The organism is Fusibacter sp. A1, from assembly GCF_004125825.1.
Taxonomy (GTDB): domain Bacteria; phylum Bacillota; class Clostridia; order Peptostreptococcales; family Acidaminobacteraceae; genus QQWI01.
In genome coordinates this window covers 1-57671 of the sequence record NZ_QQWI01000011.1, presented here as the reverse complement: position 1 = coordinate 57671, position 57671 = coordinate 1, and the positions used below count along the sequence as shown (strand labels likewise).

Annotated in this window: 57 protein-coding genes, 1 other RNA gene and 1 pseudogene; 13 read left to right on the top strand and 46 right to left on the bottom strand. The window is 41.1% G+C overall.

The features are described from left to right. Positions 1 to 23: 23 nt before the first annotated feature. The 8 genes from DWB64_RS15170 to DWB64_RS15135 all read right to left on the bottom strand — a co-directional run bounded on the left by DWB64_RS15170 (position 24) and on the right by DWB64_RS15135 (position 9705). Positions 24 to 830 carry an MBL fold metallo-hydrolase gene (locus DWB64_RS15170; protein ID WP_129489100.1) on the bottom strand — a complete coding sequence of 269 codons (807 nt, stop codon included), beginning with the start codon at positions 828 to 830 and terminating at the stop codon, positions 24 to 26. A 61-nt stretch (positions 831 to 891) separates the two neighbouring features. Further along, complete coding sequence (locus DWB64_RS15165) at positions 892 to 1755, bottom strand: hypothetical protein (protein ID WP_129489099.1); 864 nt, start codon at positions 1753 to 1755, stop codon at positions 892 to 894. Between the two features lie 204 nt (positions 1756 to 1959). Next, a complete protein-coding gene (locus tag DWB64_RS19680) occupies positions 1960 to 2103 on the bottom strand; it encodes a hypothetical protein (RefSeq protein WP_371682612.1) in 144 nt (47 codons plus the stop codon). 1110 nt (positions 2104 to 3213) lie between these two features. After that, positions 3214 to 4065: a hypothetical protein gene (locus DWB64_RS15155; protein ID WP_129489097.1), complete on the bottom strand. Its 852-nt coding sequence runs from the start codon at positions 4063 to 4065 to the stop codon at positions 3214 to 3216. A gap of 157 nt (positions 4066 to 4222) precedes the next feature. Beyond that, positions 4223 to 5998, bottom strand: a complete 1776-nt coding sequence (locus DWB64_RS15150; protein ID WP_164980436.1) for an ATP-binding protein — start codon at positions 5996 to 5998, stop codon at positions 4223 to 4225. Positions 5999 to 6003: 5 nt separating this feature from the next. After that, the gene (gene yycF / locus DWB64_RS15145; protein WP_348983852.1) at positions 6004 to 6702 is read right to left on the bottom strand and encodes a response regulator YycF; all 699 of its coding nucleotides are present in this window, start codon (positions 6700 to 6702) and stop codon (positions 6004 to 6006) included. A gap of 22 nt (positions 6703 to 6724) precedes the next feature. Then, entirely contained in the window at positions 6725 to 8077 is a 1353-nt protein-coding gene (locus DWB64_RS15140; RefSeq protein ID WP_129489094.1) for a M23 family metallopeptidase, read from the bottom strand. 140 nt (positions 8078 to 8217) lie between these two features. Further along, positions 8218 to 9705, bottom strand: a complete 1488-nt coding sequence (locus DWB64_RS15135; protein ID WP_129489093.1) for a M23 family metallopeptidase — start codon at positions 9703 to 9705, stop codon at positions 8218 to 8220. A gap of 359 nt (positions 9706 to 10064) precedes the next feature. Here DWB64_RS15135 and DWB64_RS15130 point away from each other — a divergent pair, with 359 nt between their 5' ends. Both DWB64_RS15130 and DWB64_RS15125 read left to right on the top strand, forming a co-directional pair. After that, a complete protein-coding gene (locus DWB64_RS15130) occupies positions 10065 to 11159 on the top strand; it encodes a DnaD domain protein (protein WP_129489092.1) in 1095 nt (364 codons plus the stop codon). Then, positions 11156 to 12133, top strand: a complete 978-nt coding sequence (locus tag DWB64_RS15125) for an ATP-binding protein (protein WP_129489091.1) — start codon at positions 11156 to 11158, stop codon at positions 12131 to 12133. Before DWB64_RS15130 ends, DWB64_RS15125 begins: the two co-directional genes overlap by 4 nt. Before the next feature lie 42 nt (positions 12134 to 12175). Here DWB64_RS15125 and DWB64_RS15120 read toward each other — a convergent pair whose 3' ends face one another. From DWB64_RS15120 to rpsF, 10 genes are all read right to left on the bottom strand, one after another. Further along, positions 12176 to 13462, bottom strand: a complete 1287-nt coding sequence (locus DWB64_RS15120; RefSeq protein ID WP_129489090.1) for an adenylosuccinate synthase — start codon at positions 13460 to 13462, stop codon at positions 12176 to 12178. Between the two features lie 248 nt (positions 13463 to 13710). After that, positions 13711 to 13911, bottom strand: a complete 201-nt coding sequence (locus tag DWB64_RS15115; protein ID WP_206736686.1) for a DUF1858 domain-containing protein — start codon at positions 13909 to 13911, stop codon at positions 13711 to 13713. A gap of 73 nt (positions 13912 to 13984) precedes the next feature. Beyond that, a complete protein-coding gene (locus DWB64_RS15110; RefSeq protein WP_129489088.1) occupies positions 13985 to 14557 on the bottom strand; it encodes a GNAT family N-acetyltransferase in 573 nt (190 codons plus the stop codon). 1 nt (position 14558) lies between these two features. Next, a complete protein-coding gene (gene dnaB / locus DWB64_RS15105; RefSeq protein ID WP_129489087.1) occupies positions 14559 to 15881 on the bottom strand; it encodes a replicative DNA helicase in 1323 nt (440 codons plus the stop codon). 13 nt (positions 15882 to 15894) lie between these two features. After that, entirely contained in the window at positions 15895 to 16341 is a 447-nt protein-coding gene (rplI, locus tag DWB64_RS15100; protein ID WP_129489086.1) for a 50S ribosomal protein L9, read from the bottom strand. Next, the gene (locus DWB64_RS15095) at positions 16342 to 18321 is read right to left on the bottom strand and encodes a DHH family phosphoesterase (RefSeq protein ID WP_129489085.1); all 1980 of its coding nucleotides are present in this window, start codon (positions 18319 to 18321) and stop codon (positions 16342 to 16344) included. Next, a complete protein-coding gene (locus tag DWB64_RS15090; RefSeq protein WP_129489084.1) occupies positions 18318 to 19274 on the bottom strand; it encodes a DUF2232 domain-containing protein in 957 nt (318 codons plus the stop codon). Before DWB64_RS15090 ends, DWB64_RS15095 begins: the two co-directional genes overlap by 4 nt. A 125-nt stretch (positions 19275 to 19399) precedes the next feature. Next, complete coding sequence (rpsR, locus tag DWB64_RS15085) at positions 19400 to 19624, bottom strand: 30S ribosomal protein S18 (RefSeq protein WP_129489083.1); 225 nt, start codon at positions 19622 to 19624, stop codon at positions 19400 to 19402. A gap of 16 nt (positions 19625 to 19640) precedes the next feature. Next, positions 19641 to 20102, bottom strand: coding sequence for a single-stranded DNA-binding protein (locus tag DWB64_RS15080; protein WP_129489082.1), 462 nt, complete (start codon positions 20100 to 20102; stop codon positions 19641 to 19643). Positions 20103 to 20115: 13 nt separating this feature from the next. Next, positions 20116 to 20403 carry a 30S ribosomal protein S6 gene (gene rpsF / locus DWB64_RS15075; RefSeq protein ID WP_129489081.1) on the bottom strand — a complete coding sequence of 96 codons (288 nt, stop codon included), beginning with the start codon at positions 20401 to 20403 and terminating at the stop codon, positions 20116 to 20118. A 209-nt stretch (positions 20404 to 20612) separates the two neighbouring features. On the opposite strand from rpsF, the gene DWB64_RS15070 reads away from it, so the two are divergent. After that, entirely contained in the window at positions 20613 to 21407 is a 795-nt protein-coding gene (locus DWB64_RS15070) for a transposase (RefSeq protein WP_129489080.1), read from the top strand. Positions 21408 to 21419: 12 nt separating this feature from the next. Here DWB64_RS15070 and DWB64_RS15065 read toward each other — a convergent pair whose 3' ends face one another. Genes DWB64_RS15065 through DWB64_RS15045 form a run of 5 tightly spaced genes read right to left on the bottom strand, consistent with a single transcriptional unit; the run spans position 21420 to position 25083 of the window. After that, positions 21420 to 21644 (bottom strand): DUF951 domain-containing protein, encoded by a 225-nt coding sequence (locus DWB64_RS15065; protein WP_129489079.1) that lies wholly within the window; start codon positions 21642 to 21644, stop codon positions 21420 to 21422. Positions 21645 to 21658: 14 nt separating this feature from the next. Beyond that, positions 21659 to 22123 (bottom strand): sulfurtransferase-like selenium metabolism protein YedF, encoded by a 465-nt coding sequence (gene yedF / locus DWB64_RS15060; protein WP_129489078.1) that lies wholly within the window; start codon positions 22121 to 22123, stop codon positions 21659 to 21661. 16 nt (positions 22124 to 22139) lie between these two features. Continuing rightward, positions 22140 to 22817, bottom strand: coding sequence for a CvpA family protein (locus DWB64_RS15055; RefSeq protein ID WP_129489077.1), 678 nt, complete (start codon positions 22815 to 22817; stop codon positions 22140 to 22142). Between the two features lie 15 nt (positions 22818 to 22832). Next, positions 22833 to 23933, bottom strand: a complete 1101-nt coding sequence (locus DWB64_RS15050) for a DUF5711 family protein (RefSeq protein ID WP_129489076.1) — start codon at positions 23931 to 23933, stop codon at positions 22833 to 22835. A gap of 1 nt (position 23934) precedes the next feature. Further along, a complete protein-coding gene (locus tag DWB64_RS15045) occupies positions 23935 to 25083 on the bottom strand; it encodes a class I SAM-dependent RNA methyltransferase (protein WP_129489075.1) in 1149 nt (382 codons plus the stop codon). A gap of 170 nt (positions 25084 to 25253) precedes the next feature. On the opposite strand from DWB64_RS15045, the gene DWB64_RS15040 reads away from it, so the two are divergent. Further along, positions 25254 to 26345, top strand: a complete 1092-nt coding sequence (locus DWB64_RS15040) for an HD-GYP domain-containing protein (protein ID WP_129489074.1) — start codon at positions 25254 to 25256, stop codon at positions 26343 to 26345. Positions 26346 to 26443: 98 nt separating this feature from the next. On the opposite strand, the gene DWB64_RS15035 is transcribed toward DWB64_RS15040, so the two are convergent. The 23 genes and pseudogenes from DWB64_RS15035 to rpmH form a co-directional block, all read right to left on the bottom strand. Next, positions 26444 to 27895, bottom strand: coding sequence for a leucyl aminopeptidase (locus DWB64_RS15035; protein WP_129489073.1), 1452 nt, complete (start codon positions 27893 to 27895; stop codon positions 26444 to 26446). Positions 27896 to 28038: 143 nt separating this feature from the next. Next, the gene (locus DWB64_RS15030) at positions 28039 to 28860 is read right to left on the bottom strand and encodes an EcsC family protein (protein ID WP_164980435.1); all 822 of its coding nucleotides are present in this window, start codon (positions 28858 to 28860) and stop codon (positions 28039 to 28041) included. A 113-nt stretch (positions 28861 to 28973) separates the two neighbouring features. After that, positions 28974 to 29567, bottom strand: coding sequence for a recombination mediator RecR (recR, locus tag DWB64_RS15025; RefSeq protein WP_129489071.1), 594 nt, complete (start codon positions 29565 to 29567; stop codon positions 28974 to 28976). 9 nt (positions 29568 to 29576) lie between these two features. After that, positions 29577 to 29924, bottom strand: a complete 348-nt coding sequence (locus DWB64_RS15020) for a YbaB/EbfC family nucleoid-associated protein (RefSeq protein WP_129489070.1) — start codon at positions 29922 to 29924, stop codon at positions 29577 to 29579. Between the two features lie 15 nt (positions 29925 to 29939). Beyond that, entirely contained in the window at positions 29940 to 31559 is a 1620-nt protein-coding gene (gene dnaX / locus DWB64_RS15015; protein ID WP_164980434.1) for a DNA polymerase III subunit gamma/tau, read from the bottom strand. Between the two features lie 92 nt (positions 31560 to 31651). Beyond that, positions 31652 to 31841: signal recognition particle sRNA large type (gene ffs / locus DWB64_RS15010), an RNA gene on the bottom strand. Between the two features lie 39 nt (positions 31842 to 31880). After that, positions 31881 to 32267 (bottom strand): annotated as a pseudogene (locus DWB64_RS15005) (nucleoside deaminase); the annotation flags it as partial. Positions 32268 to 32334: 67 nt separating this feature from the next. Beyond that, complete coding sequence (locus DWB64_RS15000) at positions 32335 to 33030, bottom strand: OmpA family protein (protein ID WP_129489068.1); 696 nt, start codon at positions 33028 to 33030, stop codon at positions 32335 to 32337. 20 nt (positions 33031 to 33050) lie between these two features. After that, the gene (locus DWB64_RS14995; RefSeq protein ID WP_129489067.1) at positions 33051 to 33758 is read right to left on the bottom strand and encodes a hypothetical protein; all 708 of its coding nucleotides are present in this window, start codon (positions 33756 to 33758) and stop codon (positions 33051 to 33053) included. Positions 33759 to 33774: 16 nt separating this feature from the next. Beyond that, entirely contained in the window at positions 33775 to 34233 is a 459-nt protein-coding gene (locus DWB64_RS14990) for a hypothetical protein (RefSeq protein ID WP_129489066.1), read from the bottom strand. 40 nt (positions 34234 to 34273) lie between these two features. Continuing rightward, positions 34274 to 34702: a hypothetical protein gene (locus DWB64_RS14985; protein ID WP_129489065.1), complete on the bottom strand. Its 429-nt coding sequence runs from the start codon at positions 34700 to 34702 to the stop codon at positions 34274 to 34276. 502 nt (positions 34703 to 35204) lie between these two features. Beyond that, entirely contained in the window at positions 35205 to 36998 is a 1794-nt protein-coding gene (locus DWB64_RS14980; protein WP_129489064.1) for a sigma-54 dependent transcriptional regulator, read from the bottom strand. A gap of 91 nt (positions 36999 to 37089) precedes the next feature. After that, the gene (locus DWB64_RS14975; RefSeq protein ID WP_129489063.1) at positions 37090 to 37968 is read right to left on the bottom strand and encodes a diacylglycerol kinase family protein; all 879 of its coding nucleotides are present in this window, start codon (positions 37966 to 37968) and stop codon (positions 37090 to 37092) included. Positions 37969 to 38065: 97 nt separating this feature from the next. Then, positions 38066 to 38914 (bottom strand): ParB/RepB/Spo0J family partition protein, encoded by an 849-nt coding sequence (locus DWB64_RS14970; protein WP_129489062.1) that lies wholly within the window; start codon positions 38912 to 38914, stop codon positions 38066 to 38068. Further along, positions 38907 to 39677, bottom strand: a complete 771-nt coding sequence (locus tag DWB64_RS14965) for a ParA family protein (RefSeq protein ID WP_129489061.1) — start codon at positions 39675 to 39677, stop codon at positions 38907 to 38909. The genes DWB64_RS14970 and DWB64_RS14965 overlap by 8 nt, the downstream gene beginning before the upstream one ends. A gap of 88 nt (positions 39678 to 39765) precedes the next feature. Continuing rightward, a complete protein-coding gene (gene rsmG / locus DWB64_RS14960; protein WP_129489060.1) occupies positions 39766 to 40473 on the bottom strand; it encodes a 16S rRNA (guanine(527)-N(7))-methyltransferase RsmG in 708 nt (235 codons plus the stop codon). Beyond that, positions 40466 to 42349 carry a tRNA uridine-5-carboxymethylaminomethyl(34) synthesis enzyme MnmG gene (gene mnmG / locus DWB64_RS14955; RefSeq protein WP_129489059.1) on the bottom strand — a complete coding sequence of 628 codons (1884 nt, stop codon included), beginning with the start codon at positions 42347 to 42349 and terminating at the stop codon, positions 40466 to 40468. Before mnmG ends, rsmG begins: the two co-directional genes overlap by 8 nt. A gap of 4 nt (positions 42350 to 42353) precedes the next feature. Beyond that, positions 42354 to 43727: a tRNA uridine-5-carboxymethylaminomethyl(34) synthesis GTPase MnmE gene (gene mnmE, locus DWB64_RS14950; RefSeq protein WP_129489058.1), complete on the bottom strand. Its 1374-nt coding sequence runs from the start codon at positions 43725 to 43727 to the stop codon at positions 42354 to 42356. A gap of 97 nt (positions 43728 to 43824) precedes the next feature. Further along, the gene (jag, locus tag DWB64_RS14945) at positions 43825 to 44445 is read right to left on the bottom strand and encodes an RNA-binding cell elongation regulator Jag/EloR (RefSeq protein WP_129489057.1); all 621 of its coding nucleotides are present in this window, start codon (positions 44443 to 44445) and stop codon (positions 43825 to 43827) included. Continuing rightward, complete coding sequence (locus DWB64_RS14940) at positions 44445 to 45158, bottom strand: YidC/Oxa1 family membrane protein insertase (protein ID WP_207713469.1); 714 nt, start codon at positions 45156 to 45158, stop codon at positions 44445 to 44447. Before DWB64_RS14940 ends, jag begins: the two co-directional genes overlap by 1 nt. A 19-nt stretch (positions 45159 to 45177) precedes the next feature. Then, entirely contained in the window at positions 45178 to 45387 is a 210-nt protein-coding gene (gene yidD, locus DWB64_RS14935) for a membrane protein insertion efficiency factor YidD (protein WP_129489055.1), read from the bottom strand. Beyond that, complete coding sequence (rnpA, locus tag DWB64_RS14930) at positions 45384 to 45722, bottom strand: ribonuclease P protein component (protein WP_129489054.1); 339 nt, start codon at positions 45720 to 45722, stop codon at positions 45384 to 45386. Before rnpA ends, yidD begins: the two co-directional genes overlap by 4 nt. Positions 45723 to 45811: 89 nt before the next feature. Beyond that, positions 45812 to 45946, bottom strand: a complete 135-nt coding sequence (rpmH, locus tag DWB64_RS14925; RefSeq protein ID WP_129489053.1) for a 50S ribosomal protein L34 — start codon at positions 45944 to 45946, stop codon at positions 45812 to 45814. Positions 45947 to 46564: 618 nt separating this feature from the next. Here rpmH and dnaA point away from each other — a divergent pair. The 9 genes from dnaA to DWB64_RS14880 all read left to right on the top strand — a co-directional run bounded on the left by dnaA (position 46565) and on the right by DWB64_RS14880 (position 56880). Next, positions 46565 to 47893 carry a chromosomal replication initiator protein DnaA gene (gene dnaA / locus DWB64_RS14920; protein WP_129489052.1) on the top strand — a complete coding sequence of 443 codons (1329 nt, stop codon included), beginning with the start codon at positions 46565 to 46567 and terminating at the stop codon, positions 47891 to 47893. A gap of 261 nt (positions 47894 to 48154) precedes the next feature. Further along, positions 48155 to 49261, top strand: a complete 1107-nt coding sequence (dnaN, locus tag DWB64_RS14915; RefSeq protein WP_129489051.1) for a DNA polymerase III subunit beta — start codon at positions 48155 to 48157, stop codon at positions 49259 to 49261. Positions 49262 to 49323: 62 nt separating this feature from the next. After that, the gene (locus tag DWB64_RS14910) at positions 49324 to 49557 is read left to right on the top strand and encodes an RNA-binding S4 domain-containing protein (RefSeq protein ID WP_129489050.1); all 234 of its coding nucleotides are present in this window, start codon (positions 49324 to 49326) and stop codon (positions 49555 to 49557) included. A 1-nt stretch (position 49558) separates the two neighbouring features. Then, positions 49559 to 50710: a DNA replication/repair protein RecF gene (gene recF, locus DWB64_RS14905; protein WP_129489049.1), complete on the top strand. Its 1152-nt coding sequence runs from the start codon at positions 49559 to 49561 to the stop codon at positions 50708 to 50710. Next, positions 50682 to 52592: a DNA topoisomerase (ATP-hydrolyzing) subunit B gene (gene gyrB, locus DWB64_RS14900; protein ID WP_129489048.1), complete on the top strand. Its 1911-nt coding sequence runs from the start codon at positions 50682 to 50684 to the stop codon at positions 52590 to 52592. Before recF ends, gyrB begins: the two co-directional genes overlap by 29 nt. 15 nt (positions 52593 to 52607) lie before the next feature. Continuing rightward, positions 52608 to 55091 (top strand): DNA gyrase subunit A, encoded by a 2484-nt coding sequence (gene gyrA, locus DWB64_RS14895; RefSeq protein WP_129489047.1) that lies wholly within the window; start codon positions 52608 to 52610, stop codon positions 55089 to 55091. 225 nt (positions 55092 to 55316) lie between these two features. Beyond that, positions 55317 to 55640: an STAS domain-containing protein gene (locus tag DWB64_RS14890; protein ID WP_129489046.1), complete on the top strand. Its 324-nt coding sequence runs from the start codon at positions 55317 to 55319 to the stop codon at positions 55638 to 55640. A 19-nt stretch (positions 55641 to 55659) separates the two neighbouring features. Next, positions 55660 to 56061 (top strand): ATP-binding protein, encoded by a 402-nt coding sequence (locus tag DWB64_RS14885; RefSeq protein WP_129489045.1) that lies wholly within the window; start codon positions 55660 to 55662, stop codon positions 56059 to 56061. A 30-nt stretch (positions 56062 to 56091) separates the two neighbouring features. After that, positions 56092 to 56880, top strand: coding sequence for a SigB/SigF/SigG family RNA polymerase sigma factor (locus tag DWB64_RS14880; protein WP_129489044.1), 789 nt, complete (start codon positions 56092 to 56094; stop codon positions 56878 to 56880). The last annotated feature ends 791 nt before the right edge of the window (positions 56881 to 57671 follow it).

The following is a 57671-nucleotide window of genomic DNA, read 5'->3' as shown; positions in this document are numbered from 1 at the left end:
AAAAGGGTACCCTAGTAACGAAACTATTTTCCGCCGATCCTGAACAGTTGACCGACTCGATCTCTATACGTCAGGTCTAGGAACACATCCGATCCAACTTGAATGTCATTTTCATAAAACATACTTTTTGCCGTCTCATATGCGAGTTCCGGGGTATTGTTGTCTTTTGACAGATGTGCCAGTAGCACAGTGGACACCCTACCTGTGGTAATCGCACGAATAGCCGCTTGGGCACATGCTTCATTGGATAAATGTCCATGGTCCCCGATCACTCTTCTTTTTAAGGGATATGGATATTTTCCCATCATGAGCATATCCACATTATGGTTTGATTCGAGCATCAGAAGATCGGAATCTTTGATCTTGTCGACCATCTCGTCCGTGATATGACCTAGATCCGTAATTACAGCTATTTTTGATGAGTGGGTTTTAAAACTATAGGCTACAGGATCTACAGCATCGTGTGAGATGGACATCGGCTCCACTTCGATATCCTTGATGTGAAAGGGTTTTTCATTATCAAAGAGTACGACCTTCGAAGGGTCGACTTTTCCAATTTTTTTTGATACCCTGTCCCAAGTCGCTTGGTTCGCATAGATCTTCATGCCGCATTTTCTGTGCATGATTCCCACGCCTTTGATATGGTCGATATGCTCGTGGGTGATAAGTATTCCGTCGATCGTCTCAGCCTCTATGTTAAAGTGCCCGAGACCGTTGATGATATACTTTCCGCTGAGCCCCGCATCGAGCAAGAGCCTGGTGTTCTTACTTTTTATAAGTTGACAATTTCCGCTACTGCCACTTGCCAGAGATGAAAATTCTAAAGCCATGAGGTCATTCCTTTCAACAGTGTCATTTGTCCTATTATATCACGTCAAAATAAAATTACCATCACTCGACATCCAGAGCCTCGATCAAGTAAACCTCACCGCTTGTTGAATGGAATTTATAGTAAGGTGAAGCTTCTCCTGAAAGGATGTCGGTATTGAAAATCGAACCTTTTAGGCTGTACCCTATCGTTATCGAGTCGATCACTATCCTGTCGATTTCACTCTCTTCATTGTAAACCTCGCCCAATAGTCTGAACAAGGCGACAGAAAATGGAATAAGAGACGTGCTTTCATCCTCTTCATAGCTTATGCTCAGCCATTTCCGTTCAAGCGACTTTACGTGATCGCCATTGATGATGATCTTCATATAGGAGCCTTCGATAAAGTAGTTGCTGAATGTTTGGGAATAGATCAGTTCAATTCCCGTGCCTGTAAGCTCAGACCTTACAAATTCATAATCGTCATTAAGGTGAAGATTACCCGAGATAAACGCCTCTGCAATCTGTTTGGCGGTGTCGATGGTCGGATAGACGATTGGCGTATCCAAATTTTCATCCTCGATCGCTATAAGCCTCATCGTATATTGATTTTCAAGACTCAACCTATAATCGCCATCGATGTATTCCACTTGCCCTTCGGAATTTTCAAGTTTCTCATAGGGGTCCTTAAGCATGATAGGGGCCAGTACATCAAGATCATAACCGATAAAGGCCGCATTGATCACCGGCATCGTCTCGATAGTCGGCAACCTGACCGAGCTCACATCGATCTGTTGGGTTGAAAGGATGCTGATCAGATCTGCAACCCTTGAATTCTCGTCGACGATGTCCTTATCCATAGATTTATTCCAAATAAAGTATCCGATAATCAGATTGGTGACAATCAATGCGATGATCAGAATATTTTTTGTTTTTGACCACTCCATAAATTACCTCAGTAGCTTTCTAAGACTCGATTGGTGAAATAGTCAATATAATAGACCCGATCTCCAAAAGTGATCGCATATGCAGGCACCAGTTCGTTGTCCTCGTTTAGGACATAGGCCATGTAAAAATCACTGATCGCCTTAAGTACCATGTCATTGATCTGTTCTCTTGTTAAATCGAGATATCCGTAACCGCTATCGTTTTTAAAATTCTCGTAGAAGAGATTGAAGTTCTCTTTTTTGTCGATCATGCTGTAAAAAGGATCGATCTCCGTATTTCTGTTGTAGGACAGCTTTGTATAATAATTCTTGATATTTCTCGTAAAGGAACTGATCTGTTCCCCATATACATCAGCCTTTACGCCCGAAAAACCCTTTAGGTCGATCACTTTCGTGTTATCGATCCTATACTCGAACTCAAAACCGAATCCATCGGCATTTCCCTGTCTAAGCTTTGTCACTTTCGACAGGTAAATCCTTTCCGATTTACTTCCCAGTTTTTCAATGGTATCCAGTGCCACATTAAGGTTCAATAAGAAATCTCGACGATAGTTTTTTTGATAGTCTATCTTCTCTGAGTATTCCAGGGATCCATCAGGCGTTACCTTGAGCGCTTTATCGCCATAGCCGTAGAGTAGGACAATCGCACCATTTACATCAATAACCTCTTGAACAAAATTCAGTCTCGAGCCAAATACATTCTTTGCGAGCGACTGAATCTCAATGCTTTGCGACGCATCGATTTCATTGACTACTTTGATCGGCACAAGGGATTCAAGCTTACCCTCTGGAATCAGCACCTCGTTTTTCCTGCTTCTGAAACTGCTGCTTTCATTATTGTTTTTTAAGTAGAATCTTTCTGATACCGTCTTATAGACACTGTTTGATTTATCTTTCTCGATCTGGTCGACAAAATCTATACTGTCGTAAATCGTTGTTTTCGTAATCACTTCAAAATAATTGTCACCGTCATAGATGTAAAACCTATCGCTGGTACGTGAAATAAACATGAGCTTTTCAACAAACTCAATTTTCCCTGTATAGACTGTCTCTTCGTTTGTCAAAAGCGTTAGCAGAAGATCGGTCGGGAATTTGGAGGGCAGCACAAATTCGACAGACTTGAATTTTCGTTCTTCATAGTATCTGTCCGTACTAATTGGTGATTCAGTTAACCTTTGTTTGATACCTTCTGCTATCGAGGGTTTAAATGCATCGAAGATGTCCTCTTTATCAAAAAAAAACGTCGTCATTTTACTACGTCCAAAGCTGACGTTTACAGCTTTGGGTTCTAGTAAATACGCGACGTCATCTCTAATTTGAGTACTTGACGATAACTTCTCTTCCCTCGTTAAAACAGAGTCGTCCATCCAAAGACTTCTAAGCAAAACAATGATTAAGCCAAATAGCACGGCTATGACAATGCTCTTGATAGTCTCCCTGGTCATGGGTTCCTCCAAATTACTGTATTGTCCAAATTTCAGTAAGTTCTTCCTTAACGCGGTTAATCATTTCTAAGGCAGCTTCATCTTCTTTTTTAATCGTGATGTTCATTTTATCAACGACTAAGTCGCCTGTCTTGGCATCTTCAATAATGAGCTCATACCTTCCAGTGTTGATATCCCTTACAGTCATATTGAAAAACGGCAACGCCCCTTCAATTACAACTTTTGTATGATCAACGATGTTTATTCTAAACATTGATTCATACTTGTCCTGCAGGTCCAAATAAACGACTGCGGCTTTTTCATACGCTTGTCGTTTTAAGTGTAAATCATTCAAGTTACGACTCAAAAGCTTACGTTGCAGTACAAGTGTGTTAAGTAAATCCTCTTCAAACGTCAGTCTTGCCTTGTTATAGGCTAAAAGGTAAGCGTCATAGGATGACTTTAACTCTAACCCGGCACTGACATATGCTTCTTGCAAGACATCCCTTGCCATCTCTTCGGCAAAGACTCTATCACTTACTGCTGTGATGATAGGGTCAAGAGGAACATCCAACGATGAAGGATCTGCTTTCAGTGTGTCCGTTGGCGCATCAAGCGCAATCTGATTCAGCTTTTTCACTTCAGCAGTTACAAGGCTGATGCGCGGCTTATCAAGTCGAACCAAAGTAAGCACCGCGTCCACATCTTCATTTACCTTCAAGGAGATAAACAGATCCTGCGTGTGCATCACATCACCGTAAGCGTTGATTTTTGGAGATACAATCTCAACTGGTGGTAGTTTCCCATTATTCGATTCTGTCGCAAAGACCGCTGTACAAAGCATCAACAGCATCAGTACGGTTAATACTATATGTCTTTTAGACATGCTCAAGCCTCCTAATGGTTTATTGATAGAAGCGTACCCTGCCTTTGTGTCTTCAGTCGTCTTACACAGTTAGGCATGGTATTTCACTTTCATCATAAATCATTATAACTTTTTTATATTACAATTGAGTTACAGTAAAATTAAAGGGATTTTACAGTTAGAAGCCTGTTGGAACCCTCAATTTTACAGTAGTTCCAGTACCTACTTCACTTTCAATATCTATGTAGCCATGATGCAGTTCGACTATCTCTTTTGCGATGGCAAGCCCAAGACCGGTGCCGCCTTGTTCTCTAGACCTTGCCTTGTCCACTCTATAAAATCTGTCAAAAATCTGGCTCAGATGCTCGCTTCCGATACCAAATCCGGTGTCGGTGATTTTAATCACGACATTGTCGCTTTCTTCAATTACCATCAACTTGATTTTTCCGCTCTCAGGCGTATATTTGATCGCATTCGATATCAAATTGGTGATCACTTGCTCCATGCGGTCATAATCAAAATAGGCTCTGATTGACTCCTTATCGCTCACAAGGCTTATCTGCTGCGACTTGGACTTAACGTGAACGTTCATCTTGTTGATGACCGTCTTCACAAGGGTCACCCAGTCGTTTACCTCCACCTCGAGCGAGGAGCGGCTTGAATCGTAATTGGACAATTGAAGCAGGTCTCGAACCAGTCGTCCCATCCTGTCCGCTTCATCATTGATGACACTTAAAAACTGCTGTGTCGTTTCATGGTCGTCCACCATTCCGTCCATCAGGGTTTCAGTATAACTTTTTATGCTCGTAAGGGGAGTCTTTAACTCGTGGGAGACATTGGCGACAAAGTCGCGCCTCATGTTCTCCAGTCTTTGATGCTCGGTGATGTCCTGGAAGATGAGGATGAATCCTTCTTTTTCTCCCTTTTCATTTGCAAAGGGTTCAAATCTGACTCGATAGGTCACACCGTTGAGTTCCACCACTTCATTGCCGTTCCATTCCGGGTGCCTGTTGATCAGCACATCAAAATGAAGCACTTCGGGCAGCACATCCACAAGTGTGTCATAGTCCTTTGTCACTTTCGCATCGTTTGCCCTGAGAATGTCTAAAGCTCTTGGATTGATATGGAGGACTTCACGTAGTTTTGTCACAGCGATCAGACCATCCGCCATGTTGTTGACAATCGCCTCAAGCTTGTTTTTTTCTCTTGATATCTCATTCAGACTTAGTTTGAGCTTTCTGGTAAGGTGGTTGAACATCTCAGCAAGCTTACCGATCTCATCATCTGATTTGACCTCTACATACTGGTCGAAATCACCTCGGGCCATCTTGAATGCCTTTTCTGTCACATCGTTGATCGGACCTGTGATGCTCTGTGCGATGATGACGCCGAGTACGATCGTAATGCTAAGTGCCAAAACCGTTGATTGTAAGATGATCATCTTCGCCTTTTTAATGGTCGAATCCGTCTCTTCAAGATTGTATCTCAAATAAAGGAGACCGGAAATTCCATCCTTTGTCTTGATGGGATAGACCTTATCCATCACACGCAAGGTACCTGACTGGTCTTGAAGGTTGATGATCTTCTTTTTTTCAATTCCCATCATACCTGAAATCAATAGGTCCGGATCACCAACCTGATCTGCCCTGATATCTGGATTCGTCGAACTGGTCGCGATAATTCTAGTGTTCTGCATTACAAAAATTTCTTCTCGAAAACCAAGCGCTTCCTGGTTCTCGATAAGCTTATTGATTTTATCACGACTAGCGCCAAGGTCACTATATAGTTGAAGGTCGGGTAGCATCAGTGCTGACAATGCATCCAACCTCAACTCATTCTGTTCCTTATTGTACTGATCAAAAAACTCGATGATGAATACTCCGGATATGACAATGGCAATCAAAACCAGCATGATGAAAATCGTTACGAATTTCCATCTGATGCTCTTAAACATAGTGATCATGCCCTCCTAAAGTAGTATCCCACACCGCGTTTTGTAATGATGTACTGCGCATTTGAAGAATCGTCTTCAATCTTCTCGCGCAGTCTTCTGACGGTCACATCCACCGTTCTTATATCGCCAAAATACTCATAGCCCCACACATCCTTCAGCAGGTGCTCACGAGTGAATATCTGATTCTCTTGTGAAGCCAGGAACTTAAGCAACTCGAACTCCCTGAGTGTGAGTTCGATCATCTGCCCGCGCTTCTTTACCTCGTAGCGGTCCAGATCGATGATCAAATCACGTGCTTCGATAATCTTGTTTTCATTATTGTCCGTTTCCAAATCAATGCTCACTCTTCGTAGATTCGCCTTCACACGGGCAATCAGTTCTCTCATGCCGAAGGGTTTAGTGATGTAGTCGTCCGCACCAAGTTCAAGACCCAATACCTTATCCACTTCTTCTTCTTTGGCAGTCAACATGATAATCGGGGTATTGAACTTTTCACGTATCTTTCTACACACCTGGAATCCATCAAGTTTTGGAAGCATGACATCAAGAAGGATCAAGTCCGGCTGTTCTTCAAAAGCGCATTTAAGCGCTTCCTCACCATCAAAAGCGGTGATAACCGTATATCCTTCTTTGACTAAATTGAATTTTAAAATATCAGAAATCGGTTTTTCATCATCTACAACCAACACTTTTTCGTTCATGATTTGCCCCCATCCATCTTTCTCGTCAAAAGTTTAAGTATTTCTCGGGATTAACCGGTACATCATTGATTCTCACTTCAAAATGCAAATGCGGACCCGTACTGCGTCCTGTATTCCCACTTAATGAAATCTGTTGCCCTTTTAACACTTTATCGCCATTTTTAACTAAAAGCTTTGAGTTATGGGCATACAAAGTCGTCGTACCGTCGCCGTGGTCGATTTTCACCAGCAAGCCATAGGTTCCCTGGTTACCCGAAAATACGACCGTACCGCCTGCTGCGGCATAAATAGGAGTTCCTTGCGGCATGGATAAGTCAATACCGCTATGGTAACCGAGTGATCGGTTTCCATAACGCGAGAACACGATATACCCGCTTGCAGGTCTTTGCAGGTTTCCAGAAGCTACCGTTGCCGGAGCTGTCTTGGTCCCTGTGTACATCACAACAGGTTTTGCCTCTGTCAGCGTCATTTCGCTTTTTATGACGCGTGCCACTTCCGTTTTGTTTTCATAAACCACTTCCGCGTTTACTTGCCTTACGCCGGGTGTCCCCGCGACTTTGACACGCTGCTCGCCGACATACAAGGAACTCGTGGGCTCTGTGGTGGTTTGCGGTTTAACTTCCACCACATACTCTTCAAGTACTTTGGTCTCTACAGTGATCAGAGGCTGCTGCATGTTCAATCTAATCTCATCACCGATCTGGAGGTACTTCTTCTCACTCAAGATCGGATTTGCCGCGATAATGTCCGATACATAGATGCCGTGGACTTGCGCGATTCCAGAAACCGTATCGTTCTCCTTCACGGTATAGTATTTCGTCTCAGCTCCGCCGTTTCTAATGTACTCAAGTACGTCTTCAGCCTTTTGATAACCGCCGAATGTCCATGGTTCGACATAATCATGCTTTATTTTAACGTTTTCTAAAAACCCGACTGAAACCAGGGTCTGTTTTTCTGTCAGTTCGACTTCCATCAGTTTATCAAGGATTTTCTGCGCTTCGTTTGTCGTACTGAACTGCGCGAGCACCTGTCCATTTACCAGTAAGTTGACACATTCTACTTTAAAGGGTGTCACTTGTTCATTCAAAATGAATCCGGATGTCCATCTCAGATCCACTTCTTTCAATGTCTTTGTGTTATTTTCAGTCATGATCTCTTTGATTTTTTCAACTTCATATCCTATAGAGTCCGTTGAAGACTCTGCATTAGAAGTGGAAAGAACGGGGCCCATTGTTCCCCCAAGAACCGGAAGCGCAACTAAGGCGCAAACGCATAAACCTGCGATGATCTGGATCCTATTATTTGTTTTCAACCGTCTCAGGCTATTTTCAGTCTTCAATCTTATTGAAGATAAATGCTTTTTTATCCTAATCGACATTTTAACTCCTAATCATTTCACTCAAATAAAATACGTCACATTCAATCATAACTGGTTTTTGGTCGAATTAATATTACAAATTTGTAACAACTTATATTAAAAGACCGTCAATGATTTCTATTGCATTGACGGTCTATCGTTTAAAATTTCAAATATTTAGTTGGATTAACCGGAACATTGTTTTTTCTTATCTCAAAGTGCAGATGAGGTCCCGTACTTCTACCTGTATTTCCACTAAGAGCGATTTTTTGACCTTTAAATACCTCATCACCCTTTTTTACAAGTAATTTTGAATTATGTGCGTAATAAGAGGACAGGTTTCCACCGTGGTCGATGATCACGAGCAGGCCGTAGGTTCCTTGGTTACCCGAAAAGATAACCCGTCCGCCATCAGCTGCAAGAACCGGCGATCCTGTAGGAAGAGCCAAGTCGATACCCGTATGCATGCTTCCCCATCTTGCTCCAAAAGGAGAACTGACATGGTATCCCCTTGAAAGCGGTCTAGCGAATGTACCCGTACCGATTCTCGGTGGAGGTGGTTTCGTTCCCACATACAAGACCTGTGTCTTAGGTTCTGAGATGACTGTTCGCGATACTTCCGTTGTTTTTTCCTTGACTTCCTGTCCGTTTATTTTTACGACGTCTTCTACGACCTCGACTTTACCGTTGACGCCGCGAACCTTTACAGAAGACTCGCCTTCATAAAGGTTACTGTTGCCTTCCTCCACTTTTGAGTAGGCGACACTCACATATCGTGTAACACGCTGGGTGGTCTGAACATTTATCAGCGGTACAGGTACTACAAGACTTAGCTCCTGATCGATCTGCAAGTATTTTTGTGAAGCTGCCGCTGGGTTTGCAGCGATCAGCTGACTTTCTCCCATGCCGTGTCTTTCAGCTATTTGAGAAAGTGTGTCTCCTGCAACTACTTTATAAACTCTCTTTTCATTCGTACCTATACGGATAAGCTCTTCAATAGCCAGTTGATCGGCATATGTATCAAAGTCATAGATGGATACTTCTTCATGCTCTAACCCTACATTCTCAGCAAATCCGACTGCTAAAAGTTCCGCGTCTTCCTGGACCTGCGATGCGATGATATTGTCAAGAATCGCTTGTGGCTCTTCTTCATTTCTAAAATATCCAAGCACTCTTCCATTTACCCGGAGCACATAACACTCCTTATAGGCATTGAATAGCGTAGGAATCTCAACGAACTTTGACATCTCTTTAAACGAATAGCTAGAAGGACCCACTATTTGTGAGGACTCCAAATTCATAGGCTCGCTCTCCGTCACAACCGCTTGTTCTTTTTCGGGTACCGAAAGGTCAAACGCATCCACAGGCTTATCTATCTGTACTGTAAATGAATTCGTTGCCGTCGTGCCGACATAGCTGACCATGCTCATCGTTCCCACTGAAAACGTCATGACAGCTGCAACACCTGCAGCCACTACTTTTTTATTGTTAATCAGTCGTTTCAGATTCACATGCTTATGGTCTGAAAAGACAATCTCTCTTTTGCTTGTTTTTTGCTGGAAACGTTTTCTAACATCGGCCGATGTCACACTTTTGATAAGTGATTGTAACGCTTCCAAAGCATTCTTAACCCTCTCTTCAATGTTCATTAAGCTCTCCCTCAAGTATAAACATCTCTATGTTGCTTCAAATGATGGTCTAAATATTCTTTTCAAGTATACCATAAGAAAGATTAAATTATCGCAATGTTTGGCAAAAAAAACACCTTCAAACATTTTTTTTTTAGTATAAAGAGGTGCTTTCCAATCTATTCCAGTCAAGGTACAACATCATGTAGGTATGCTTTAATCCCCTACAACATTTGCAGATGCTGATAATGACAACACTTAAATATTACAAATAGTTAAAATGTCATCATGATTTCCTGACTCTTTGAGTACAAATACGTGCAGTGATAGTCCCTTTACGTTATAATAAAGAATAGATTTACTTAGTGAAGGAGACAAACATGGCGTTTAAGATTAAGACCACTGAAATTGACCTCGGTCAAACTGCTATAGAGAATTTGTTCATCACCGATTTTATGACCGCCGCAAACGGCACCTTTGTAAAAGTCTATTTGCTCGGTTACCATTATGCCCAGTCCGGCCACACTAAATTCAACAACGAGAGCTTGGCAAAGCAGCTCGACATCGCCATTGAAGATGTGGTGAACGCATGGGATTTCTGGGCAGGCAAAAATATCGTTGTCTGCACCCAAGTCGAGGCCCATCATTCCAAGCATAACTTCGATGTCCAGTTTCTGTCCATTAGGGAGCTGTATGTTCAGAGCAATTTCCCTCAGCTTCCCGAAACGCAGCAAAGTGAAGAGCAGCCTACCCAGTCGGACCGCGTTTTCTCAGCGATGAGTAATCCCATCATCAAAGAAATGCTGGCAGCTGTGCAGTATATCGTAAGGCGGATGCTGACCCCTCAGGAAACCACCAGGATTCTCGACTGGATGACCCATTACAAGATGGATCCCGACATGATTGAAAGAGCCTTCTTCATCACCTACGAAGAGCGTAAGATACAGGATTTTCAGTTCAATTACGTGGAAGGCATCCTCGTCAAGTGGTACGACAAACGCATCCTAAGTATGGACGCCCTGGAGGCGTATGCGGCAGAGTTCGACCAAAGACATCTATCCTACAAGCAGATCTACCAGGCCCTAGGAGTAAACAACCGAACTGTATCCGCAGGGGATAAGGAAGTCATCGACAGATGGTTTGACGACGACGGATATGACCTCGAATTTTTGATTTTTGTCATCAAGGAAGCGACGAAGAGAACGCTTAATCCTAACATGAACTATATGCAAAAGGTCATTCAAAATATCAAGGAAAACGGAGACACCACCATCGAGGGAGCCACCCAGTACTTCGAGGCCAAAAAGAACGCTCCTCAGGAGAATACGAAAAAAGAGTATTCAAAATCCGTTAAGAAAACCAAGTTTCAAAATTTCGATCAAACCACTATTGCTGATATGTCTCAGGATGAGATGCAAGAAATCCTAAAACGTAAGGCACAGCAGCGTCTAGCGAATCGAGGCAAAAAACAATGACTAGTATCTATAAGACCATCATGCGCGATTATGAAAAAAAGCGCGATACCCATGAACGCGAACAGGCCAGAAGAAAAATAGAAGTCTACAATAAGCTTCCTAGGCTTAAGGCGATCGACCAGGAAATCGCAAATGTCGGTGTCGAGATCGCCCGCACCGTTTTTTCACATCCCGAAAACGCGGAGTTCGCGGCAAAGCAGATTCAGACGATCGCACAAAAGCTAAAAAAGGAAAAATTCATTCTCTTGACCGACAACAACTACCCGATCGACTACTTGAATATCAAGTATGACTGTGACCTATGCAAGGACACGGGATTCAATGAACATCAAAAAAGATGTGTCTGCTTCAGGCAAAAGCTGATCGAACACGCTTACGAGATGTCAAACATCAGTACCCGACTTCAAAGGGAGAATTTCACCACCTTCGATCTGTCCTTATTCAGCAAGTCGGTGCATCCTGAGCAGGGACTCAGTGTTCATGAGAATATGGCGTCTCTTTTAGCAACCTCTGAGATGTTCGTCTCCGACTTCAAGGTCCGCAATGGAGATAATCTTTTGATGTATGGAAACACAGGACTCGGAAAAACATTCATGTGCAGCTGCATTGCCAAGTCTTTGATAGATAAGGGTCATTCCGTCATCTACCAGACCGCATTCAAGCTGCTTGACACGGTACAGCTTTATAAGTTTTCGGATAAGCAGAATTCCATGCTCCGTGAAGCCTATGACATGCTCTTCACCGCCGAGCTGCTCATCATCGACGATCTTGGTACCGAGATGATCAATTCCTTCACACAGACCGAAATATTCAATATCATCAACTCTCGGTTGTTGTCAGAACGAAAGACTGTGATTTCTACGAACATGAGTCCCATCGAACTTAGCAAGGCCTATGGCGAACGGATTTCTTCCAGACTTTTCGGAAGTTACGAAATGATGGAATTCTTCGGAAGCGATTTAAGATTAAAATAAAAGCGTGTCCTTTTGGACACGCTTTCTTTATCACTCATGTAATTATTGGAACAACTCTTTTCGAATGATGGTCTGACTTCTTTTAGGACCCACTGAAATGAAAGCCACTGGCACTTTTGTATACTCTTCGATGAAGTTGATATACGTCTTACACGCCTCTGGCAGTTCCTCGTAGCTTGTGCATCCTGTGATATCATCCGACCAGCCTTTGAACGTCTCATAGACCGGTTCACATTTAGCCAAGTCGTCAAGGCTTGCCGGGAAGTCTTTGATGATCTCCCCGTTCAACTTGTAGCCTGTGCACACCTTGAGTTCCTCAAATCCTGTGAGAACATCAAGCAGTGAAAGGGCGATCGCCGTCAACCCGTTGATTCTCGCTCCGTATCTTACGATAACCAGATCAAGATAACCGCAGCGTCTAGGACGACCGGTAGTCGTACCGAACTCATTTCCCTGAATTCTGATCCTATCACCGATTTCGTTGTCCTGTTCTGTAACAAAAGGACCTAAACCGACTCTTGTCGTATATGCTTTTGTAATACCGAGCACTTGTTGAATCTTATTTGGTGCGATACCTGTCCCTACCGTAAATCCGCCCGTAGTCGGATGAGAGCTGGTCACATATGGGTATGTGCCCAGGTCGATATCAAGGAGTGTACCCTGCGCGCCCTCAAGTAAGATCTTCTTATCGTCTTCTATCGCATCGTTCAAGTATGCGACCGTATCTATTACATAAGGCTTCAATCTTTCGACATAGCCCATATATTCTTCATATATCTCATCTGCGCTTAGGGGTGCTTCACCGTAAACCGCCTTCAAAATCACATTTTTTCTATCGACTTGCGCATCTAGGAGTGTCTTGAAGATTTCAGGGTTCATCATATCGCAAACTCTGATACCTGTACGTTCCACTTTATCCATGTAGCAAGGTCCGATCCCTTTTTGTGTCGTACCGATTTTCAGATCTCCCTTTGCCTCTTCAGCCAAGCGGTCCAAAACCCTGTGATACGGCAATACGATATGCGCTCTCGCGCTGATTCTTAAATTGTCCACCGATATGCCCTGTGAAATGAGTGTATCAAGCTCCTTAATAAAGCCTGCCGGATCAAACACGACGCCGTTACCGACAACATTGACCGTTCCAGGGTAAAGAATGCCTGATGGAACCAAATGAAGTGCATATTTTTTATCACCAACGACTACAGTGTGACCTGCATTGTTTCCGCCTTGGCCTCTTACTACGATGTCTGCCTGATTTGACAGATAGTCGATGAATTTACCTTTTCCTTCGTCGCCCCATTGAGCTCCTACGATTACCACTGTTGACATGATATCCCGCCTTTCAACTGACAAAATGCTTCTAATTCCAATCCTAATAGTAGCAGAGTTGGCCTTCGCCGTCAACGATTAATCGAAGAATCACCCTGATATATATGTTATCGTTCGTTAATAGTTCGTATTTTTTTTGAATATGAAATAAAATCATTTGTTTATTTTAAAAAATACGAACAATACGATGGATATTGCAAAAAATTAAAAAGACACTGGCGAATCGCTCACCAGTGTCTTCACATTTATTACTTGCTTTGCAGATAAGTGTTCAACGCGTCAATCAACGCATCCGCATCAATACCGTGAACCATAGCCGCTTCGCCGATTGATTCATTGTTAGCAGCCGCACAACCCAAACAGTGCAATCCAAACTGCATGAAGATTGGAGCTAATGTTCTATCGTGGTTAAGAACCTCTGCAATAATATGATCTTTAGTTACTGTCATCATAACCCTCCTCTATATAGGCATTATTTCATTCGAGTTTTATTATAACACTATTTCGAGTAATGAAAAGACTTTAATCCTTTAATCTTTGTTCATACTCGGTCTTTGTGATTTTCATCGTATGGACCAAGGTCATCAACCTATCGTGATCCAGATGGAACACTCCTTCACCGGCAAGTAGCAATTCAAAATTTCTGGATTGGTCCTCAAACGGCTCGACTATTGAGCTTACAATCGTGAATCCTGTCTTAGTGTAGCACTTCATCGCACGGCGATTGAAGTCGGCGACATGAAGCAGCAAAACCTCGAATCCGAGCTCTTCGAAGAACATCTTTAAAAAAAGTTCGACGCCCTTTGTTCCAAGTCCTTTGTTGACACGACCCGGATCGAACACGATTCCCATCTCCGCCTGCCTTTTTAGGCGATTGATACGCTTCATCGTGATAAAACCCACCAGTGCTTCTTCAGCGATCACCGCATAGAGTTTTTTGGTCAAGAGTCTTTGCTTTCGTCTAAACCATCTCGAGTAGTCGTTGTCCATGAACCCTTTGAAGTCATAGTGCTTAAGTAGGACGTCTTCATGGTGGGTCCATGTCTTGAGTTGCTCCAAATGCGCTTTATCAAAAGGTACTAGGGATACGTCCATCTTATTGTTCCAAGGTGCTTAAGTCCCTAAACAACTGGAACTGTCCCATCCAGTGAAGTTCGACGGTGCCGGTCTCACCATTTCTCTGCTTACCGATGATAAGCTCCGCCTTATTCTTGTTGTCTTCCTTGTCAGGGAAGTAATATTCATCCCTATAAAGGAACATCGCCAAATCGGCATCCTGCTCAATCGCACCCGATTCACGAAGATCCGACAGCATAGGCCTGTGGTCCGCACGTTGCTCGGGAGCACGCGACAACTGAGAAAGAGCAAGTACCGGGCAATCCATTTCACGCGCGATCGATTTTAACGAACGCGAGATCGTGGATATCTCCTGTTGTCTACTCTCGGCTTTCGTGCCGCTCATCAGCTGAAGGTAGTCGATCATGATGACATCCAGACCGTGTTCGGCTTTGAGTCTTCTACACTTGGCCCTTAGCTCTGTCACTCCGATCGCAGGTGTGTCATCGATGAAGATCTTGCTCTTTGAAAGTCGACCAACAGCGGATATCAGATGCGGCCAATCCTCTTCGGACAACTGTCCTGTCTTGATTGCCCCCATGGAAACAAGAGCCTCGGCGCTCAGCATCCTCTGAACAAGCTGCTCCTTGGCCATCTCAAGACTGAAGATCGCCACAGAAGCACCACCCATCATCGCTGCGTTTTTACACAGGTTTAGAGCAAATGCCGTTTTTCCCATCGAAGGACGTGCCGCTATCAGGATCATATCCGACCGCTGCATTCCCGATGTTTTCTTATCGACATCGACAAGCCCTGTAGTGATGCCTGTCACCATACCTTCATTTGCCGCAAGTCTTCCTATATCTTCGAAAGCTCTGGTGAGGATCCTTCCAATAGGCGTGAATCCTTCATTGCTCTTTTTTTGAGTAATATCAAAAATACTTTTTTCTGCAAGTTCTATCAGTTCAGTCGCTTCTACCTGGCTATATCCCTGCTCAAGAATTTCTGTCGAAGTTCTGATCAGTTGCCTGAGCGTCGCTTTTTCTTCGATAATATTCGCATATTGCTTGGCGTTTGTCGTCAATATCCCTTTGTCGGTCAAATCCGTCAAATAGCCGATACCGCCTATCGCGTCGAGTTTGCCCTTTGAACTTAGCATATCCGATAGGGTTATGATGTCAACTGGCCTGTTTTGGTCGGACATCTCCAGTATCGCATCAAAAATGATGCGATGCCCTTCGCTATAGAAATCATCCGATTTAAGTGATTCCATCCCTTCATTTATAGCGTGTTGGTCCAGAATCATCGCTCCAAGGAGTGATTGCTCCGCATCTAAATTATGTGGTGGGATACGTCCTTGCATAGAATCACCTCTGTTATGCTTCTTTAATAACGACTGTTATCGTTCCTGATACCTGTGGGTATACTTTGATATCGATCTTTTGTGTCCCAAGCGTCTTTATCGCCCCGGTCAATTGGATTTTTCTTTTGTCTATGTCCAGACCATGTTCCTTATTCAAAAGCTCTGCAATGTCCTTGCTTGTGATTGATCCGAACAGCTTGCCGCCCTCGCCAGACTTTGAACTGATCGTAAGTGTGATCGCGTCGATCCTTTTAGCCAACTCTTTTGCGGCCTCCAGCTCTTCTTGCATTTTCTTTTCGTGGCTTGCCTTCTGATGGGACAACTCTTTTACCGACGCGTCAGTCGCAGGTTTGGCAAGTTTCCTTGGAATAAGAAAGTTTCTCGCATGACCATCATTCACTTCTTTGACCTCGCCTTTTTTGCCTGTTCCCTTCACATCTTTGAGTAATATGACTTTCATTTATTCTGCCTCCTTAAAATAGTGATCTATGGCACCTAATAAGATGTCTTTCACTTCGTATACTGTCTTATCTGTAAACTGCGCTCCGGCGACTGTCAAATGACCGCCACCCCCTATGGATTCCATAATCAGCTGCACGTTTGTCTCTCCAAGAGATCGACTGCTGATGAACACCGTTCCTTTTTCTTTTACGATGACAAACGAGGACTTTATTCCTCGGATATTGAGCAGTGAATCCGCTCCTTGAGCGGCTACCAGCCTAGCGTTCGGTATGTCTTCATCAGTCACTGAGATCGCAATCCTATTTCCATAGGTTTCTGCGTTGCTGACAATACTCGACCTTGCCACAAACGTTCCAAGTTCATCCTGAAACAGTTTTTTGACTTCTGTCGTATCCGCATCATACCTTCTCAGTAGTGCCGCCGATTCAAAAGTCCTAACCCCGGTCTTCAAACTGAAATTCTTCGTGTCTACGACAATGCCCGCAAGCAGGGCTTCCGCTTCATTTTTTTCAAGCACCATTTTCTTTTCCATATACTGAAGGACTTCAGTCACAAGTTCGCTTGTACTGGACGCATACGGTTCCAGATAGGTTAAAAGCGTATGGTCGATAAATTCCTTGCCTCGTCTATGGTGGTCAAAGAGCACTCTCCTGATAGACCTTTGAAGCAGTTCCGGACTCTCTGTAAAGTTCGGACGATGGGTATCCACGACAATCAAAAGATCCTGGTCTTCGAACTTTTCAAGGGCGTCGGCAGGTGTAATGAATTTATAGGTCTTATCGTCTGAGAATTTAGCAAAAATGGACTTGATCGCCTCATTCGCTTCTTCAAGTACGATATAGGCTTCCTTACCCCTATTGACTACTGCCCGGTATATTCCGATCGACGCGCCGAAAGAGTCCATGTCGGGGAACTTATGCCCCATGATGTACACTTCATGGCTATCGTCGATGATTGGTCTAAGAGCGTGGGCGATAATTCTAGCCTTGACCTTGTTTCGCTTTTCAACAGCCTTTGATTTTCCACCGTAAAATTCAAAATCTCCGCTTTTTCTTACTACAGCCTGGTCTCCGCCACGTCCAAGTGCGAGTTCAAGAGCCGAAAAGGCGTTGTCCTCCAGTTTGGATAGTCCGTTGCCCGCCATGGCGACGCCTATACTAAGCGTCGGCATGATTCGGTTGCCCATGTCGATTTCTCTGATGTCGTCAAGGATCACGAACTTTTTAGCTTCCAGGTTGGATAAGTACTTATGTTCAAAAATAACTACGTATTTGTCTTTATCGTATTTTTTGATCAGGCCGTTCACCCTTGATGCCCACAGGTTGATTTTCTTGTCGATCTCGGCGATGACAAAAGGTCGTTTATCCTCTTTTGTCTCATTCATCACATCTTCGTAGTTGTCTACTTGAAGGAGCGCCACCACCGACCGTTCGTCAGCATATAAGCTCTTAAGGGCACGGTAATTGGTCACATCGTTGAAGTAGATCATTACAAGACTTCTATGCGATTTTTTATTCGTCTGGAAGGAGCGTGCGTTCACACGGTAGTATTTATCGCCGATTCGCATTTCGCGCTCCGTGTTGTGGCTGATCATCTTCTCAATCGAAAATCCCGATATCAGCTGATCGATCGACTGTCCGAAGATTTCCTTACCCTCAATCACAGAACTCATCAGGTTGTTGTACCAGATGATTTCACCTGAGGTTTCTGTCACAAGCATGGGAATAGGCAGATCAAGTATCGCATATCTAGCAGTCTCGTCGACATCACTTGTAATTTTCTCGATATATTCCACAAGCTCTCTGCGCCTTCTGTGCTCGCTTAACCAGTTCAAGTAGATCATGACAATCGTCAACAAGGCGATCATCAGGGCTATCAGACGATTACTCTGCAAAAACACACCGATGATGATCAGCTGCACGACCACCGGAAACGCAATTCGATTGGTAGTTATGGAATTTAGATTCTGCCTGTTCATACGCCACCTACGTTTTTTTTCTTTAGTTGCCTTAGGTCAAAGATAGCGTCAAGCCATCCCATCAGACTAAGTCCGACAAATTGAAAGATAACCAGTCCGATGATCAAAATCGGCAACTGGATGATACCTACAAGCTTTAGCTTCTTCAAGTAGAACGAAAGTACAGCTAGTCCCTGCATTGTGAATGTCAACATGACGATATACATGACATTGACCATAAGGCTCAGGCTGTCTACGCTTATCACCTGGGCTGCAATGAGCGTTAAGACCAATACGATAGTGGTCCCCATGATGATATTGTCCGGCAGACGCATCTCATAGAGGGGCGGCAGGGCGTTTGTCTCTTTTCTAAGCTTATTGAGGACATAATCAAGAAGCACAAAATTCAGCAGACTGTAAAGAGCCATCGCTCCAAGTACAAGCGAAGGCAATACCATAAGCAAGAGCTGTTTCGCTTCTAATTCAATATTCATAAAGGTGTCTGTCTGCGCCTCGGAAAAACTTTCAAGCAGTTCCGGTGGCACAGGCATGGCCATAACATACTCTTTAACTAACGTAAGCAAGTCCATTTGTAAAACGAACTCACTTATCACAAAATACCAGATGGCAGAAAGCGCAATCGATGAACCGACGATGATCATCGTCGATTTTCCATGGTTAAGCTTTCTCTTTGTCACATAGCCTATTACAACACCTATGGGACCAGCGATCAGCAGTATGTTTAGCCACATCCAGTCAGGCAGTAAAGCCAAAACCAGGCTGACGATAAAAATACTCAAAATGCTGAATCGGATGTCGTGTTTATAGGCGTATAGTCCGAATGCAAGCGGAAAAACAATCGTCAATAATGCCAAGATATTATATTGTATGGTAATAAATGAAAAAGTGCCTAGGGTAATGACTAGAATCGTCATATCGAGCACTGCTGACTGAACTTTAAGTTTTTTATCCAAATTAGTCTCCTTAACGGCTTCAGTTCTATTATAACTTTATGCTCAGCGGTGTACAACTTAAATCCATACTTTAGGCCTATATAAAAATAAAAGGAAAGTAATCGCTTACTCTCCTTTTGTTCACACTATTCTTTTACGAAAGGTAATAAAGCAACGATTCTTGCACGTTTGATTGCAACAGTCAATGCTCTTTGGTGTTTAGCGCAAGTACCAGTAACACGTCTTGGCAAAACTTTACCTCTGTCTGTTAAGTATCTATTTAACTTACCAGTATCTTTGTAATCGATGAAATCGATTTTGTCCTGGCAGAAATGACATACTTTTTTTCTTCTACGTCTCTTAAAAGCCATTTAAAAGACCTCCTTCCTAGAATGGAATATCATCATCATCTTCAATCGCCTTGAAATCATTGGCGAAATCATCATCAAAAGCTTGGAAATTACCTGCTGGTTTTTGTTGTTGTTGTGAAGCACCTTGAGGTTTTTTGTCGCCCCAATCGATGAACTCAACGTTACTTGCAACAACATCCGTCGTGTATCTTGTCTCACCCGAATTGGATTTGTAACTAGATACTTGAATCGAACCTTGAATTGCAACACGTCTTCCTTTTTCCAAGTAGTTCGCACAGTTCTCAGCTTGTTTGCCCCAAACTACGATTCTAATAAAGTCCGCAGTAGGTTTTCCTTGCTGTTCAAACTGTTGCTTCTTATCTCTTGACAGGTTCTTATCTACCGCTAAAGTAAACTGGGCAACAGCCATACCTGAACCTGATATGAAACGAAGTTCCGGATCTTTAGTTAGCCTACCGATCAATGCAACACTATTCACAAGAAACCTCCGCTTATTTCTCTTCTCTGTTGATTACGATAAATCTGATTACGTCGTCAGCAATTTTGTAGTTACGCTCAAGTTCAAGTGGTAAGCTAGTGTTTGCTTTGAAGTCAACAAATACGTAATAACCTTCACGTAGTTTTTGGATTTCATAAGCAAGACGTCTGTTACCCCACTCATCAACCTTAACGACTTCACCATCATTATTGATGATTCCGACGAATTTTTCGATCAACGCATTACGTGCCGCTTCTTCCAAATTAGGTTTGAGTACGAATATAGTTTCATACTTTCTCATTTTTAACACCTCCCTATGGACTATTAGGCCCTGACCCTTGTCAAGGCAGAGAGTAATACCTTTATAGGTACAACTAACGATTATAGCACCTTTTATATGACCTGACAAGTCTTGTTTTCATCATTTTTAAAAATGATGTTCCGTCCCCTAAATTAAATGTTTATCACCCCATCATTAGGGAAATTAATAAGACAGAAGGGGGTGAAGATGTGCCAAGAGTTGCTAGAGCAAGAAGCGATACGGGAATGTACCATATACTTGTCGAATCAAATCCGGAGGAACTGCTGTTTGGCGACAACGAGGACCGCTACTTCTTTTTGGAGAGACTCTATGAGAAGCGAGTCAAATACCAGTTCAAGATCCTCGCTTACTGCCTGATGGATAAGGCCTATCATTTGGTGATTCATGAACATAAAAGTCAACTCTCGACAATCATGAAAAGTTTAAATGTAAGCTACGCCTCGTTCATGCATAAGAAATATGGCAAACAGGGTTCTTTTTTCAAGGACAGGTATCAAAGCGAATGTCTGATGGATGTCGCCGATACACTAGACTGTATCGCACATGTCCACCTGCAGCCGATTGAACTCCACCTGGTGAACCGGTTGGATCAGTACCAGTGGAGCAGTTATGGTGAATATATCGCTGACGGAGAAAGCCAGCTGATCGACAAACACATGATTTTCTCACTGTATGGACTTACAGATGAAGAGGCGATCAGTGAATTTGAGAAAAGCCATCATAGGCAGCACCGTGAGTACCTGAAACACGAGACCGTCATACCCAAGCGCTACCCTAATTTGATTGAGGCGCGCGAACTGATCAACCAGCTCCTGGATGATTACGACGTGACGCTTGAGATTTTGCAGCAGGCAACGTTTGACAGGCAACGTGAAAAGATCATCCATTCATTAAGGGAACTTACCTCGCTCTCGATCAACGACATCAGCCATGAGCTTGGAATCAAGCGGAGCCAAGTGATGCATGCCTTATATCATAAATAAAACGATGAGCGTTCAATCGCCCATCGTTTTTTCTTGTTTCGGCACTTCTACGCCGTTTCTTATGATCTTCTTTATCCTTTTCTCAAGCTTAGGTCTCTCGATCCAGATTTCCTTCTTACAGGTCATGCACTGCATCCTAAAATCCATGCCCGTTCTTGTCAGCTTAAACTGATAGCTTCCGCATGGATGCGGTTTTTTTGTTTCCACAATATCATCTTTTAATAATTGCAAAGGCATTTGATCACCCCTTATTATAATGTAATGGTATTTTTACTTAATTTCATCAATTCAACAATGTTATACATATTGGTCACACCACCGACTGCAAGCTTATCCATCACTTTATGGTAATCAAGACAAGTGAAATTAGACAGAATCAGCACACCCTTAGATTCCAGCTCTCTCAACGAACTCAGACAGCTTGAATCCTCGATCGTTAGGAGAATGCCCCTGTTCATGAAGATGATGACCTTGGGGTAGGGCTCCTTTTCTGCCAACGACTTGAAGAAATTGATGACAAGTGTGCCCGATAGCGCTGCTCCTGTGGTTCCGATTCCATCGTCCTTGACAATCAGGAGCATATCTAGATGACTGGCCTGCTTGGAGGGAAAGACTTCGTTCAATTCGGAGGTAGTCTCCCTATATGGATCAATGTAATAATTAGAACACTCGAATGAATCCACTTCCTTCTTGCTTTGATCACATTGCTTTTTCATTTAGCACCTCCATGTATTAAGAGAACTGACTAAACCACATAAGCAGTATATTATAGTTGATAAAGACCGGTGCGATTACCGACGTATCCAAAAGCGACTCCACTTGAGGGTGTGCTCCTAAGGATAGGAATGAAATTGCGATAACAAAGATGAGCGATAATATGATATATCCCTTGAGTAATCCAAATAGGACTCCACCGGCTTTGTTGAAGGTGTTCAGCACCGGTAACTTGGAAATGACATCGAAAATCGCCGCAACGATCTTGACTACAAGCAGAATGATGACGAACAAACCGACAATCGCGATAAAGGACATGACAAGATCTGAAACCACCGTCGCTATGTTGGACGAGACAGACGTCGCCGTATTTGTTAAAACGGATTGAATCTCTTCCTTGATCTCAGCGGGTAGCGGTAGCTGGTTCATCGCGTTCAGATCAGAAACCGTCACTGTCGACTGAGCGGATTGCGCTCCCATCTCCTGAAGACGATTCTTCACAAACTCGGTCAACTTGTCATCAAGTGTTGTCAGATCGACCAACATTTTCTTGACTATCTGGTAATAGTAATGGGTAGCGATGGCAGCAACGACATAGCCTAGTAAATTGAATAGACTTCTCACAAAACCATGGATATATCCCATAATCACGATATAGAGCATGAATATGACTATTGCCATATCTAAATAATTCATCTGTTCTCCCCTTTACTAGTGAATTTCATAAATAAGTATTTCTGCGCTATCATTGACAACGAGTGTCATTTGATCAAGCCACTGAATATTTGAAATCGTCAGCTGTGTGTTGATCTTACCTACCTGTTTTAAGCTATGGTCATACAGAGTCACCAGTCCATCCACATAGACTGCGATGAACCGATCATTCACAAGAAGACCGTCCGCACCGATTGGCAAGTCCATCTCCTCATAACTTGACAGGTCATCTGAATAGATCATGAGCTTTGTCTCTTCGCTCCCATCCTCTAGGGTGGAAATCATGCTCGTATACAACCTGTTCTTATAGGACACCGAATTGTTCACGATTCCCGGACTCCCTATCTCCGCTACAAGCTGGGCTTCCTTATTGAAGCTCATCATGCTCTTATCCGTCACGATGACTTGATAGTCGGACATGTGCATGCTGTAGATCAGTTGTCCTTGGCAGTCGCTTATCCCCAGCGGTCGTCCATACATGTCAAATTGAAGGACATGGCTCTCAAAACGGTTGTCATTTAAATCTACAACCGATAGCATGACAACTTCTTCCACACTCGGTAATTGAAGATCGATGATTTCACCTTCTCCAATGTCGATGGATCCTGTGATGGCTAGCGAATCATCAAGCAGTAGGATTCTGTTCTCCCCTGCAAGCTTCACTGCGACTCTTGAATCTTCTGAAAAACTGATGAGTTCAAGTCTTCCTAGATCTCTGACAGATGCGACGACGACATTTTCCGAATCGACTAGGACGACCTCGCCTCTAGTCTTTTCAGCGATCAGTAGATACTGTGAATTTGACCTGAGCTGCGTATCTGTTCCTCGAAGCTCTCTGTGCCATATCATTTTCCCTTCCTTGTCATAGCCCATCAACTGGTTGTCTCCACCTACGACTACCGTTTCATTAGCTACATAGACATCCGACTGCAGCTTGTCAGGCATCACGATGACTGACACCCTATCAATGTCGAGCAGGGTCGAAAAGAAATTCACCTTTAGAGCGGTGATCATATTCGGTAAGAAAAATACGAACAGGATGATAAGAAACAGCAATCCCACCTCAAAAAGACGAGCGGTCAATTTTGTTCTATCCACATCATCTCTCCATTCTTGGTGGTTTCGGTCCTAAATACTGATAATAATAACATTTGATTTTTCCGTTATAAAGTTTTCTATTCCTTGTCGCCTGTTTTTGATAGGCTTCTTCAAATTTTTCATGTGACGTCAGGATGAACGACGACCATGTGGCTTGCTCATGTATTATTTTGCCCATTACCTCATAAAGGGCAAATGCTTTGGCCTCATCCTCAAGTCTTTCACCATAAGGAGGATTACAGATGATTCTCGCATAATCGTCCTCTTCTTTAGGCGTCCAGTTCCTTATGTCCTGAACTTCAAAAGTGATGCAATCGTCCACACCTGCAAGTTCGGCGTTTTCTCTAGCGATCTCTATCGTTTTTTCGCTGATATCGTATCCCTTGATCGTTAAATCAAGATCGTAGTTGATCGCCTCGTAAGCCGCTTTTCTAGCGTCCTTGTAGCAGTTGTCAGGAATGAAATCCCATTCCTCACTTGCAAATTTTCTGCTCAGACCAGGTGCGATATTTCTTTTGAACATCGCAGCCTCGATGAGTATGGTGCCTGTTCCGCACATCGGATCGATCAGCGGCGTGTCACCATACCAGTTGGACAGTAAAACAAGCCCGGCTGCAAGCGTCTCCTTCAAAGGAGCTTCATTTCCTTTTTTACGGTATCCACGCCTGTGAAGACCCGAACCTGAGGTATCAAGCAATACTTGGGCGACATCGTTTAAAAAATTGACATGCACAGAAACCTCCGCACCTGTCTCCCTGAACCAGGCAAAACCATATTCCTCTTTCAATTTTTCAACAATAGCCTTCTTGGAGATGGCCTGTATGTCTGATAGGCTGAAGAGCTTGGATTTGTACGATTTGGCATTCACCGGGAAGGCACCGTCGCCTGGAATGTAGTTTTCCCAACTGATTCCTTTTATTCCTTGAAACAGTTCTTCAAAAGTCAATGCCTTGAACTTACCGACCTCTAAAAACAGACGCTCCGCGCATCGTAAGTTTAAATTCAGTTTTGCAATCGCCGTAAGAGGGGCGTCAAATGCGATCGACCCGTTTTCAACCGACGTGATATCATATCCCATTCTTACAATTTCATTCTTAACCAGTTTCTCTAAGCCAAATGTGCTAATGGCAACAAATTTTACAGTTTGCATACTCAGTTCCTTTCAGGTAATCCCATCAACCTATGGGTTATGCTGCTTCCATTATATAGAGATAATCCGCTTATGAACACCCCTCTAAAAAAAAACTCCAAAATAGTATGGGACTATGCATTATTTTGGGGTATCATTAAATAACATTCCATGATAGCAGAGGTGCAACTATGAGATTAATCCCCATCGAAATCAGTCAGAATTTTTATCTTGCAGAAGACGTGTATGACGTTAAAGGAAGTATCCTTATAAAGAAGGGGGCTATCTTGACGGATAATCTTTGCACTCGCGTCAAGCAAAACGGGATTTCGTCTGTATACATCAATGATAAATACTCTCAAACCATAATAGAACCGCTTATCCCACAGTCGATAAAGTATGAGCTGACCCATAAGTTGAAGTCACTGTTCGACTCGCTACGTGCGAGACAGGTGGGTAAGTCCTCTGTAAAGCTTTCCATGAACCTGATCGACGACCTTCTTAAGTTGATCGACGACCTTGAATACGAGATTGCCGGCCGACCAAAAAACTATATCGATTTCATCGATATCAAATCGCGCGAAACCTATTCCTACGAGCACAGCGTCTATGTCGCAGTCTTGTCCTACATACTAGGCAAATTCTCCGGACTAAATCCACAGGATTTGAGAAACCTGCTTATCGGTGCGATTTTCCATGATATCGGTATGGCATACCTGGATGAGACGATCTTCATGAAAAACGGAAAATTGGACTTGCAGGAGTTTGTAAAGATCAAAGAACATCCGCAACTTGGATACGAGTTCATCAAGAATCAAGTCTTTGCTAATTCCTTTATCAAGGTAATCACCTTGCAGCATCATGAAAGACTCGACGGTAGCGGCTACCCCAACAAGATCAGCGGGGATGAAATCCACCGTTTGCCTAGATATGTCGCCATAACCGACATCTATGACGCGATGACTTCAGACAGGCCTTACTCAAATGCGGTTCCAGCGCACAATGCCATCGATTATCTGATGGGTGCCGCTGTCGACAAGTTGGATTATAAGCTGACAAAGAAGTTTATCGACAAGATCATGCCCTATCCTGTGGGCACCATCGTCAAACTCACCAACGGCGTGATCGCCGTAGTCGATGCTGTAAACGAGAACATGCCGCGAAAGCCCGTACTAAGACGAATCAATGAAACTACGAAGGATTTGACAGATGAACTGATCAAACTCGAAAAGGAATACAGCATCGAAATCGAATCCGTCGTTTTCTCTGTGGACAGTTTGTAAACTTGACCGGTTTATCCACAAATCAAGCAACATACACACAGGAAGCCACGATGACATCATCGTGGCTTCCTTTTTTTTTGATTATCTACTAAAAGGTATCAGATTCTATGCTTTGCCAGCTCGTAAAGGCTTTTCACGCCGTATCCTGAAGCACCTTTTGCATAATAGCCCTGGGGCTTCTTATAATGCGCCACCCCTGCGATATCAACATGCACCCATGGTTTTCCTTCTACGAATTCTCTGAGGACAAGCGCTGCAGTTATGCTGCCGGGTTGTCCACCCATATTGGTAAGATCCGCCTCATGATGCTTGATCTGCTCATCGTATTCCTTGAAGGTAGGCATTCTCCAGATATTTTCTCCGGCAAGCCTTGAAGCCTCTTCGTAACTGCGGTGGAAATTGTCATCATTCGTCACCGTTACTGCAGCGACTGTGCCAAGCGCCGCGAGCGCCGCACCTGTTAGCGTTGCCATATCCACAACACAGGACACCTTTTCTTCTCTAACGATATAGGTTATCGCATCGACTAGCGTCAGTCGGCCCTCTGCATCGGTGTTTCCTATGTAGATGGTTTTTCCGCCCATTGTTTTGAGGATGTCGCCTGGCTTGTAGGAATCTCCTGAAATCGAATTTTCACAAGCGGCCACGACAGCGGTCACATTTACAGGCAATTTTGCTTTTGCGATCGAAACCATTGCTCCGATGACGGCAGCCGCTCCACCCATGTCTGTTTTCATGGTTTCCATTCCAGTCGCTGTTTTGATCGAATATCCACCGGTGTCATAGGTTAAGCCTTTACCGACAAATCCCAGAATATCCTTTGAACTCTTATCTCCTACATATCGCATCACGATAAAATGGGGTTCATTACTCGATCCTCTGGCAACCGCCATATAGGCGTGCATTCCCAATTTTTCAATTTTTTCTTCTTTAAACACATCCACTTCAAATCCAAATTCCTTACCAAACTGCTTGGCATACTTTGCCAGTGTTTCAGGGTTGATCACATTCGAAGGCTCGTCCACAAGTTTTTTAGCGACATTGACACCTTCACCAAGTAGGATTCCTTCGCTAATGACTTCGATAAGCGCATCGTTGATTTCCTCTTCAACAATTGTCACGGATACCAGTGTCTGTTGCGTTTTTTTCGACTTGAAGGAATCGAATTGGTAGGTATTGCTCTGAGCGATCTCTGCAAATGCTCTAAATGCATACGCTCTCTCTATATGGCTTCGTTGAATCCTCACAGATAGATTGGCGACCTTTTCCTCGTTCGCAGCCTTCATCAGCTTGTCAGTCGCAAGTCTTATGTCGTTTAAGTCCAAATCCTCGATCTTGTCTCCAAGTCCAACCACGATATAAGGCGTTGTACCGCTGTAGATCACCTTTACCTTACCGCTATTCAGTGAAAAAGCTTCCTTTTTCAATAGTTCCTCAAGAATCTGATTTACCGGTTCAGGAACAAGCGATCTGTCAAAGTCCTTAAACAGCAAAAGACCGTAACCATCCGATTTAAGTGCCTCATTTGAATTCTTTAATTGTACGTTCATCCTATCACCTCTCTATTTTATAGCTTACTGTTACATGATACCCTATAATCCACAGATATTCACTCAAACACATAAATAAACAAATAAAAAAAGATCAACCATATCCATTGGCTGATCCTGTTGAAGTACTTCTTTTAAATGGTCTATAGCTTGTTATAGTGCCATTTTCTTTCAAGAAACCTACGCTTGTAGCAATTAAGGGCCACTTGTGAGATCCTACTCATTAGCGTCAAATTCGAAACCGCCCCCATTCCCATCCCAAGTACTGGAATCGACTGGATGAGCTTTGCCGATAGAATAGCCTTGCTTGTCCCGATTGAGGCTTGACTCGCTAGCCAATCGTAATGATAGGAGGACTGCTCGTAAATCTTAGTGGTTTTTCCTGATTTGATGAGTATCTCTATCGCATGCAGCTCGTTGACAAGCTCTCTTTTCTCTTTTTGACTATTGCACATCGACAGCATGATCACTTTAACGATATAGACCCTCTCGACATACTGAAACGGATCCATACCGAATGTGATTGCGATCTGCTCGACTTGATTGTACATCTGCCTCATCAAAAGTGGAATTTCTGCAGCGGCGGAGCCTATGCCGCCTAATCCGAAAACAGCTCCTTCAAAGAATGTGAATACTTCTCTTTTAAATAGATTTTTTTTTGCCGTTCTTTCCAGTTGTCGCAGCGGAAGTCTTTTGATCTGACTGAAGGAATGGATGTCCAAGTAATCGAAAACGATGCCTTTGAGTCTTTCCTTGCTGTCCACAGGGTTCATGAGATACTGCCTGAAAGAACCTTCGAATGCAGACTGTAGAACCTTTAGATATTTGCTTTCGTCCATTTTATTCACAGTTTTAAGGTCGATACCCACAGGGTTTTCCACAGATTGTGGATTATTTTTGATCAGTTTTTCCTCATATGCAAGAATTCGTTTTATTTCATTAATCTCAACTTTTTTATCAATCAACTCATTCACTCCCCTCGCATTATAATCGTATACTTTATCGGCACAAGATTCAAGACGATTAGTGCAATAAAAAAAGCCAATCACCCTTTACCGGTCACTGGCTTGCTTTTATGTTATAGTTCCCTTCTACCTTCAAGTGCCTTCGATAATGTGATTTCATCAGCATATTCGATATCACCTCCGACAGGAACGCCGTGTGCTATTCTAGTCACTTTTATTCCAAGGGGTTTAATCAGCTTAGAGATGTACATTGCGGTAGCTTCACCTTCGATGGTAGGGTTGGTACATAGAATCACTTCTTCCACGTCGGTCAGTCTTTTGATAAGCTCCTTGACCCTGATATCATCGGGTCCGACTCCTTCAAGAGGAGAAATGGCACCATGAAGAACATGGTATAGTCCCGAGAATTCCTTGGTTCTTTCCATTACAAAAACATCTTTTGGATCCTCTACAACGCAGATGCTATCATGTTTTCTAGTAGCGCTGCTGCAGATGGAGCAAGGGTCCACGTCTGTAAAATTTCCGCAAACACTGCAATAATGGACTTGTTTTTTCGCATCCACCATCGCCTGGGCAAATCTTCTTACATCCTCTTCACGTCTATCAAGCATGTGAAAGGCCAATCTTTGAGCGGTTTTTCGTCCTATGCCTGGAAGTTTTGCGAACTCCTCGACCAACCGCTCTATAGGTGCAATGAATGATTGCATATGGATCCCCTAGAATAAGCCAGGAATGTTCATGCCACCTGTCATCTTACCCATCACTTTTTCCGATTGTTCGTCTACTTGCTTCATCGCGTCATTGAGAGCAACGATGATCAGATCCTGCAACATTTCTATATCATCCGGATCCACTACGGCTTCTGACAACTCTAGTGATTGGATTTCTTTTTTTCCGTTCAAGACGATCTTAACGGCACCACCGCCGGCAGTCGACTCATAGATTGTCTCTTCAAGTTCCTTTTGAGCCTTTTCCATATCCCTTTGCATTTTTTGTACTTGCTTCATCATGCCGCCCATGTTTCCCATTCCGCCTGGCGCACCTTTGAATTTTCCTTTTGACATTGCTTGCCTCCTATTTTACTTAATAATCACATGGTCATCATCAACCAAATTTTTAAAGAACGACTTTACCTCATCTGCACGCGTATCCTCGAGTGCATAATCGATGATTTCTATTTTCGGCAACGATCCGAACGTATGTTTGAATGCCTCACAGATATGAAACATGTTGTCCTCGTTCTCTATCGCCGGCTTCAATATTTTTAACGCCTCATTCAATTGTAACTGCAATTTGCCGTTTTTGAAAGAGACTGGTTTTACTTCTTTCATCAGCGCATAGGTTGAGACCAGTCTTTCCTTCACTGAAGACATATACTTGTCCCAGTTTTCCTTAATGACAAGGAGTGTCAAGTCACCTGGATCAAAGACTTCAGCTTCTGTCTCGGCAGCGCCATGATCCGCCTGTCTTGGGACGGCCTTGTCATGGCTTACTTCAACAACCTTCGCTTGTTGAACGGTTCTCTGATTATCCCTCACCGGTTGATGGATTGCCTGGACACCATTCCGCTCAAGGTTCTCGATCCTCTTTATCAGACCGGCGATCGAATCCTCTTCACCAACAGCAGTCAGCTTGGCAAGCGCCAGCTCAAAAGCTATCCAGGGATGTGACGCGTATCTTACCTTCTGATCGGCGACCATAAGCGCTTCTAGGACCCTGATCCATTCCTTCACACCATGTTGAGAGGTAAGTCTTTCAATCCAAACAAGTTCACTTTGAGGAAGATCCATCAGATGGTCGTCTCCCATAGTGGAAAAGAGCATACCTGATCTGAATAATTCGATCAAATCTCCTATAAGAACAGAGACGTCCTTTCCTCTGTCATATTGAATACGGGATAACCTGATCATCTCAGAAACATCTCCCCTAATGATGGCCTCTGACAGAATGGTCAGGTCATCATCATTCGAACGTCCTAAAACACTTGCAGCAATCTCATAGGTCAAAACTTCACCTGCAAACGACAGGCATTGTTCTAAAAGACTAAGCGCATCACGCATCGCGCCTTCAGATAATCTGACAATCAGTTTGAGCGCATCGTCATCCACCTTCACCTCTAAAGTGGTGCATAGGGTGTGCATGTACTCCCTCATAGCGGAGGCGTCGATCCTTTTGAACTCAAACCTCTGGCACCTGCTGGTAATCGTTGCAGGAACCTTATGGGGTTCTGTTGTCGCCAGGATGAATATCATGTATTCAGGAGGCTCTTCAAGCGTCTTAAGAAGTGCGTTGAAGGCTCCTTTTGAAAGCATGTGCACCTCATCGATGATCATGACCTTATAGCGGCTTGAACTAGGCGGGAACTTTATATTTTCTCTCAGCTCGCGAATATCGTCGACACCGTTGTTTGATGCGGCATCCATCTCCACGACATCCATATTGGAATCATTCAAAATGCTCCTGCATACTTCACACTGATTACAAGGATTATGGTCGACAGGATTCAAGCAGTTGACTACTCTTGAGAGAATCTTTGAAGTTGTCGTCTTACCTGTTCCACGCGAACCCGTAAACAGATAGGCATGCCCGATACTTTCATGAGCGATCTGATTGATCAGCGTCTGCGTAATCATTTGCTGACCGATTACATCTCCAAAGGTAAGCGGTCTGAATCTACGATATAAAGCTTTATATTCCATCATATTCCTCTTTACTCCAGTTGGTTTATCTTCACGCTACTATTATCTCATAAAACTTACAAGTTTAAATAAAAAAAGTGCAGCTTAGCTGCACTTACTTCGAAACAGTGTCTATCCCAGGACAATCTCAGGCACCCTCGCGGCACATGTTCATTACCGCTTACCGTTGCTTCCGTCAGGACCTGGCGGATTCACAGATGACCATTGCGCAAGACCCAAAACGTCCTGGAATAGACACTATTTCGAATTTTATAAAGATTACCGTTTTCTTTTAAAAAAAGATTGCATAATCTCTTTGCATTCGTTTTCTAAAACTCCATCTGTGATTTCAACACGATGGTTAATTTCAGGTACTGTTAAAACATTCATCACTCCACCGCACGCTCCACCTTTTGGATCATAGGAACCGAAGATGACTCGTTTAATGCGGGATTGATAGATCAGTCCTGCACACATCGCGCAGGGCTCAATTGTAACATAGAGCTCACATCCTGTCAATCTCCAACCTCCTAAAAAGTCAGACGCCCCATCTATCGCCAGCATCTCCGCGTGAGCGGATGCTCGTTTAAACGACTCTTTCATATTATGCGCCCTTGCGATTATCTTACCTTCCCTCACAATGACACAACCGATAGGAACCTCGTCGAGCTCATAGGCCTTAGAAGCTTCAATCAGAGCCTCATTCATAAAATATTCATCGTAATTCATGTGTAAATCTCCTGTAAACTAATTTACAATCATTAAAAACACAACCTCCTAAGAGTAAGGAGGTTTGTTATTTACCCGGTCTGAAGTTTTCGAAAAACACATCCGCCCTTATCAGCCTTTTGAATTCATCCTCTGAATAATCGGATTTTGAATCAATCTGATAGGTAATGTGAATTGCCTCCTGTGCCACGCCCTTACTGACTAGATAGGCGGCGATCGTGTTGGCCCTTTGCTCTGCAACTCCTGAATTCACATCCTTATTCAAGGTGTGTCCTACGATTCTAATCGGTAACTCAGGATGATCCTTGGCGATGAAGATGAAATCATCCAGCAGCTCGGTGATACTCTCTGTAAGTTCTGTTTCGTTTGGTTTGAAATAGACCTCGAGCGCCGCCTTATACAGTTGAATCTCATCATTATGGAGAGAGGACTGTGCATCCTTGGCCGTTGTGGTTTCAACCGTGTCGCTTTGCTCAGTCGCTTCTTGTGTCTGCGCTGTCGTTTCCTGTGTCTGCTCAGTCGTCGTCTGTGTTTGCACAGACTCCTCACGAGTCGTTTCAATTTGAGGGGCTTGAGTCTGAACAGTCGTACTTTGCTCAACTAAATCAGCTTGTGTGTCAATAGGAGGATTATCATTTGACTCTACATTCCCCTTGCCTGCACCTATGAACTTGCCGATAAGGAGATATGAACCTATAAAGAGCATCACAATCAATAATCCAATGACTATCTTTCCCCGTGTTGTTATCCTATATTGACTCACTTCATCACATCCTTAACCAGTTACTTGGGCTTAACAAAGTCAACGATGTTGATGATTCTTTGAATTTCATAACCGATCATCGTATTTTGAGTTTCTTGGAATTTTTCTCTTTCAACGACAGTCCTTTTTAGTTCTTCAATCCTTTTTTCAAGATCTCTGATGGATGCGCTGTTCTTTTCCTTTAAGTCTTCAGTCGTTTGAACAACACTTTCAAGCACGTTGTTGAGAGCATCTATTCTTTTATAAGCATCACTTAGCAAATCGTCTATTTTGATATCAGAAGCCTTCATGATATTAAGTACTGATTCTCTTTTTATATCCAGTGGAAGATTTTCAGGTAAAGCTTTTCCATAAACATCCACCATGAACACCGTCGCTTTCACATCTGTGACAAGAGATGCCTTCTTATAGATATCTTCAATACTCAATAATTTATTCTTTTCGTATGATTCAATCATCGCATCCAGTTTCTTTTCGACTTCTTCCTTGCTAGGTTCTTTTGTCATGGATTGGCTTTTATTGTCTTGTTTCAATTCAGACGATAACGATTTAACCGATTCTTCAGATGATAGCACTGAGTTTACTTTATCTTTAGATAGTACCTCTGATGACTGAACTTCACCTTCAAGCTCATCTTTCTTTTTTAAGTCGGATCCTTCCAAGATATCTTCGGGTTGTTTCTTTTCCATCAATCCTAGCTTTTCAAAAATCTTTAACTTGTTAGCCACAGTATTCCCTCCTGAATTAAGAACTTTGCTGATTCAATTCATCAAACAGTTCAATTTGCTTATCGATATCATTTAGTGTTAAGCGTATATTCTCAACCGCATTTCGCAGCGATTTTAGACGATCTTCCTTGTTTTTCTTAACCGTTTGCAAATAATCATACATCAACAACAGATTGTTTAGATGACCTTGCTTCTCAAACTCCAAATTACTGTTTGCTTCCTCGACTTCGCCCTTTAATACTTCAAACTTCTCTTTCAGCTCCAAATAGTCAGAAGAAAGATTCTCCCCTTGAGCCTGTTCTCCATGTTGCTTCAACTGTTCTCTTATCAAAGCAACTGCTTCTTCAGTCAAATAGGTGACGTTCTTTTCCTTAACAACGAAAGGTCTGATCTCTTCCTTCAGAGCGCTCATCTTCTTATATATTGTCACCTTGCTAACATTTAGCATCTGTGACACTTCAATTACGCGATACAATAAGCACCTCCTGTAAACTAGTTTACAACTATTCTAATTACTAGTCATAATGTTTAATGAAATAGTCAGCTTCCGACTGCTTCAGCCTTTCCATATTGATTTTCATTTGTTCCACATAATGATTGAGAGCTTCTTCCTCACGTATTATCTGCATATCACATTTATTGATTTCCTGCTTCAGGGAACTGATTTTGTCCATCATCTGCATCACATCGGTACGTATGTCATCATATTGAACTGTTTCAGAAGCAATCAGGCTTTCGGTCCTGTCTGTCTCCCCTTCATTGTTTACAGACACATTTTTAAGAATTTCCTGGCTCAGTAATCGATATCCCTCGTTATCAAGATAAATCACACCATTCTTTCTTCTTATATGAGCTTCTAGTAAATCACGCAGCACTATCAGTTTCTCATGTATCACGACAGTTTCTACGCCTAACATATCTGCGATTTGTTTGACTTTGTACATGTTAGCCCCTTTCTACGTAAACCAACTGTTAATATTTTATATTATTTTCAATTGTCTAGCAATGGTTTACAGTTAATCTTTAAAGGAATTTACACAATTATATTGATCCTGATTCCTTGTGTGTAAACCTGACTGTAAATTAACCATGTGTTCTCGATCGTTGAGTTTAACTTTTTTTAGTCTTATTAAAACCTTTTTTTTAATAGTTTCACTGAGTTAACAAATAGCTAACAGTCTAGTATTAACATATGTTGTAAACGTGTTTACACACATAAAACAACAGATTTTTTATCCTAACAGCCGCTTTTCTTACCTCATTTAAAAACTAAAAGTCCAAATATGGCGGACATCGGCATATTCACGTGTGCCTGATTCTGATCGTGGCGTTCAAAAGTGTTCTATTATGAAACACCGCCTTCAAGAACACAGCAATTGCAACACTTACAGTGTGTTCCACAACGAAACAGCGGCAAGTGTGTTCTAAAATGAAACACAGTTGCCGCTATCTTACTTCATCCAACATGATATTGTATTTGTCAATTTTCCTATAAAGAGTCGTCCTACCTACACCAAGCAATTTCGCAGCGCTTGACATGTTGTAATCTGTCGCAATCAGAGCCTTTATGATCGTTTTCATCTCAATCTCATCCAAATTGAAGAGCTGATCTTCTAGATCAAGTTCGATCTTCGGGGCCATCAAGGAGATTTGATGAGTGCTTTTATGATTTGCCACCTGTTTTTCAACTTCTTTGTTTAGAATATTTCTAATGGCATGAGCGTTTTCGCTGATGTTAGACATGTTGAGCAGGGACAACTGTTCTCCCATCACAGGTTCGGAAATTCCAACTTCACTAAGGTATTTTTTTGCCAGTTGATTGAAGTCGGTTTGTCTTTTGTTAAACTGTGGCATTTCAATTGTAGTAAGTTTCAGCTGATCACTAAGCTGGTCGATCAAAGGCATATCGTTCGATTCCTTACTGATTGTAACTCCCATGATGATTCTTGTACTCATAAAGGAGTCGTTAATGTTTTTATCCTTAGAGATTACTTTGAACAGCTTAAGCTGTACCGATTGAAGCAGTTCATTCGCCCTATCGAGGTAGACGGTTCCTCCAGAAGCCATTTCTAATAACCCTATGTCTTTTCCATCCTCACTGCCAAACAATAAGCTTTTAGCTCTAGCATGATGTATCTTACTGCAGTCAATCCATAGAAAGGGTTTGTTGGAACGACTGCTCAGACTATGGATACAATTTGCCGCCACCTTTTTTCCAGTTCCCTTATCGCCTGTAATCAGTAGCGAACGGTCGCTTAATGCATGTTTCTCTATTCTCCTTATCACTTCCTGTATCGCTTTGGAATCTCCAACCAGATCTTTTAGAGAGTAGATCGGTTTAAATCCTTGATATAATCCGAGAATAGACGTTACCGCTTCAATCCCCATAATGACTACTGAAAAATTTTGCTTCTTTCTAACAATAGGCATGCAGATCAGTTTCAGCTTTGCATAGTCATGATCCATGTAGATGATCTGACTCGCACCAGACATGACCGGTTGCATAGAAAAATGTTCGAATAGGTGATGGCAATTCATCTCCACTATTCTTTCACTTAAAAGATTACCGCTTACCGACTTGATTTTTCCAGTCAAATCGATAACCATCTCCGCTCGCTCACTAAATCCTTCAACCTCACTGTTCTCGTATGTATTCTCCCTTTTGAGAGTGCGGATCGAATTAAGCCAGCATGCGCCAATTTCCTTACATTGAAAACTGAAATGCTTAGTGTAGTCAACCATCTCAACCATAAAAAGCATATATAGTTTTTTATCACTGACAGCGACTGGAAGTGTCATATCTGCAATTTGATGATATGTTTCCAGATAGTGTTCGCATCCGATAACCTCTTCGACAGTTTCACTTTGACAAGCGAGATGGTAAGACCATGTTCCAAGTTTGTTCTCCTCAAAAATCAAGCCTCTATCGAACTTTCCCAAAGTCGTATCACATAAATACGAAGTGACGATAACTCCCTGCTCATCAATGATCAGACAGGATATATTTTCTTTTCTTAATTTCATTACAATTTCATTGTCAATCATCAGATTGTCCATAGGGTGGTCAATCCTTGTTAAGCAAATATCATTCTGATTAAAATCCACACCAGACAGTCTAGCTCTTGCCCAACTATACATTATCTTATCGCGCAGCACTTCACGCTTGATCATCCCTTTAGATGTGAATAATTTCCAAGCTTCCCTGACTTGTGAGTCGCTCAATATTGTCAAGTGATCCATAGAACCTCCACAGTTGCGATTTAAAGCGTTTAATCCGATGTGCTATCCATAGCACTAAAACTTTGTAAAACCGGCTTAAATTAAGTGTAAATCACGTTAAAAAATAGTACTCATCCGTTGAATTTTTACTTATATTGAATAAATTAACATATTTTAATTCGCCATCTATATTTATCAAAACGCTTCCATCGATAATTTCAATGCTTAGTGTATCACAAGAAAAATATTCCACATAGGGGGTCTCAATGTGTTTTCCTGAGTAAATCGTCGGCAATAGATAGAGCAGCTTTAACTTCCCGATTTTTTTTACAAGGCAAATATCCAGCTGCTTATTTTTGGGCGATGCTTTGGGCGCGACTTTCATCCCTCCACCGTAGTATCGTCCATTTGCCGCAGCCACCAAAAAATACGTACCAACATGCTTTTTGCCATCAATCATAAGCACATATTCCTTGGCCTGATACTTCACAAGTGTGATTATCGTACTTACCAGGTAGGATAAAGGACCTTTGACAAATCGCTTAATTTTTTCGCGTGTATTTACAATGGAAGCGTCAAATCCTGTACTGACTACATTAACAAAAATATCCTCATTAACTTTTCCGAAGTGCACCTTTGTTTTTGATCCCTTCAGCAGGACTTCAAGTGCTTCATTCAGATCAAGAGGTATTCCTAAAGTTCTTGCAAAGTCATTACCTGTTCCGGTAGGAAGTATTCCCATCGGAACTTTTGATTTACGTGCGATCATTCCTAGAACACCTTCTCTGAGTGTCCCGTCACCACCTGCAACGACTATAATATCACTACAATCTATGTACTCCTCCACAATATTTTTCGCATGTCCTTCATACTCTGTTTTAACAATAGTTACCGAATGTCCATGCTCAATAATGAAATTTTCAATGCTATCAATTTTGAATATCGACAGACCCTTGCCTGCGGTGGGATTTATAACAATAGTAATATTCATATTAACCTCCAGAGATAATCTTATTATATAACTTATTGCAATAAAAAAGTAGCACTTTGTAGTGCTACTTTTAGGGATGTTTCACGTGAAACATTAATTATTCCAATAAGCCGATAATTCTTTCAAGATCAGCCTCGGTATAGTATTCAATTTCTATCTTACCTTTACTTTTTCCATGATGAATCATCACTTTCGTGCCAATCAAATCCTGAAAACGTCGCTCAGTAGCCTCGATATAAGGGTCTTTAGCTGGTTTTTCCGGTTTTTCAGACACTTGCTGATTGAACTTCTTTATCATATTTTCAAGCTGTCGAACACTCAAACCCTCTATGATAATCTTCTGAGCAAACATTTTTTGAGCTTCTCCATCGAGAGTGATCAAAGCTCTCGCATGGCCGGTGCTAATATCTCCGTTAGCTACTTTTTCAATCACATCGTCCTGAAGTTGCAGCAATCTGATCATATTGGTGATATAAGTTCTACTCTTACCAATAATATCAGAAACCTCCTGCTGTGTGATCGAATATCTTTCTATCAGTGATTTGTAGGCTTGTCCTTCCTCGATGGGATTAAGATTGACACGTTGCATGTTTTCAATCAAAGACATCTCATACATTTTTTCTTCGGAATCATTCATGATGATTGCAGGAATTGTAGTTTGCTGAGCTATTCTTGAAGCTCTCCATCTTCGTTCGCCTGCGATGATTTCATATCCTACATCGTTCTTTTTAAGAATGATCGGCTGAATAACGCCGTTACGCTCGATACTGGTAGCAAGTGAATTCAGTTCCTCTTCATTAAAGGTAGTTCTTGGCTGCATGATATTTGGTTTTATCAGATCAATATTGACTATTTCCAGACGTTTGATAGACTGATCAATTTTTTCTTCAAAATCATCGGGTATCAGTGCGCTTAATCCCTTGCCCAATCCGGTTTTTTTAACCATTATTTGCTCCTTCGATAATTTCCTTCGCGAGTGCCATATAACTCTCAGCACCCTTCGATTTCTCATCATAATACATAATCGGCATGCCGTAGCTTGGTGCCTCAGCTAATCTGATGTTTCTCGGAATTCTTGTCTTATAGACTTTTCCTTGGAAATACTTTTCGACTTCATCTACGACTTGCTGGGAGAGATTAGTACGAGAATCATACATACTGATCAATACACCCTCTATCTGCAAGGTTTTGTTCAACCCTTTTCTCATCAGCTTGTAGGTATTGATTAGTTGAGAAACACCTTCCAAAGCATAATATTCACATTGAATAGGCACTAAAATACTATCTACAGCGACCAAGGAGTTGATTGTCAGAAGTCCAAGCGAAGGAGGACAATCAATAAATATATAGTCATATTGATCTCTCAATGCGTCGATAATCACTTTTAGCCTAAATTCGCGATTATCTATATCGATCATTTCAATTTCTGCGCCTGCCAATTGAACATTGGAAGGTATGATATCCAAATTCTTAAATCCAGTCTTCAAAATTCCTTCTTGGGCGGATATTTCACCGAGTAGAAGATCATATAAATTAAAAACTGTAGTATTTTTGTTGATTCCTAATCCGCTTGTCGAATTACCTTGCGGATCGTTATCGATAATTAAAACTTTCTTACCCATTGACGCCAGACATGCACTAAGATTGATGTTTGTCGTAGTTTTACCGACACCACCTTTTTGATTAAAAATTGCTATTGCTTTAGCCATATTCTCACCACCTACTAACAGTTTACTCAAATTAAAGTAAAAATAAAAGACCTCATTACAAGGTCAGAGCTTTATTTGCGCTTTTTTTTTATTTTAAAGGTCTTTTTAAAGGAATTCCGGACTTTCTAGGGTATTTTTGTGGTGTTTCAGATATTTTTCTTATGATGATCAAGGTTCTATCTACATCCTCATCACTCTCTATTACGATAGTTTTCTCTAGACGACATCCTAGAATCTCCATTGCAGCCTTGGCATCTTCAATTTCACTATCGGTCTGTGTCGCTTTGTGGGCGATTAGTGCTCCCCCAACCTTTATGAAAGGAACTGTATATTCCATCAAAACCGTAAGATTGGCGACCGCACGGGCCACAGCAAAATCATATTGCTCCCTATAGTCACGATCCTTTCCAATATCCTCTGCCCTAGCATGTATGCAGTTTACATTCTCAATTTCAGCCTCGCTGCAAACGGTATTTAAAAACTGTATCCTTTTATTTAGTGCATCTACAAGTGTCGCTTCACAACCTGTGATGATAGCTAAAGGAAGACCTGGAAATCCAGCTCCCGTTCCAATGTCAATGATCCTACTTGAGCTATCAATCTGTCCTGCCAAGACAATCTGACAACTGTCGACAAAGTGCCTGTAAAGGATTCCTTCATCATCATCTACAGCGGTCAAGTTCATCACTTTGTTCCATTCCTGAAGTAATTTTCTATAGGTCGAAAATTGATTTACTTGCCTAGGAGTCAAATGTATATTCAAAGAAGAAAAAGCACTTACAATATCATTATTCACCTGTCTGTCTCCTTTTCTGCTCCATGAAAATCAAAAGTACAGAAATATCCGCAGGAGTCACACCTGATATTCTAGATGCCTGACCTATGGAATGCGGTCTGATTTCGCTCAACTTCTGCTTTGCTTCATTACGTAGGCCTTCTATCAGCTGATAGTCGATTGTCTCAGGCAGCAGTTTCTTCTCCATCGATTTAAACTTCTTCACTTGATCAAGCTGCTTTTTGATATAACCTTCATATTTGAATTTTATCTCACATTGCTCAAAAACAACTGGACTGATCAAGGGACGCTCAAGGTCTATCGGTTTTAGTATGTCATAGGTCAATTCAGGACGTTTCAATAACTCAGCCAATGTCATACTCTGACTGATTGCAGCGATACCAATTGATTCAAATAGTTTATTGATTTCCTGTACGTGTATTTTAGTCGCCTTGACCCTCTCAAGCTCCTGTTCAATCATTTTCATTTTTTTAGAATATTTTTCATATCTCTGCTCATTTACAAGTCCTATCTGATAAGACTTCTCTGTAAGACGCTCATCTGCGTTATCTTGTCTTAAAAGTAATCTATACTCGCAACGTCCCGTCATCATCCGGTATGGTTCGTTCGTTCCTTTTGTCACCAGGTCATCAATCAAGACACCTATATATCCTTCTGAACGATCAAGTACGAATGCTTCCTTATCCTGTACAACTAGCGCAGCGTTGATACCCGCAATCAGACCTTGAGCGGCAGCTTCCTCATAACCGCTCGAACCATTGAACTGTCCCGCTGAAAACAGGTTTTTAATCTTCTTCGATTCCAGTGTGGGAAGTAGTTCCAGTGGATTGATGCAATCGTATTCAATCGCATGGGCAGGTCTCATAATTTCACAATTTTCCATTCCTTGAATACTTTGCATAAATTGGATTTGAACATCTTCCGGTAAGCTCGAAGACATACCTTGCACATACATTTCCTCAGTTTCAAGACCTTCTGGTTCGATGAATAGCTGATGTCTATTTCTATCGGCGAATCTTTGAACCTTATCTTCTATAGATGGACAGTAACGCGGTCCTACACCTTCAATCTCACCTGAGTACATCGCACTTTTATGGATGTTATTCTTAATGATATCGTGAGTCGCCTCGTTCGTATATGCCAGATAACAAGGAACTTGCACTATATCGATAGCATCTGTCATGAATGAAAAAGGAATGATTACTTCATCTCCTTCTTGAATACTCATGGCGCTTAAATCAAGCGAGTTCTTATTCACTCTCGCAGGTGTTCCTGTTTTAAACCTACGCATATCAAAAGCCATACTTCTAAGGTATTTAGAGAGCTTGTGTGAAGTGGCAAGTCCATTCGGACCGCTTTCAAAGTTGGCAGGTCCGATGAATATTTTTGAATCCAAATAGGTACCTGTCGCAAGAACTACAGTTTTTGCGCGGTAAATAGCGCCAGTCGCTGTAATAACACCCTTTATCGTCTCATCTTCAATAATTAGCTCGATTACCTCGGCTTGCTTCACTGCAAGATTCTCCTGGTTTTCAAGTGTTTTCTTCATTTCACTGTGATACCAATATTTGTCAGCCTGTGCCCGTAAGGAGTGCACCGCAGGACCTTTTGCAAAATTCAGCATTTTTGCCTGTATCATGGTCTTGTCTATGTTTAGACCCATTTGTCCGCCCAAAGCATCAATTTCTCTTACAAGATGTCCTTTACCTGTTCCACCTATCGATGGATTACAAGGCATCATCGCGATACTATCCAAATTCATAGCGACCACAAGCGTATTGACGCCCATTCGCGCTGGAGCAAGTGCTGCTTCACAACCAGCATGACCCGCACCAACTACTATTACATCATAATTTCCAGCTTCATACGTATACATATCATCACTTCCCTAAACAGAATTTCTCAAATATTCTTGCGATCACATCTTCGTTTACTGACTTACCTACGACTTCACCTATCGCGTTATAGGCGTTGATAAGATCTACTTCAATGACATCAAGCGGCATTCCGCTTTCCATCGTTTCCATTGCTGCCTTTATGCTGTTTCCAGCCTTCACAACCGCTTCGTAATGTCTTGCGTTTGTAAGTATCCTTCCAGATTTCATCGCTACTTCACCGCTGATGATATGACTTTCAATCGCGTCTTCAAGCTCATTTAGACCTACATCATTCATGATCGAGGCTTCAACGAACTTAGCACCGGGCAAATGGCTTTTCACCATCTCTAAATCCAATTTTCTTTCCAAATCTATTTTATTGACCAGCACGATTACTTTCTTGTCTTTAACAACTTCAAGTATCTGTTCATCTTCGATAGCCAGTTCTTCAGACGCGTTCAATACGAGAATCGCCATATCGGACCTATTGAAGAACTGTTTAGTTTTCTCAACGCCCATTTTTTCAATCATATCATCGGTTTCCCTAATACCTGCCGTATCGACAAGTCTTACTGGAATACCACGTATGTTTGCCACCTCTTCTATTACATCTCTTGTAGTACCTGCTATATGAGTGACAATAGCCCTGCTCTCCTTGAGTAAGGCATTCAGCAGAGAGGACTTGCCCACATTGGGTCTTCCTATGATAACAAGATTAAGGCCATCCTTGATAACTTTACCTGATTCATAGGTCGTAGCAAGCTCATTGATGTCTTTCTTCATTTCACCGAGACTTTTAAATATGTTTTCCCTACTGATGATTTCGACATCCTCGTCTGGATAATCAATGATCACTTCTATTTGTGCCATCAGATCGGTCAGTTCCTCAATCTTTTTATTGAGGACGATAGATAAATTGCCTTCTAACTGATCTATAGCCACTTCAAATCCTTTTTTTGTCTTAGAGCTTATCAGATCCATGACCGCTTCAGCCTGTGATAAGTCGATTCTTCCATTCAAGAAGGCGCGCTTAGTAAATTCTCCGGGTTCTGCAGGTGATGCTCCTACGGTAATCAGATGGTTCTGCACCTCTCTCAGTGCGATATAGCTTCCATGTGTGTATATCTCCACCATGTCCTCTTTTGTATACGACCTTGGCCCTTTAAAATAGGCTACCATCACCTCATCAAGGATCATCTCATCCTTGACGATATGTCCATAAGCCATCGTACGTTCATTAAAATAAGTCAGTTTTCTCTTAGAAGGTGTGCTAAAAATTGAAGAAACAAGCTCAATGGCACCTTCACCGCTAAGTCTGATAATTCCAATCGCGCTTTCACCAGGGGATGTCGCTATTGCAGATACTATATGACTCATAAAATCCACCTCTTTTCCTACTATATCTTTATACAACGAAAACCCAGCATTATACTGGGTTTAGGAATAAACAATTCGTTTATAATCGTTATTTCACTTACTTGTTTAAGAAAATTACCACTTTTCTGTTTGGTTCCTCACCTTCACTTCTTGTACTTACAAACTTATTGCTTTGAAGTGAAGCATGGATAATTCTGCGCTCGTATGGATTCATCGGTTCGAGCACAATTTCTTTCTTGTATTTCTTAGCCTTGTAAGCGAGCTTATTGGCTAGCTTAATAAGCGATGCTTCTCTTTTACTTCTATAATTCTCAGTGTCCAAAACAACTCTCAAGTAATTTTCGCGTCCCTTGTTCACTACTAAGCTCACTAAATACTGAAGCGCGTCCAAAGTCTGTCCACGTCTACCGATAACAATGGCCATATCATCGCCCTTGATATCAATATTAAGGTTCTCAGGAGTTTCTGTAATATCAAATGTGGCATCCACACCCATCCCAGCTAACATATCCTTTAAAAAGCTGACAGCCTTATCTATCACTGTCTCTTTCAAAGAAGCGACGACACGTACTTCCTTCGCCTTTAAGAATCCTAACAATCCCTTTTGCGTCTCTTCGAAAATTTCAATTTCAACTTCGTCGATTGTCGTATTGAGTGCCGCTAGTGCTTGCTCAATGGCATCATCAACTGTTTTAGCTACTACTTCATAAGATCTCATTATATTTGCGCCTCCTTGGTGCTTTTAGGCTTTAATAAAATTTGTTGAACCATTTGGAATGCTGTACTTACAACCCAATAAAGCGCAACGCCTGCAGATATGCTGTTACCAAATACCAAAATCATAAGAGGGAACATCATTTGCATGTTCTTATTCATACGATTTGCAGTTTCATTATCCGACTGTGTCGTAGTTCCCATCGTCTTAAACTGGAAATAAGTCAAAATGGATGCTAGCATCGGCAATAAACCAGGAATACTTTTAGCCCATTCGAATTTTAGTACCGCATATAACTTATCCGGCTCTGCGAAATTCTTGATCCATAAGAAAACTTGACTTGTGGCTTCGAGCGCTAAGCTCTCGTTTCCGCCAAATACATATTGTGTAGGTTCTCTCAATACGGTAAACAATGCGAATATGATAGGCATTTGAATAATCAGCGGTAGACAACCGGCTAAGGGATTAACCTTATGTTCCTTATATAGTTCAAGTGTCTTCTGATTAAGTGTTTCCTTATCATCTTTGTATTTTTTTTGCAGCTCCTGAATCTTAGGTTGAACTTCCGACATGCTTTTTTGTGACTTCATCTGAGCTAAAGTTAATGGTAAAATTACAAACTTCACAATTATAGTTAATAATATGATTGATAAAGCGTAATGATTTGTAAATGTAAATATCTGGCCCAATAACCAGCCAATACTCGATTTAATCAAAATTACTCCCCCTGTATGTTCATTTTAAAGGATCATAGCCACCAGGATGAAATGGGTGGCATTTCAAAATTCGCCTCACACTTAAGTACGTACCCTTAATAGCACCATATTTCTCCAAGGCTTCTAAAGAATAAGCTGAACATGTCGGTTGAAAACGACAGTTTGGACCTAGGAGTGGTGAAATAAAAAGTCTGTAAAATTTTACAACAGCAATTAAGAGAAATTTCACTTTTTAGCCTCTTTTTTTAATTGTCTCACGAGGTATAAAAGATTTTTTTCAATGTCTTGGTAGGAAGCTTTAGTTGCTCTCACACGTGAAACAATCACATAATCATACCCTACTGGTATCATCGAATCATTCAAACGGATTGCTTCTTTCACTAATCGCCTGATGCGATTACGATTGACAGCATTACCAACTTTCTTGCTTACTGTAATTCCAAACTGTTTTGCATCAGTATCATTCTTAACTGAATACAGCACCAAGTAAGCGCCAACATGGGATTTCCCACGCTTATAGATGGTTTTAAACTCTTCATTTTTCTTTAAAGTATCAATTTTCATACACTTATTTAGAAAACCGCAAAGGCTTGAAACTCAAGCCTTCAGTTTTCTTTCCTTTAATTGTAAAAAAGACCACATTGCTTGCGGTCTTATGCAGATAATTTATTTCTGCCTCTGCTTCTTCTTCTTTTAAGTACATTTCTGCCAGCGCTTGAACTCATACGCTTTCTGAATCCATGTTCTCTTTTACGTTGTCTTTTCTTTGGTTGATACGTTCTTTTCACAGTGAACACCTCCTCGCCAATATATAGATCAATCTATATAAATGTGTTTATTAACCTTCTAACCATGCTAAATCATTATACCCCTCACTAGTTTTGATGTCAAGGCAAAACCTCCTTTCTTTATTGCTATCTCATTACAAAATCTTTACTTTCATTTATATAGTGTTTCAAATTTCATATCACACTCTATCTTGTATATATATAAGGAAGTAAAAGAACTACTTTCACATCCACAGTTGGAATTATTCACAATAAATAAAGCCTGTGGATAATTTTCATATTGAGCATTGAATTAACCCCTTAAGTTTGATAAAATTAGTTTACTTGTTGATAAGTGTACAACTTCATTCAATTACTCACAATTGTTGATTATATGTGATTAGATTAGGGATAACCTTTCCGCTTAATCGCATTCTTCACTCTTACGGACTTGTGGATTAATGTATCAAATCAATGGTCAATTGTTAATAAGATTCAATTTGGTGAATTATCCTTTATTTATCCACAAAATCATTCACCGGTTTTTTTTTGACACTTTTTTATAGAAATACAGCTAAACTACTGAAGTTATGCACATTTTCTGTGTATAGTTTGTGGATTACATTGGGAGGGAACCTTTTGCAAAGTTTCAAAGAGGTATGGGAAAAGACCCTAAACATCATTCAAAACGAGCTGACCGAGGTCAGTTACAACACTTGGCTAAAAACAATAGAAGCCAAGGCTATTCAAGGTAATAAGTTTATTCTTGAAGTTCCAAACAAATTTAATAAGGAAATACTCGAAACAAGATACATCGGTTTAATTGAGAACTCCCTAAAGCAGGTTACGGGAATTGAATTTTCACTCGAATTCATCTTACCTGGCAAGGCACTTGTCCTATCTAGCGAAGAATCTCTAAAATCGAATGATGGATTTGAGACTCCACGACTTAATCCTAAGTATGTATTTGAAGAATTTGTTATTGGAAACAGCAACAGGTTTGCTCATGCGGCTTCCTTGGCCGTTGCCGAAGCACCTGCAAAAGCTTATAATCCTTTGTTTATCTATGGTGGCGTAGGTCTTGGAAAAACACACTTAATGCATGCGATAGGACATTACATTCTCAATCAGAATCCATCTGCTAAAGTCGTTTATGTCTCTTCAGAAAAGTTCACGAATGAACTGATCAATTCCATTAAGGACGATAAGAATGAAGAGTTCAGAAATAAATTTAGAACTGTTGATGTTCTTCTTGTCGATGATATTCAGTTCATCGCCGGCAAAGAAAGAACGCAGGAGGAGTTTTTCCATACCTTCAATGCGCTGCACGAAGCGAACAAGCAGATCATCCTATCAAGTGATAGACCCCCAAAAGAGATTCCTACTCTAGAAGACAGGTTGAGATCTCGTTTTGAGTGGGGACTGATTACCGACATCCAGCCACCGGATTTTGAAACCAGAATCGCGATATTGGCTAAAAAGGCTGAAACTGAGTATATTGACATCTCCAATGATGTTCTAAGCTTCATCGCTAAAAATATCAAATCAAATATCCGTGAACTGGAAGGGGCTCTTACAAGGGTTGTGGCCTATTCCTCATTAACCAATCGGGCGATCACTGTAGAACTGGCCACCGAAGCCTTAAAAGACATCGTAAAGTCCTCTAGGCCAAAACAAATCGGACCGGATATCATCAAGGATGTAGTTTCACAATATTACAATATGAAGATTGATGATTTTGATTCAAAACGAAGAACCAGATCCATCTCCTATCCAAGACAGATCGCCATGTATCTATGTAGGGAACTTACAGATATGTCTTTACCGAGAATAGGGGAAGAGTTTGGAGGACGGGATCATACCACAGTAATCCATGCTTACGATAAGATTACAAATGATTTGAAAGCAAATGATGATTTGCAGCATAAAGTAAATAAGATGATAGAAGAAATTCAAGGTGAAAACTAGTAATGCACTTATCCTTGTTGATAACTTAATTTCCGATGTTAATAAGTATTTGATTCATAATTTTATTTGCAATGTGAATAATGCACTGATTTACAGAAAGTTATCCACAACGTTGTTATCCTCTATAAATCAGACCCATACTAGATCACATGGGTTTTCAACAAATTAACAGTCCCTATTACTATTACTCTTTTAAACTAATATATAATATCTAGTCATCCACATGTTGATTGCTTACTAAAAAACGGAGGTTTATCCACAGTGAAATTCATCGTTTCTCAAAAACAATTAAATGATGCTATCAATGTTGTACAAAAGGCTGTATCCAACAAAACGACATTACCTATCTTAAAAAGTATCTTTCTAGAAGCAAAGGACGGTCAACTTCGCTTGATCGGAAACGATTTGAATATAGGTATCGAAATGACGATTGATGCTGAAGTAGAAATAGCAGGAAGAGCAGTTGTCAGTTCACGTATTTTCGGTGAAATCATCAGAAAGTTACCAGATGCTGATGTGTTCATAAGTGCTGACGATCAACATAACCTTGAAATAAGATGTCTACAGTCAGACTTCCACCTGGCTGGATTCGCACCTGAGGAATATCCAGACTTACCTATCATCGAGCAAGGCAATGTCTATGAGATAAATAAACATCTATTTAAAGATATGATTCGACAAACCATCTTTGCCACTTCCCAGGATGAGACTAGACCTATTCTAACTGGATCTCTATTAGAGATTGAAAACGGTGAGATGATCATGGTCTCCATCGATCTTTATCGTGTCGCCATCAGAAAGGCGAATGTGCAAACTCATGTCGACTGTAAGGCGGTCATACCGGCAAAGACGCTTAATGAGCTTTTAAAAGTATTGAGTTTGTCTGAAGAAGATGAAGACTTGAAGTTGCATTATACCGACAAGAACATGCAATTTGAACTTGGCAATATCACAATAATCACCCGTCTATTAGAAGGTGAGTTCATCAAATACAATCAGATCATGCCTAAGGAACATAAGTCGCTTGTGACTGTTTCAACTCAAGAACTATATAGGGCGATCGATCGTGCCTCCTTACTTGCTAAGGAAGGCAAAAACACTTCTGTCAAATTCCAAATCACGGACGAAGCATTGCTTATCACTTCGAATGTTGAAATAGGAAGTGTGAATGAAATGGTAAAAATAGAGCTCGAAGGACCTGATCTTGAGATAGGGTTCAATCCAAAGTATTGGATCGATGTACTCAAAGTCATAGACACGGACATGATTCAAATTGAACTTACTACAAATGTGAGTCCTTGCATTGTAAAACCTTATGGAAGCGAGCACTATACCTACCTGGTTTTACCTGTCCGTATACCTAACTAGCACGTAAGTCCTCTAAATGAGGACTTCGTTATTTAACTGGAAGATAGAAAATGGAGAACATGATGGCTGAATTAATAGAAATAACCACACCTTATATTCGTTTGGATCAACTTTTAAAACTTGCTTCGGTAGTCGGATCAGGCGGCGACGCAAAGTTTCTTATTACAAATGGGTTCGTTATGTTGAACAATGAAGTGATGACGATGAGGGGAAAAAAAGTAGTTCCAGGTGATGTCGTAGCACTTTCCTATGAGGATCAGGATTTTATATTCGAAGTGAAATCAGCTGAGGCTTAATGTGCATATTAAAAGAGTTGAATTGACGAATTATCGTAATTATAATAAGTTAGCGCTCGATATCCACCAAAATGCAAATGTCATCATAGGAGACAATGCGCAAGGAAAAACAAATCTATTGGAAGCACTTTTTTTCGCGGCGTTCGGTAAATCATTCAGAACATCCAAGGATCAGGAGTTGATCAAGGATGAGGAAGTCTATTTCAAACTTCATTTGGATTTTTTTAAGAACAACAGAGATCAGACCATTGATTTGATTCTTAAACAGGATAAGGCAAAGCAGATATTACTTAACGGTGTACCGCTAAAGAAAATATCTGAACTTATCGGATCGCTCAATGTGGTCCTGTTTTCTCCAGAAGACTTAAGACTGATCAAAGGTGGGCCTGCAGAAAGGCGTAAGTTCATCGATCGGGAAATTTCAAATCTCAATAGAATGTATATGGATAATCTGATAAATTACCATAAGATTCTCAACCATAGAAATAAACTGTTAAAGAGTGCGCAGTTTAGGAAATCCCTACTTGATACGATCGATGTATGGGATGAGCAACTCGTCCACTATGGTGTCAAAGTCATTATGAAACGTATGGATTTTATAAAAAAACTCTCCGAAGTAACTGCGACTACGCATTTGGAAATCACCGATGGCAAAGAAATACTCGAAATTGATTATTTTACTGGAATGATTGAGCAATCTTCCTTTGATTATGATAGAATAGTCTATGGATTTAAAGAAAAACTCAAATCATGCATCGACAAGGATGTAAAATACGGATTTACAAGCGTCGGTCCTCATAAGGATGACCTGATAATAAAGATAAACGGCCAAGATGCTAGAAAATACAGTTCTCAAGGGCAGCAGCGAACAGCAGCCCTATCCATGAAATTGTCAGAAATAACTTTGATTCAAAATGAACTTGGTGAAAGACCTATCCTTTTACTGGATGATGTCATGAGCGAACTTGACTTGACTCGAAGACAAATGCTGATGCATGCGATAAAAGGATTACAAACGATAATAACAACAACCGATTTAACTGGGTTGGATCAAGATCAAATGGCGCCTTTTCAAGTAGTTGAGATTGAAAAAGGTGCTGTCTTAACGTGTCGGGAGGTACAGCATGTCGACGAAAGTCAATCAAGATTATAATGCGGAACAGATACAGGTACTAGAAGGATTAGAAGCTGTACGAAAAAGACCGGGGATGTATATCGGTTCTACAAGTGCACGAGGATTACACCATTTAGTGTATGAAATAGTCAACAACAGTATCGATGAAGCTCTTGCAGGGCATTGTGACACTGTTTCGGTAACAATTACTGAAGATAACAGCATTATCGTTGAAGATAACGGTCGTGGAATGCCTGTCGACATGCATGCAAAAATGGATATGCCGGCAGTTGAGGTTATTCATACCGTCCTTCATGCAGGCGGAAAATTCGGCGGTGGCGGATATAAGGTCTCCGGCGGATTACATGGTGTGGGAGCTTCTGTTGTAAACGCCTTATCTGAAATAATGACAGTTGATGTAATGCGTAACGGCAAAGTATACAGCATCGAGTTTCAAAAGGGACCGACTACAAAACAACTGCATATCATCGGTGAAACGGATAAAACAGGAACACGTACGTTTTTCAAGCCTGATCCGGAAATTTTCGAGCAGATTGAATTCAATTACGAAACCCTTCAGCACCGTATGAGGGAGCAGGCTTTTCTAAACAAGGGAATAAGAATCATCCTGAAGGATGAGCGAAATGATAAGATTGATAACTTCCACTATGAAGGCGGCATCAAGGAATTTGTAGCCTACCTCAATAAGAACAGAAGTCACATCCATGATACTGTCATCTACAATGAAAGTGAAAAAGATGGTATCCTTATTGAGATAGCCATGCAGTACACAGACGGTTATCAGGACAATGTGTTTACATTTGCCAACAATATCAATACCCATGAAGGTGGAACACACCTAAGCGGATTCAGATCGGCGCTTACAAGAGTCATCAACGATTACGCTAGAAAAAATAAATTCATCAAAGAAAAAGAAACAAACCTTCAAGGTGAGGACATCAGAGAGGGTCTGACAGCGATCGTCTCTGTAAAAATTGGCGAGCCTCAATTTGAAGGACAAACGAAGACCAAACTTGGTAACTCCGAAGTACGTGGTGTGGCTGAATCCATCACTGCAGAAATACTGGACACCTTCCTTGAGGAACACCCGGCTGAAGGTAAAATCATCATCGATAAATGCCTAAAAGCTGCTAAAGCACGTGAAGCGGCAAGAAAAGCAAGGGAGCTTACAAGAAGAAAAGGTCTGCTTGATGGAATGAGTCTTCCTGGTAAACTTGCAGATTGTCAGGAAAAGGATCCTGCAAAGTGTGAAGTATATATTGTCGAAGGAGAGTCGGCTGGCGGATCGGCCAAAGATGGAAGGGATAGAAAGAACCAAGCCATACTTCCTCTTCGTGGAAAAATAATGAATGTGGAAAAAGCCAATTTTGCACGTATCTTCAATTCATCTGAAATAAGAGCGATGATTACTGCCTTTGGATGCGGAATAGGTGAAGAGTTCGATATAGAAAAGTTAAGATATCATAAAATCATGATCATGACCGATGCCGATGTCGACGGTTCGCATATCAGAACCCTTTTATTGACTTTCCTATTCAGGTATATGAGGCCTCTTATAGAGAATGGCTATATTTATATCGCCCAACCACCGCTTTATAAGATATCAAAAGGGAAAAAGGAACATTATGTCTATACCGAAAAGCAAAAGGATCAGGTATTGGCAGAATACGATTCAGATACGAAACTAGATATACAGCGTTATAAAGGTCTAGGTGAGATGAATCCTGAACAACTTTGGGAAACAACGATGAACCCTGAAAACAGAACCATCTTAAGAGTAAATATAGATGATGCTGTAGAAGCAGATATGATTTTTGATACACTGATGGGTGAACACGTTGAACCACGTAGAGAATTCATTGAGCAAAACGCAAAATACGTCACATATTTGGACGTTTAGACCAAGAGGTAAGTTATGGATAATAATAGAGAACCACAAGATCGAATATATGATATAGACATACAAGATGAAATGAAAAAATCCTATATCGACTATGCGATGAGTGTAATAGTAGCTCGTGCACTGCCTGATGTAAGGGATGGCCTAAAACCGGTTCATAGAAGAATTCTATTTGCTATGAGTGAACTAGGGCTGTCACATGATAAGAAGTATCGTAAATCGGCACGTATCGTCGGTGACGTTCTTGGTAAGTATCACCCTCATGGTGATTCTTCCGTTTACAATGCGATGGTTCGTATGGCTCAAGCATTTTCAATGCGTGGGATACTTGTAGATGGTCAAGGTAACTTCGGTTCCATCGATGGTGACAGTGCGGCAGCCATGCGTTATACAGAAGCTAAAATGACAAAACTCGCTGGAGAACTGTTAAAAGATATCGGTAAAAAAACTGTAGATTTCAAAGAAAACTTTGATGGTGAGGAAAAAGAACCGACAGTAATGCCGGCCAGATATCCAAACCTTCTGGTGAATGGATCAAACGGAATAGCAGTAGGTATGGCTACAACAATTCCACCACATAATCTTGCAGAAATTATAGATGCCACGATAGCGCTTATCGACGATGCGTCTATCGATGACGATGAACTGATAGAATATGTCAGTGGACCCGATTTTCCAACTGGAGCAACCATCATGGGTGTTTCCGGATTCAGAAAAGCCTATAAGACAGGCCGTGGTAGAGTAGTAGTCAGATCTAAATTCAACATTGAAGAATATAAGAATGGGAAGACTGCGATCATCATCACAGAAGTGCCTTACCAGGTAAATAAAGCAAAAATGCTTGAAAATATCGCTGATCTTGTAAGAAATAAGAAAATTGAGGGAATCACGGATCTACGTGATGAATCCAATAGGATCGGAATAAGAGTCGTAATCGAACTCAGAAAAGATATCAATCCTCAAGTGATGCTGAACCAACTTTACAAGCATACCCAGCTTCAATCTACTGTGAGTATCAATATGATTGCTCTTGTAAAAGGTCAGCCAAAGCTGTTGAACCTTAGAGAAATATTGACTTATTATATTGAACATCAAAAAGAAGTGGAAACAAGAAGAGTGCAGTTCGATCTTGCAAAAGCTGAAGCTCGTGCCCATATTCTTGAAGGTTACCGTATCGCAATTGACAACATCGACGAAGTAATCGCCATCATCAGAGGCGCTTACAATGATGCCGAGCAAAAGTTAATGGAACGATTTGGCCTATCTGAAATACAGGCGAAAGCTATTGTAGACATGCGTCTTAGAAGATTGCAGGGCTTAGAACGCGAAAAGATAGAAGATGAATACCAAGAACTGCTCACATTCATCAATGAGTGCAAAGCGTTACTTGCGGATGAGGTTTTATTATTCGGCGTGATAAAAGAAAACTTATTGGAAGTAAAGAGCAAATACAGTGATGCAAGAAGAACCAATGTAGAGATTGATTACAATGAAATCGACATCGAAGACCTTATCGATGAAGAGCAGGTAACGGTTACTCTTACACACGCAGGTTACATCAAAAGAGTACCTGTTGACGTGTATGCCACTCAAAATAGGGGTGGTCGAGGAAAAACGGGTCTTTCCACTAGAGAAGAAGATCACGTAATAGATATTTTCATGACATCAACTCATGATTATCTCTTGTTCTTCACCAACAAGGGTAAAGTATATAGGATGAAAGCATATCAGATTCCAGAAGGTTCACGACTTTCTAAAGGTACTGCGATCATCAATATTCTACCGGTCGATCAAGGTGAAAAGGTCACTGCCGTAATACCTGTAAAAGATTTTGATAATGGATACCTTATCATGATGACTAAAAATGGTGTCATCAAGAAGACTCATGTCACTCAGTATGACACTTCTAGAAAAACGGGTATCATAGGAATCAATCTTCGTGAAGACGATGAACTTATAGGAGTAAGACTGACAACGGGATCCAATGAAATCATCAGTGTTACGAATCACGGTAAATCAATCCGCTTCAATGAGGAAGACGTCCGCGAAATGGGTAGAACAGCAACCGGTGTCAGGGGTATAGCTCTAAATTCAGGAGACTATGTTGTTTCAGTGGATATTGTGACAGAAACTGGAAAATTACTCGTTATCAGTGAAAACGGTTATGGTAAACGTACGAAACTCGACGAGTATAGAATACAGAATCGTGGCGGAAAAGGAATCATTACCTACAACGTTACTGATAAGACCGGCTATATTGTTGGCGCATCTGTCGTAGAGGATGACGATCAACTAATACTGATCAATTCAGCAGGAGTCATCATTAGAATCACTGTTGAAGGAATTTCTACAATGGGTAGAAGCACTAGTGGTGTAAGACTGATGAAAATAGGTGAAGAGAACGAACTTGTCGCATTTGCCAAGATTAAGGATTTTGAAGAAGGGTCCGAACTTGAAATCATTGACGATAATGAAGTTTCAGAAGAAAACAAAGAATAATTGATAATGACGGACCATTTACTGGTCCGTTTTTTCAAATGTGAAAATAGTAGATGCATGTATTGTACAAACAGTGAAAATTGAGATAAAATAAACTAGTAGGATGAGTTACAATTTGAAAATTCACTACATTAATGGGAACCGTAGTAATAATCAAATATAAATGTTTATTTATGTTTCATAATGGGAATCTATGGATTGTGACTATAATAGGGGAGGTATGGCATGGCCTTGAAACTCAAGAAGAACTACAATGATACAATTAGCGCGTGGCATGTTGATATTGCGGGAGAAGTTGATATTCATACATCAGGAAATCTTAAAGATGTGCTCAATACGATTCTTAACGATCGTGAAGCGGACATACAGTTAAACTGTGAGGATCTCGTATACATCGACAGTACGGGACTTGGCGTCTTGATAGGAATACTCAAGCGAGTGAAAAAAAATGATAATAATATCATAATCGTCAATGCAAAATCTAATATTGCAAAATTGCTCAATATTACAGGACTAGATAAGATTTTTGTAATAGGACAAAATAGTTAATGAAGGGTGAGTTTATAAAATGAGCGAAGTCGTTACAATTCAGTTACCATCAAAAGCGGAATATGTCAGTATCGCAAGGCTTACCACTTCAGTAATAGCCAACAATATTGGATTTGATTTCGAAGAAATTGAAGATATTAAAGTTGCTGTTGGTGAAGCATGTAATAACGCAGTACTTCATAGCAACAACGAAATAGAATGCTATACCGTCAATTTTCATGTTAATGAAAAGCAATTTGCGGTTGAAATTATCGACAAGGGTATTGGATTTGATATGAAATCTTACCATGAACCCGATTTAGAACACCCAAAAGTAGGTGGTTTAGGTATTTTCATCATGAAATCACTAATGGATGAAGTAGAAGTAAAATCGTCACCACAAGAAGGTACAGCTATCAAATTAATCAAACACATCGTCTAAACGTACTATGAAGAATTAGGGGCTGATACTATGGCTAAGAGAGGCAGCATACACGAGCGCACAATCTATAGTGACTATGAAACCAAGGCGTTGTTTAGATTATACAGTGACGACAAAAATCTTGTTTTAAGGAATGAGCTAGTAAACAGACATTTGTACATAAGTGAGATATTAGCTAAAAAGTACATCAATAAAGGAATCGATTATGAAGATATCTTTCAGGTGGCGGCACTTGGATTGATTTATGCGATCGAACGATTTGATGTAGAGCGAGGTTTCGAGTTTTCTAGTTTTGCCACACCGACCATCATTGGAGAAATTAAAAAGTATTTCAGAGACAAAGGTTGGTCTGTGCGTGTACCGAGAAGAATTCAGGAATTATCAAAGAAAATCAATGTGGCAAAAGTAAAATTGCAGCAAGATCTTCAAAGAGTACCTAAGATAGAAGATATAGCGGATTATTTGTCTTGTACACAGGAGCAAGTAATCGAAGCTATGGAAGCAAGTCAAGTCTACACTCCTAAATCACTTGATATCACCTATGACAGTTCTGGTGACGATAAGGATATTCAGTTAATGGATATTGTAGGTGAGGATGATAAGTATTTTGATATCATTGAAAACAAGGATTTCATCGAAAAATGCATGGAAAAACTTAATCCTGTAGAAATTAAGATCATCAAAGATAGGTTCTTCCAGAATAAGACACAGATAAATGTTGCTGATGAACTGGGAGTTTCTCAAATGACCGTTTCCAGAATGGAAAAGAAAATAATAAAGAAATTCCAGAAAGAGTATCGAAAACTAACTGAAATTTAGAAGCAAACTGTAGAAATCAAATTTCTACAGTTTTTTTATGAATTTTATTAAAAGACGTTGACAAAGTATATCGAGATGGTACAATTAAATTGTATTTATTAAGGGAATGTAACACATGTTGCATTTTTGAAATTAAGTATCCCCATAAAATCCTCTTAGAGAAACCACAGGCCATCACACTGTGGTTTTTCGTTTTTTGTAAAATGTTAAACACGAGAACAAAGTGTATATATATGCAGTGTATGCATTATTATTCAATTGATATAAAACAACGCCCACGCTACCACGCGTTTGCAAAGTGGGTAAAAAAACAATAGGTAGCGACAAAAAGTCAGAAAAATCAACATATTGGGGCATACGTTGAAAAAACTATAAAAACACATCTATCTTGATGTTTTTTTATACTCTATATAAGGAAGAAATAAAAAACATGCATAAAAGGTCAAAAAACATGATAAAAAGAGTTGACGGCATAGGGGTTTAAATGATACTATGTACTAGTCGCCGAAACAAAGTGTTGATAGCGGCAGAGTTAAATAAGAAATGTGAATCACCTTCTAGTGAAACGTATTTCATCTCACTAAACCGGTGGGGCGTCGTGAATAAGAAACATTCACGATCAATGAACCATGACAACTGAACAATGTACCCGCTTCCAATAAGCCGCCCCGTATAAACGATAGGCGAGTTGGAAAGCGACAATGGATAATTAGAGTGCAAGAAACAAGCACCTTAAAAAATGTTTCAATAATTAACGCTAGACGTTAAACAAACTATTTTAATTAAGAGTT

What these genes read in the sequence shown, in the direction of transcription:
- DWB64_RS15170 (WP_129489100.1), bottom strand. Translation starts at nt 830, where the DNA reads ATGGCTTTAGAATTTTCATCTCTGGCAAGTGGCAGTAGCGGAAATTGT.
- DWB64_RS15165 (WP_129489099.1), bottom strand. Translation starts at nt 1,755, where the DNA reads ATGGAGTGGTCAAAAACAAAAAATATTCTGATCATCGCATTGATTGTC.
- DWB64_RS15155 (WP_129489097.1), bottom strand. Translation starts at nt 4,065, where the DNA reads ATGTCTAAAAGACATATAGTATTAACCGTACTGATGCTGTTGATGCTT.
- DWB64_RS15150 (WP_164980436.1), bottom strand. Translation starts at nt 5,998, where the DNA reads ATGTTTAAGAGCATCAGATGGAAATTCGTAACGATTTTCATCATGCTG.
- DWB64_RS15140 (WP_129489094.1), bottom strand. Translation starts at nt 8,077, where the DNA reads ATGTCGATTAGGATAAAAAAGCATTTATCTTCAATAAGATTGAAGACT.
- DWB64_RS15135 (WP_129489093.1), bottom strand. Translation starts at nt 9,705, where the DNA reads ATGAACATTGAAGAGAGGGTTAAGAATGCTTTGGAAGCGTTACAATCA.
- DWB64_RS15130 (WP_129489092.1), top strand. Translation starts at nt 10,065, where the DNA reads ATGGCGTTTAAGATTAAGACCACTGAAATTGACCTCGGTCAAACTGCT.
- DWB64_RS15125 (WP_129489091.1), top strand. Translation starts at nt 11,156, where the DNA reads ATGACTAGTATCTATAAGACCATCATGCGCGATTATGAAAAAAAGCGC.
- DWB64_RS15120 (WP_129489090.1), bottom strand. Translation starts at nt 13,462, where the DNA reads ATGTCAACAGTGGTAATCGTAGGAGCTCAATGGGGCGACGAAGGAAAA.
- DWB64_RS15115 (WP_206736686.1), bottom strand. Translation starts at nt 13,911, where the DNA reads ATGACAGTAACTAAAGATCATATTATTGCAGAGGTTCTTAACCACGAT.
- DWB64_RS15110 (WP_129489088.1), bottom strand. Translation starts at nt 14,557, where the DNA reads ATGGACGTATCCCTAGTACCTTTTGATAAAGCGCATTTGGAGCAACTC.
- dnaB (WP_129489087.1), bottom strand. Translation starts at nt 15,881, where the DNA reads ATGCAAGGACGTATCCCACCACATAATTTAGATGCGGAGCAATCACTC.
- rplI (WP_129489086.1), bottom strand. Translation starts at nt 16,341, where the DNA reads ATGAAAGTCATATTACTCAAAGATGTGAAGGGAACAGGCAAAAAAGGC.
- DWB64_RS15095 (WP_129489085.1), bottom strand. Translation starts at nt 18,321, where the DNA reads ATGAACAGGCAGAATCTAAATTCCATAACTACCAATCGAATTGCGTTT.
- rpsR (WP_129489083.1), bottom strand. Translation starts at nt 19,624, where the DNA reads ATGGCTTTTAAGAGACGTAGAAGAAAAAAAGTATGTCATTTCTGCCAG.
- rpsF (WP_129489081.1), bottom strand. Translation starts at nt 20,403, where the DNA reads ATGAGAAAGTATGAAACTATATTCGTACTCAAACCTAATTTGGAAGAA.
- DWB64_RS15065 (WP_129489079.1), bottom strand. Translation starts at nt 21,644, where the DNA reads ATGCCTTTGCAATTATTAAAAGATGATATTGTGGAAACAAAAAAACCG.
- yedF (WP_129489078.1), bottom strand. Translation starts at nt 22,123, where the DNA reads ATGAAAAAGCAATGTGATCAAAGCAAGAAGGAAGTGGATTCATTCGAG.
- DWB64_RS15055 (WP_129489077.1), bottom strand. Translation starts at nt 22,817, where the DNA reads ATGAATTATTTAGATATGGCAATAGTCATATTCATGCTCTATATCGTG.
- DWB64_RS15045 (WP_129489075.1), bottom strand. Translation starts at nt 25,083, where the DNA reads ATGCAAACTGTAAAATTTGTTGCCATTAGCACATTTGGCTTAGAGAAA.
- DWB64_RS15040 (WP_129489074.1), top strand. Translation starts at nt 25,254, where the DNA reads ATGAGATTAATCCCCATCGAAATCAGTCAGAATTTTTATCTTGCAGAA.
- DWB64_RS15035 (WP_129489073.1), bottom strand. Translation starts at nt 27,895, where the DNA reads ATGAACGTACAATTAAAGAATTCAAATGAGGCACTTAAATCGGATGGT.
- recR (WP_129489071.1), bottom strand. Translation starts at nt 29,567, where the DNA reads ATGCAATCATTCATTGCACCTATAGAGCGGTTGGTCGAGGAGTTCGCA.
- DWB64_RS15020 (WP_129489070.1), bottom strand. Translation starts at nt 29,924, where the DNA reads ATGTCAAAAGGAAAATTCAAAGGTGCGCCAGGCGGAATGGGAAACATG.
- dnaX (WP_164980434.1), bottom strand. Translation starts at nt 31,559, where the DNA reads ATGGAATATAAAGCTTTATATCGTAGATTCAGACCGCTTACCTTTGGA.
- DWB64_RS14985 (WP_129489065.1), bottom strand. Translation starts at nt 34,702, where the DNA reads ATGTACAAAGTCAAACAAATCGCAGATATGTTAGGCGTAGAAACTGTC.
- DWB64_RS14980 (WP_129489064.1), bottom strand. Translation starts at nt 36,998, where the DNA reads ATGGATCACTTGACAATATTGAGCGACTCACAAGTCAGGGAAGCTTGG.
- DWB64_RS14975 (WP_129489063.1), bottom strand. Translation starts at nt 37,968, where the DNA reads ATGAATATTACTATTGTTATAAATCCCACCGCAGGCAAGGGTCTGTCG.
- DWB64_RS14970 (WP_129489062.1), bottom strand. Translation starts at nt 38,914, where the DNA reads ATGGTTAAAAAAACCGGATTGGGCAAGGGATTAAGCGCACTGATACCC.
- DWB64_RS14965 (WP_129489061.1), bottom strand. Translation starts at nt 39,677, where the DNA reads ATGGCTAAAGCAATAGCAATTTTTAATCAAAAAGGTGGTGTCGGTAAA.
- mnmG (WP_129489059.1), bottom strand. Translation starts at nt 42,349, where the DNA reads ATGTATACGTATGAAGCTGGAAATTATGATGTAATAGTAGTTGGTGCG.
- mnmE (WP_129489058.1), bottom strand. Translation starts at nt 43,727, where the DNA reads ATGAGTCATATAGTATCTGCAATAGCGACATCCCCTGGTGAAAGCGCG.
- jag (WP_129489057.1), bottom strand. Translation starts at nt 44,445, where the DNA reads ATGAGATCTTATGAAGTAGTAGCTAAAACAGTTGATGATGCCATTGAG.
- rnpA (WP_129489054.1), bottom strand. Translation starts at nt 45,722, where the DNA reads ATGAAAATTGATACTTTAAAGAAAAATGAAGAGTTTAAAACCATCTAT.
- DWB64_RS14910 (WP_129489050.1), top strand. Translation starts at nt 49,324, where the DNA reads ATGGCTGAATTAATAGAAATAACCACACCTTATATTCGTTTGGATCAA.
- gyrB (WP_129489048.1), top strand. Translation starts at nt 50,682, where the DNA reads ATGTCGACGAAAGTCAATCAAGATTATAATGCGGAACAGATACAGGTA.
- gyrA (WP_129489047.1), top strand. Translation starts at nt 52,608, where the DNA reads ATGGATAATAATAGAGAACCACAAGATCGAATATATGATATAGACATA.
- DWB64_RS14890 (WP_129489046.1), top strand. Translation starts at nt 55,317, where the DNA reads ATGGCCTTGAAACTCAAGAAGAACTACAATGATACAATTAGCGCGTGG.
- DWB64_RS14885 (WP_129489045.1), top strand. Translation starts at nt 55,660, where the DNA reads ATGAGCGAAGTCGTTACAATTCAGTTACCATCAAAAGCGGAATATGTC.
- DWB64_RS14880 (WP_129489044.1), top strand. Translation starts at nt 56,092, where the DNA reads ATGGCTAAGAGAGGCAGCATACACGAGCGCACAATCTATAGTGACTAT.